The following is a 54,682-nucleotide window of genomic DNA, read 5'->3' as shown; positions in this document are numbered from 1 at the left end:
CTGCAATAAAGGCTCTCCGCGATGCACTCGCGGCGGCGAAGAACCGAAATGCTCTCCTCGCATCGCAGACCAGCCAAAACAATGCGGATCTTTTCTTCAGCTGAGTAAGTTTGACGTGTCTTGCGACGGATGTTTTTGACCAGCTCACAGCGGCGTCTTTCGATATGACTGGCTTGTTCGTCATCTCGATCGCGCAATCGATAAGATGAACCAGAAATCCTCCCTTATTCAAATCCTCAAATTTGTCCCGAGGGCGCTGACGTCTGACAGTGTCTGACGTCAGCCCTTATGGGTCCAAATTGCGGTATTTGCTAAGAGAGGGTTTGTTGCTCATCGTAGCCACTCAGGATTGGACGATGAGAAAGATAACGAAGAGCCCTGACGAGAAGGTTGTCAAAGACACCAAGCGCGCGACCCGCAAGCACCATTCATTTGATTGAGCCCGTGAACGCCACTGGTCCGAGTGATCGGGCGAACAAGATCAGGATCGTGCTGGATGGCTTGCGTGGTCCTTGGGTGGGGTTGGTTCTATCTCAGCACGGTCCTCGACGATTACAGTCGCTACATCGTCTCATGGAAGCTCTGCTACCACTGCCCGGCAGGGAAGTGCGCAGTACTAAGCGCGAGAGGGACATGCCGGCCGAGGATGTGAAGGACACATTGACCTCGCACTGCAAGCATCAGGTCCAGGTCATTCACAAGCCACGCCTGCAACATCAAAAACAAGCCGCGTAATCCATTTCATGTAAATACTGGCGTTTGCAGAACGAGGCTTCCAACGGCCGCGCACCAGGCAAAACCCGTCGGACAAGGCGTATGGCCTAGCGTCTGCTCACGGTATGGCAATGCGTCAGACGTTTTGGCGGATAGAAGGCACCTAGCCTGTCCTAATATCATCCGATTTGAACGGGTCGCGCAGATTTTTCAGACGGTACTGCCGTGGCGTGGTGCCGTATTGTTGGCGGAACAGACGATAGAAGTAGCTGGTGTTGTCAAAGCCACAGTCTTCTACAATATCGTTGATGGGTTTTTCGTCACTGCGCAAAAGATGCGCGGCGAACTCGATCCTGATTTGGTTGATGTAATCTGACGGTGTCAGCCCTGTGACCGTTTTACATGTGCGGCAGACATGTTCATGGCTTCGTCCCGCGGCCGAGATGAACCCTGCGACACCTTTTTGGAAAACCTCTTTGGATTGCGCCGCGCTACAGGCTTCTGCGAACCATTTGGGGGTGCTGTCGGATATGCCTGTCGTCACGTTTGCCACACGGTTGGTCAAAACCAAGAGGTATTCTTCGATACGTGCAAGCGAGCGATGCGCCGTTTGCAACTGTTTTGAGACATTGATCGCGCGGGCAAACCGTGCGGGTGCAAGGGTGTGCATTTCGGGCAACGGGGTTCTTGCATCAAAAAAGCGACGTTCGATGGTATCTGCATATCGCGCGGCAAGATGCGCTGCGGTTTCCTGGCGAAACATGACATTGCTGATCTCGCAGCCAAGGGTTCTGTCGGCACTGAAGGCGTGAACGTCGTGGGGTCTGATGAACACCAGTTGCCCCGGTTCAAGTGTCTGGGTGGTGCCATTGATCCAATGAGAGGTTCGGCCACTTTCGATCAAAAAGACCTCAAAACAGTCATGATCATGAGCCAATTCGGGGAAACGGGGGTCCAGACGCTTGCGTGCGAAGTGAAAGGACTCGGTCGTGCCGATATAGGTGTCGATTTGAAATGTGGTTTTGTCCATGAGCAATATTAGCAAATAAATGCTGCTTTGCAGCAGACAAATATCAAAATAGTGCAAATAAATGTCAAACTGGAGTGGTGACTCTCGGGTGAGGCTCGGCAACGATACCAAGTTCAAAAGGGAGGAGAGTGTTTTGGATTTGGTTCAAGACCTTAGCTTTGTGCCAGCGTCCAGGATCGGCGCAGCCGTTTTGACGGACGCACAGATTGCACAGTATAATGAACAGGGCTTTGTCCAACCTTTTGATGTGTTTGGCGCGGATGAAATTGCAGACATTCGCAGTTTCATAAATGGCTTGATGCAGACCATGGGCGAGGCTGGAGCCTATGGCATCAACTGCTATCAGGCGCGTCTGTCGGGCCTCTACGACATCGCAACTGACGCACGTATTCTTGATCTGGTTCAGGACATCATTGGTCCCGACATTTTATGTTGGGCCTCTGCTATATTGTCCAAAGCGCCAAAGGACCCCAAAACAGTACCTTGGCACCAAGATGCGTCCTTTTGGGCATTAAGCCCTGCGAGAACTGTGACAGTTTGGTTGGCAATCGATGACGCCGATGAACGTAATTCGGCAATGCGCTTCATTCCTGGCACCCATATGCGTGGTGCTTTGCCAGAGGCCAAAACCACACCGGGCGCAAATATATTTCACAAGGGCACAGCAAACGCCGATGAAATGGGCGCGCCCTTTACCAATGCCTTGAAAGCGGGCCAGATTTCCATGCATGCGGATATGTTAGTGCATGGATCGCAGGCAAATATGTCTAATCGCCGTCGTTGCGGCTTAACACTGCGCTATTGTCCGCCGACCGTGCAGATCACGGACGCTGCATGGGCGACCGGCGTCGAAGCGATCTTGTGTCGTGGCAATGCGGGATCATGGGTTACCCATCCGCGGCCTGACAATAATGATATCACACAAACACAAAGCCCCCATGTGGTAGGAAACAACTGATGGATATCACTTGGTTTGGTCATGCAGCCTTTGGCCTGCGTCCCGAAAACGGCCCCAAAATCATCACCGATCCCTATACGCCCGAAGGCGTTGGTTATGCCCCGATCAAGGAACCAGCGGATCTTGTGATTATTTCGTCTGATGATGATAGCGCGCATTGCCGTGCCGATCTGATCGCGGGCGACCCGAGCGTCGTAAACGCTTTGACTGTTGCCCAAAGCGGCGGGTCAATGCAGTCCAACGGGATTGAGATTACGGCGATCGAAGCCGCTGAATGGGACCACCACCCCGAACATGAGGTGCCGGGTCAGAACGGGATGTATCGCTTCACGCTTGATGGGATCAAATGCGCGCATATGGGCGATGTGGGCAACCCGTTGACCGACGCGCAGCAGGCGTTTTTCAAAGACACCGATATTCTGTTTGCTTTGGCGGGGGGCTATCTGACGCTAGAGCTGCCCGACCTGATGGAGATGATCCATCGCACCCGTCCCAAACTTGTCATCCCGATGCATTTTCGCACGCTGACCTATCGGCCCCGCAACACCATGTGGATCGAGAGTTTCTTGGCGCATTTCAAGGATGACGACGTCGATTTTGCCTTTGGGCCGACCCACACAATTACAAAGGATGACCTGCCAGACCGCACGCGTGTTCTGGTCATGGACTATGTTCGCTAGGCGGACACACTAACAGGCGCAAAGCCATTTTCTGGGAGGAAAACAATGAAACGAACAAAAATCTTACTGGCGACAACGGCGTTGGCTTTGGCCGCGTCCGGCGCTTTTGCGCAAGACGTTGCGCGTGAAAACACGGTTATTTTCGATCTGGACCGCACCATTCAGGACCCCACGAATTTCAACTGGATGACACCGGGCACCAAACGGATGCACGGCGCGCATCAGACCATGTGGGAGCCGCTGTTCATTCTGAACTATGGCACAGGTGATCTGGATCCGTGGTTGGCCACAGGGTTTGAGCAGAACGCCGATAGCACCGAATTTACCATTTCGCTACGCGAGGGCGTTGAGTGGTCGGACGGAGAAGCGTTTAACGCCGACGACGTTATTTTTACCACCAATATCGCGCTGACGAACGAAGAGATTTCCAGCCGCGAGGCCAGCACGATCAAAGCGCAGGTCGCATCGGTGGAAAAGATTGATGATCTGACGGTCAAGTTTACGCTGAATGCGCCCAACCCGCGGTTTATCGTCGAAAACTTTGGGGTGCGTATCTTTGGCTCGTTCCTGATTATGCCCGAACATATCTGGGGCGGTCAGGATGCTGCGACGTTCACCTTCTCTGATCCGATCGGCACAGGGCCTTATACATTCTCGTCGGCGGCGTCGAACCGTGCAATCTGGGACCGCAATGATGATTGGTGGGGTGCCAAGACGGGCTTTATGGATTTGCCCGCGCCGCAGCGCGTGATCTTCCTTGAATCAGGGGGTGAGGAAAGCCGCGCACAGCTGATGGTGTCCAACCAGTTGGACGCCGCGCAAAACGTCACCATCGGCACCTTTGAGGCGATCAAGGCCCAAAACCCGAATGTGACCGCATGGTATGATGATTATCCCTATGCCGCCGCAGACCCCTGCGCACGTCAGTTGGAAATCAACACCACGGTCGCGCCTTGGGACAACGCCAATATGCGCAAGGCCGTTGCTTCGATCATCGACCGCAACCAGATTGTGAATGTCGCCTATGAAGGCACGACAACTGCATCGGAAACCATGTTTGCCAATTACGGGTCGATGTCCCCGTTTGTGGATGCGATCATGGATGCAGGGTACGGCCTGCCTGCCAGCGCAGATGTTGCCGCGGGGCAGGCATTGCTGGAAGCCGAAGGCTGGAGCCGTGATGGCGATTACTACACCAAAGACGGCGAAACGCTGTCGGTGAACATCCATGTGAATTCGGCCTCAACCGAATATACCCGCACCATCGACGTGATCGTTGAGCAGCTGCAACGTGCGGGCATTGATGCGCGTGCCGTGCCTGTCGAAAACGGTGTGTTCTGGGGCGAAGTGCTGCCATTTGGCGGCTATGAGATGTCCTACAGCTGGCTATCATGCGGGTCTGTGAACGAGCCTTGGGCCTCGATGGGGCGCTATACGGTCAAAGACGTGGTGCCCGTGGGCGAACGCTCGCCAGGGTTCAACAACACAGCCCGTTGGGATGGCCCTGCCGCCGAAAGCTATAGTGCGATCATGGATGACATTGCCGCACGTCCGCTTGGTGATGAAGCCATTCCCGGCCTTGTGGCTGAAGCCTATGGCCATCTGGATGCGGAAATGCCGTTTATTCCGCTGGTTCAGGCGGCAAAACTGCTGCCGATGAACGAAACCTATTGGACGGGTTGGCCCACGGCGGACAACTACTACAACCATCCGTTCTTTTGGTGGAACCACACCCATCAGATCATCCACAATCTGGAACCTGCGGGCAACTAACCTGCCTCGGTTCGCCTCTGGGGGGCGCACCCTGTGCCCCCCACCCCCTTTCCCTTGGACTGTTCGGTAACGGCCCGCTTGGCCTGATCGTTTCCGAACTGTCTAGATCAAAGGTGTTCATATGGGACGCATCCCTCGATCCTATCTTATCAACAGGCTTGTCACCTTTGTGCTGACAATCCTGATTGCCGCGACGATTATCTGGATCATTCCACGTCTGTCGCCTGTTGATCCTGCGGAAATCGCCTTGGGGCGGATGGCTGCCGGTGCAGGTTCGGTTGCGAACTCTGAAGAGATTTTGGCGCAGCTGCGGGCGAATATGGGCATCGATCAGCCCCTTATTTTGCAATACTTCAAATATATCTCGGGCGCGCTGGTCTTTGACTTCGGCCTGTCCACGGCCGCTTTCCCCACGCCTGTTTCAACCCTGATCCTGAACGCGTTGCCGTGGACGATGGGTCTGATGATCCTGTCGCTTTTGATCACATTCTTCATCGGTAATCTGTTGGGTGCACTGATGGTTTGGGACCGCTCGCCCAAACTGGTCAAAGTGGCGATCCCCGCGGCGATGGTGTTCACCTCTATCCCGCCAATCCTGTCGGGCCTTTTGTTGATGTGGATTTTTTCGGCGCAGCTGCAGTGGTTTCCGCTGACGGGGGCCTATTCCATTTTTGTCGAACCCGGCTGGACATGGGATTTCGTCAAATCGGTGCTGCACCACGGCTTCCTGCCTGCGCTGTCCATTGTGGTTGTGACCTTTGGCTTTTGGGCCTTGGGCATGCGCGGGTTGATGATTGGCGTGCAGGGCGAAGACTACGTCAAACTGGCCGAAGCCAAAGGGCTGCGCCCACGCTACATTCTTTATCGCTACATGATCCGCAATGCGATCTTGCCGCAGATCACGGCCTTTGCGCTTAAGATCGGGTTGCTGATCGCAGGCCAGGTGCTGGTTGAACGCATCTTTGCCTATAACGGGATGGGCAAGCTTTTGTATGACGCGATCCTCAATCAGGATTTTCCGGTCATTCAAGGCGTCAGCTATGTGATCATTCTGATTACGGCGCTTTCGGTTTTCCTTGTCGATCTGCTCTACCCGTTCATCGACCCCCGCATCCGCCATGAGGCCACGTGATGACACAGCCAAACGATATGCCCCTGACCCGTGCCGAAAAACGCCAAGCCCGCCGGTTCCGCCAGTTTGACAACCCGTGGTTGAACCCCAAACTGATCTGGGGGGCTGGTCTGCTGCTTAGCATTGTGCTGATCGGTCTTTTGGGGCGGTTTGTGTGGGATCTTGATCTGGTGTTCACAGGCTCCAGCCCGCTTAAACTGCCGCCTATAGGATTTGAGAACCTGCGCGGTCAAAGCGGTGTGGCAGCCCACCCGATTGGCACAGATGGCGGCGGCAGGGATATGCTGGCGATGATTATCGTGGGCGCGCCAAACACTTTGTTTGTGGGGCTACTTGCATCGCTTATCGGGATGTCGATTGGTATTTTCCTTGGCTTTTCCGCAGGTTTTCTGGGCGGGCGCGTGGATGATACCATCCGTGTTGGCGCGGATGTGATGATCACCATTCCGCCGCTGTTGATCTTGGTGGTATTCCAATCGGCCTTTGGCGATGTATCGCTGACCATGATGGCGCTGTTGATTGCAGGGTTTGTCTGGCAATCCCCCACGCGCCTTATCCGCGCGCAGGTGCTATCGATGAAGCAATCGGGCTATGTGCAAATGGCGCAGCTGTCTGGCGCATCCACCAGCCACATCATGTTTCGCGAGATGATGCCCAATCTTGTGCCTTACCTGTTTGGCTCGTTCATCGCGTCGGTGACCACCTCTATTGTCACCGCCGTGGGCCTAGAGGTGCTTGGCCTTGGCCCTCAGCGCATCCCCACGCTTGGGCGCACCATTTACGAGGCGATCAACGCAGGGGCACTGATCCAGAACCTGTGGTGGTGGTGGGGCATCCCGACCCTTCTGCTCGGGATCATCTTTATCGGTTTGCTGCTGATCAACCTTGGGCTTGATGAAGTCTCTAACCCCCGTCTGAGAAAGCTAAGCTGATGTTGGACCACCCAAACACCGACAAACCTGTCCTGACGCTCAAAGATGTGTCGATTGAATTTCCAACGCCGCAGGGCGTGGTGCAGGCGGTCAAATCGCTCAGCCTTGATATCCACAAAGGGCGCCGCGTTGGTTTCATCGGGGAATCCGGCTCTGGCAAAACCACGACGGCGCTGGCCGTGATGCAGATGTTGGCCGAACCGGGTCGCGTGTCAGGCGGCAGCATTGATCTGGGCGGCACAGATGTGCTGGCCTTGGGCGAAGATGAAATGCGCCGCACGCGTCTGTCGCGCGTGGCCTATATCCCGCAAGGTGCGATGAATTCGCTGAACCCCGTTATGCGGGTGGAACCGCAAATGTGGGACGGCATCATCGCCCATGAAGGCGCGGTTGACCGTGCTGAACTCAAACGCCGATCGGACGCTGCTTTGCACAGCGTTGGCTTGCCGTTGCACACCGCTGATCTGTTTCCGCATGAGCTGTCGGGCGGGATGAAACAGCGTGTCTGCATCGCCATGGGCATTATCCTCAACCCCGAACTCATCATCGCGGACGAGCCGACATCGGCGCTTGATGTGGTCACGCAACGGCAGGTTATGCAAACGCTCAAGGCGATTCAGGCTGAAATAGGCTCTGGGTTAATGCTGATCGGCCATGACATGGGGCTGATGGCCCAAACGGTTGATGAGCTTGCAGTGCTCAAAGACGGCGCATTGGTCGAACACGGCACAGTCCAGCAAATTCTTGAAGCGCCCAAGCATCCCTATACCCGTGATCTGATTTCTTCGGTGCCACTTGTGGGGGGCGAAAGCTTTCTTAATCCCGATGCACGGGCCCAGGCACCCAAACGCGCCTCGTCAGAGCCGCTTTTGCGTTTTGAAAACGTCCGCAAGGATTACGGCCCTGTCACCGCGTTGCACCCGATGTCGTTTACCTTGCAAGGCGACACACCCCAGATCATTTCCATCGTGGGGCAGTCGGGGTCCGGCAAGTCGACGATGGGGTCGATCATGCTTGGGTTTAACCCGCCCAGTCAGGGCAAGGTGCTTTTTGAAGGGCAGGATGTGGCTGGCATGAACGCGGCGCAATCGCTTGATTTTCGCAAGAACGTGCAAGCGGTGTTCCAAGACCCCTACGCCTGTTTTAACCCGTTCTACCGTGTGAACCACGCGCTGAAATTCCCTTTCAAGCAATTCGGCCTGTCCAAATCTGCGGCCCACACACAAACCGCGATGGAACAGGCGTGCCAAGCTGTCGGCCTTGATCCCGATCTGGTGCTGAACCGCTATCCCCATCAGCTGTCGGGCGGCCAGCGTCAGCGCCTTGTGGTGGCCCGCGCCCTGATGCTGTCGCCCAAACTTCTGATCGCGGATGAGCCTGTTTCGATGGTCGATGCATCGCTGCGCGCGTCAATCTTGTCCAATATCTATGACCTCAAGGATCAATACGGAATCTCGATCCTCTATATCACCCATGACCTTGCGACGGCCTATCACGTTAGCGATTATGTGATGGTTCTGTTCAAAGGCAATGTCGTAGAGGCCGGCCCGCCCAAAGAGGTGATTGGCGCGCCGCAGCATCCCTATACCCGATTGCTGATTGACAGTATCCCGTGGCCCGATCTGGCCCGCAGTTGGGGAGACGGGCGTCAGGATTGGGACCCTGCCAAGCTGGAAGCCGAAGCCGCCCAAGTGCCTGCTGTTTATCGCGGCACCGTTCCGGGATTTGATCTGAGCACCACATGACGACCACCCCTTGGCCCTTTACTGTTGAAAAGCTGGCAGCGCGGCTGTCGCTTATTGCGCCTTATGTCTATCGCAGGCGCCAACCGCTCGCGCCTTTCAAGATCATGCCGCTGACCAAGGCCATGATTGACGCCCCCATTTGTTCCGATCCGACCCATTGGGACGAGGTGCCACATCAAAGCTATTGGGGTCATGCTGATCTGAACTTTGTGATGAAGTCCGCTTTTGAGGTGCCGCGCGGTTGGTCGGCTGACCATATCGCGCTGCATCTGCCGCTTGGTGTTCTGGGTGACATCTTCAACCACCCAGAGGCTTTGGTGCATGTTGATACGGTCGCCATTGGGTCGGCTGATCGCTACCATCACACCATCCCCCTGCCCGCCGATCTGGTCGATGATCGCAGCCACGTGCTGTCGCTGCATGGCTGGACGGGGCTGGCAGGCTGGCCGCCTGACCCAAGTTGCAAAGCCAAGCTTTATATGGGCGAACCTGCTTTGGTCGAACGCGACCCGGCGGCTTTGGTATTCGTGCAGCTTGCCAATACCGTTTTGGATGCCGCACGCACGCTTGGGTATGACAGCGCACAGGGCCAAAAGCTGATCACAAGCCTTGATGATGCGGTCAGCCATCTTGATACCCGCGCCCCTATTGCGGATGCGTTTTATGCGGCTGTGCCCAAGGCGCTGGACTGTCTGCAAGGCCATCTTGCCCGCGCCGATGCCCCGCTTGATGTGACCCTGCACGGGATCGGGCATGCGCATATGGACATCGCCTACCTTTGGCCGATTGATCAGATACGGCTTAAAAATGCGCGGACCTACACCAACGTCCTGCGCTTGATGGAAGCAGACCCCGACTACATCTTTTCGCACTCCCAACCGCAGCTCTACGCCTATACCCAACGCGATTACCCTGCAATTTTCGATCGGATCAAGGCACGCGTGGCCGAAGGCCGGTGGGAAGTCATGGGGGGCATGTGGGTCGAACCCGACCTTAATCTGTCTGGCGCAGAGGCGCTGGTGCGCCAACTCACCCTCGGGCGCGGTTACTTCAAACAGACCTTCGGCGATGTGGAAACCCCTGCCCTTTGGCTGCCCGATACCTTCGGGTTCCCCGCGCAAGTGCCGCAACTGATGAAGCTGGCTGGCTTGGACTGGTTTGTGACCAATAAGCTGAACTGGAACCAGTATAACGCTGTCCCGTCAACCACCCACAAATGGCAGGGTCTTGATGGCACACGCGTGCTGGCCCACATCCTGACAACCCCGCGCGATGTGCAATATCTACCCTTCCCGACGAATTACAAAAGTGATCTGAGCGCGGCAGAGGTTCTTGGCACCTGGACGCATTCAACCGCCCAATCCGATGTGCGCGACCTGCCCATTTGCTACGGGTATGGGGATGGTGGCGGCGGCCCGACCGAAGATCTTCTGGCCAAGGCGCAGGTCTTCAAATCCATGCCGGGCATGCCCCAATTCAAACATAGCACCGTGCGTGCATTGTTCGAAAACATCGAAAAGAGCGCCGAAAACCTGCCCGTCTGGCAAGGCGAACATTACATGGAAGGGCACCGCGGCACCTATACCTCGCAAGGCTGGATCAAACGCGCCAACCGCAAGGCCGAATGGGCTCTGCATGAGGCCGAGGCGCTGGCCGCAATGGCGGGCCTTCCTTGTGATCTGAGCGAGGCTTGGCAGCTTTTGTGCCTCAACCAGTTCCACGACATCATCACAGGCACCTCTGTCACCGAAGTCTTTGAGGACGCACGCCGCGATTATGCGCATATTGCAACGCTGACCGAAGCAGCGGCACAAACCGCAATCGCGGCTCTGGCTGCACCGGACGCATCCGTGATCAACACCGCGCCCACCACGGGGCCGCGGCTGGCATTGACCCAAACGGCAGGCACCAACGGCCAGCCCGTTGATGGCGGCACGCTTGTTCTTTTCGACCAACTTGAAAGCTACGCCACCATGCCGCTTTCGGCGGCCAGCGCACCCGCCCATCCCGCCACTTGCACACAGCAAGGGGGTGGTTTTGTGCTTGAAAATGCCTTTGTCAAAGTGGCCCTGACAGGTGCGGGCCATCTGAGCGCGGTGATCGACAAAACCAACGGGCGCAACATTTTGGCCAAGGGCGAGGCGGGCAACACCCTTATCGCTTTTGAGGACCGCCCCATCTGTTGGGACGCTTGGGACATTGATCCGACCTATGAAGACAGGTGCGAAAGCATCACAGGCGATACCCACGCCGAAATCACCGAAACAGGCCCTTTGCGCGCCGCCCTGCGTGTCACAACGCGGTGGCGCAGCAGCACCATCACCCAAGATATCCAGCTTTGCGCCCACAGCGCACGGTTGGATTTTGTAACGGATGTGGATTGGCACGAACAACATACATTGCTTAAGGCCGCTTTCCCCACGCGACTATCCCCCAAAGACGCCAGCTTTGATGTCCAATGGGGCCGCGTGTGCCGCAGTATCAGCCGCGATACCGCTTTTGATGCCGCGCGCTTTGAAGTGCCTGCGCATAAATGGGCCGCCGTCTCGGACGGGGGCGATGCGGTCGCCGTGCTCAATGATTGCAAATATGGCTATGATGTTCTGGGCGGGCGCATCCGGATCACCTTGATCAAAAGCGCCACATCGCCCGATCCCACCGCCGATCAGGGCCATCACAGCTTTACCTATGCCTTGCTGCCCTTTGATGCAGCACGCCCTGATGTGCTGGACCACGCCGCCTATGATCTGAACGCGCCGCTGCGTGTGCTGACAGCTTTGCAGGGTCAAGATGGGCCAAGCGAACCAACCCCGCCGTTGGTGCGCTCGGATGCGGCCAATATCATCGTCGAAACTGTGAAGCCTGCAGATAATGGCAAAGGCATCATCCTGCGCCTTTTTGAAGCCCATGGCACGGCAGGCGACACGACGCTTCGCTTCGGCCATCAGGTGGCGCGCGTGCATGAGGTGTCGATTTTCGAAGATCAGCCCCGTGCCCTGCCCCATCATGGCCAGACCGTGACACTCACGTTTGCGCCGTTCAAAATCCGCACCCTGCGCGTTGAATTTAGCGCCTAACGCGCCCCTGCCCCAAGGTCGTCTGCATGGCGCGACAGCCGCGGTGTCAGCGGATAGAGACAGGCCTGAAGCGCGTGATAAATATCAGGCTTGCCTGCAAAAATGGTGCTGGTCACTTTGCCGTGGGCATCAATTTCAGGAAACCAACCGCCGCGGTCATGGTCGATGAAATGCGCATCGGCAAAGCGCCAAAGCCTGCGATACCACACCTCATCGCCCTCTTGGCGGTCCAGTTTGATCAGGGCAGCCACCGCGCCAATCGCTTCGGTCACAGGCCACCAGAACCGCCAGTCGCGGCTGACCGACCCGTCAAAATCCAACGTATAGGCAAAGCCGCCCTCAGGCATCCACGCATCGCTGAGCGCCTGTTCAATCAGTTTGCGCGCGCGCACCGGCGCATCCGTATCAGGCCGCCCCGACAGATCCCAATGCTGCAACAGCAAGCGCCCGAATTCAAATGAATGGCCGGGGGTGGTGCCAGAAGGACGGAACATGGCATCGCCCGAATACTCACGATCAATCTGCCAATCAGCCGTGTAATGTTCGGGCAGACGCCAGCTGTGGTGTGGTGCCATCTTCGCTGTGAAAAAGTCCAAAATACGCCCCGCACGATCAAGGAAACTGGCCTCTCCTGTGGCCTCGAACGCCGTCAGATGCGCCTCCACGCCGTGCATATTCGCGTTCATCCCGCGGTAGTCTGAAAACGGCGTCCAATCCCGGCTGAACTCATCGCAAAAAAGACCCATGTCCTCTTCCCAATAGTGCGCCTCAAGCACGCCCCTTACATCGGCCATCAGATCATCGGCATCTGCATGTCCCGCCATCTTGGCACTGGCCGCGGCCAGCAGCACAAACATATGGCCATAGGCCAGCTTGCGATCATCCTTGATCCCTTCTGCATCCAACGCCCAAAGGTAGCCACCGTGTTGCGTATCATGATGGTGGCTGCGCAGATAAGACATGCCGCGCTCCACCATCGCAGATGCCCCATTATGGCCCATCAGGTGCCCAAGCGCATAGGAATGGATCAGCCGTGTCGTTGTGTGCAGCTCTTGCGTGGTGTCGGGCAGGGCGCGTCCGTCGGGGCCAAGCGTGGCAAAGCCTGCGCGGTCCGTCAGGCTGGCGTCAAAAAAAAACCATTGGCGCTGTGCCTGATCGATCAGCCAGGCGCGGTGCTCGGGCGTATCAAGCCAGAACCCGTCATGTGACGCAGGGCCGGGGGCGGTGCGCGGGGTGTGTGAATTGGGCATATCTGGTCTCTTCAACACGTCGCTGTTGGTGGGTGCTACCTCACTCTACCCCCGCCGTTTGAGGTTGCAACGCATCATCACGCATCTGGCACAATGCGAAACAGATCGCCTGATGTGGCATCACGGATCAGATCGACCCGCGTGCCATTCCAATGGTAATCCAAATGCCGCCCCTGCTTGGGATCGCGGGCAAGGTCGGGATAAAACAGCCCCGCGCAATCGCCGCTGCCCCGCACACTCGGATAGACAATCCCGTCTGATCCTTGGGCGCGCAAAGATGCGGCCAGCTGTTGCGACGCCGCATAGTCATCAGGCTGCAAAACGCTGGAATAGTCTCGATTTTCCCCGCGTATGTCGTGCAAATCCGCTTCAACCGTCATGACGATTTCGCGAAATTGTGCAGTCCAGCCTTCGGGTTCTTGGGTGGCTGCCATAAACCGCGCATGGTGGTGCGCTGTTTCCTCGACAGCCGTCTCGAAATCGCCGGCAACATAGAGAACGCCCAAGCGCCCGTCCGAAAACCGACTGGGCCGATCTGGACTGGTATGGGTAAACGGCGCCATCAAATAGCTGGCCCCCTGCCCGCCTACTCGCCGATCCGGCGGCACCAGATCAAGTGCGCCAATCGTTTCCATCAACCGCGGGTTTGTCTTTTGCTCGGCCGAGATGAGCAGCGGCCAATCCTCGGGCGCTGCAATATCTTCAAACAAATCAATCGGGGGGAAAACACTGCGGATGATCCGGACGCCTGCGTCCCACGCAACGGCACGTACGGGCACCTTGGCACTGTCGCTCACCAAGCGCCGCGCTCTGCATCAAGGTAGCGGCGCACGCGCATCAAATCGGTCAATTCACCGCCACGCATCACATCCAGCGCACTGCGCCCCGCAAAGGCCGCGTTGGTGGCTTTTACCCAAGAATAGGCTCTGTTCGGATCGGTAAAAATGATCCGCAATGCCTTGTGAATCCCCAAGATATTCGACAGCCGCGCCTTCATATCGCGGTCCAGCCGCCCCGCCTGTCCGGTTTTCCAACGGCGATAGGTGCGCAGCGGCAAATCCAGCAAAATAGCCGCATCTTCATCGGTGATCTGCCATTTGCCAAACAGGGTCAGCACAGCGCGCAGCATCGCACCCCCCTCCTCATCCGTAATCGGATCAGGGGTGAAATCTTGCTTTGGTATATCGAGTTGTTGAAGGGCCATGGGGTTCTCCTTATGGCATCATATAGGCCCAGTCATGCCATTTGGCAATATATCTGTTCAGCCCCCTTTCGTTTTTCATCGGAACCAAAGCGCCAGACCCGCGTTGTATTTTCGATAACGAAAAGGAGATGACGATGTCCGCCCCCGACACAAATGTAGAAAAGCAAACCAAACGCCACCGCCCCTCGCTTGTGGGCATTGGCGCAGTTCTGGCCTTTGCCGCGCTTTTGTTTGCAGGCTACATGCTGATCCTCGCGGATCGTGGCATAACCCCGCAAGGCGCCGAGACACAGATTGACGGGCGCACCGGCCAAACCGTGGCCGCGGACTAATCCCCTCCCCCTCAGAAACACCAACAAAAAGGAGACCACCATGCTTGGTTGGGCACTTACATTTTTCATCATCGCACTTATCGCAGGCGTTTTGGGCTTCGGCGGCATCGCTGGCGCCTCGGCAGGCATCGCACAGATCCTCTTTGTGATCTTCGTGGTGCTGTTTGTCGCCTCGCTGATCATGCGGGCCGTGCGCGGATAGCGCAGTCAACGGCTTTCACCACACACATTTTCGGAGGGTTCTATGTCCACCACAGCATCATCAAAAAGCCGAAGCAACGGCAAATCCAAAGACAAAGCGCCTGATGCAGCGGCCTTCGCCGACAAGGTGCAAGACGATCTCGATGCAGGGATCGCCGAGGTCAGGCAAACGGCCCAGGCTGCCTTGGACCAAAGCAGTGAACAGGTGGCTCGCGCCGCGCAGCAAAGCTCGAAATTCGTGCGCGACAATCCCGCCTTGGCCGTGGCCGGTGCAGTTGGCGTGGGCCTTCTGATCGGTCTGGCTCTGCGCGGCCGCAGCTAGAATTACGGTGTATTAGAGACGAAAAGGGACGGTTCACGCCGTCCCTTTTTCTTGGCCCCACCACAGAATTTTGGGGGAACCAAACCCGTCCTGATGCGTTCACACGTATAACATTTTTTCGACAGAGAGGTCGCATGACACATTCCTCAGACCTATCCCAAACCGCAGCGGATCACGCCCGTGATCTTGGCCAAAAGGCCAAAGATGCCGTCAGACACACCGCACAGGCCCAAGCGCAACACGCGCAAGACGAAGCGGCGGCGCATGTTCAAACCACATCCGACGCTGCCCGCGCCTATGCCGCTGAAGTGCCAGACGATAGCGTGCAGGCCCAAGCTGCGCAGCATATCGCAGGCCAGCTGGAACAGGTGGCAGGCCATCTGCGCACCGCTGATCTGTCCCAAACCGTGGGTCAGGTCAGCGATTTTGCACGCCGCAACCCTGCCCTGTTCATCGGCGCGGCTGCCCTTGCGGGATTTGCCGCTGCACGTTTTCTCAAAAGTTCGGCCCCTGCCCCATCACAGCCCCTTTCGGCGGATGATCCATGGGCCACACATGGCGGAGGGTCCGATGGCACAGCATGATCTGCGCAACGCGCCCACCTTGCTGGTCGAAACGCTGCGTGCGTTTTCCAGCTTGTTTCAAAACGAATTGGCGCTTGCCAAGGCCGAGCTGAAAGCCAGCGTGTCACGCGCGGGCACGGGTCTTGCGCTGATCGTTGTGGCCATCCTCATGGCGTTGGTCGCGCTGAATGTGTTGGCCTCTGCGCTTGTCGCGTGGATCGCCGCGGCAGGGCTGTCCATTGGTCTCAGCGCGCTTATTGTCGGTGGGGCCTTGCTGGTCATTGCCGCCGTTTTTGTGCTGATTGGCAAATCGCGCCTCAGCCCCGAAAATCTGCACCCCACCCGCACCACGCAAAACGTGGCCCGCGACCTCGAAACCCTGACGGAGGCAACACATGGCTGATCTTGATCACATAGAACACCGCGTCGCGGCAGACCGCGCGCGCCTTGCCCGGTCCCTTGATGCGCTGACCGACACGGTGCAACCCCAAGGGTTGGCCGATCAGGTCAGTGATGTCGTGGCCAGCTATGGCGGCACCTTGGGCAATCAGGCATGGGACGCCGCCCGCACCAACCCCGCGGCCTTCGCGCTTGTCGGCGCGGGTCTCAGCCTTTTGCTCACGGGTCCAGGCAAACCCCCTGCAACGCAAGACACGCCTGTGGCTGTTGATCCGATGACCGCGATGGACGGGTTTGACGCCCGCGTCGCGCAGGCCGATCACGCCATCAAAAAAGACATGACAGGAGAAGCTGACATGGACACCGAAATCGAACGCAGCACACGCATGCGTCAGGCGCTGGATGCTGGCCTTGATGCGCTTCCCGATGCGGCCCGCGCCCGCGTGCGCAAGGCACGCCAGGCCGCTCTGGATGCGCAAGACAAACTAACCGATCACGCGCGTCAGAACTCAACACGCGCGCAGACCTTGCATCAGCAACAACCACTCGCGGTGGGGGCCATCGCCCTTGGTATGGGCGCGCTTATCGGGGCCATGCTGCCCCCGTCGCGCAAGGAAGATGAATGGCTTGGCACGCAACGCGACGCCCTGCTGCGCAAAGCGCAGGCCACGCTGGAAAACGAAATGCGCCGCGCCAATGCAAAAGTCTCGGAAAAGCTGGACTCCAACCCCTAAAGGCCCCTGCCCCTGACGCCCCTTACAGACCGTAACGCGCCGTGTCAGGGGTGCCGTCCAGCCCGATCCGCGCATAGGCGTCGATGTCTGCCATCAGCGCGCTGTCACCGCCCACCCGCAGCGCCGCGTCACGCGTGCGTGTGATCACTTCAAAACTGTCGCGCCCGTCACGCGCAATCTCGCGGAAGGCAGTCTCGATCAAGGCCTCATGTGTCACCAATCCCGCCCAAATACGGTCAAACAAAACCTCGTCGGCGCCCTCAACCTGCTTGAACGCACCCCACAACAGACGCTCCAAACGGTTGATCACCTCAACGGCTGTGCCGGGATCATTGATACCGGGCGACAGCGCCTTTTGCGCACTTTCGCGCAGCGCCTGCACCGCATACCGCGGGTCTTGCTCATAGGATCGCACCGGCCCCAGAACAATCGCATCCACGAAATCGGCAACCTCATCACAGCCCGTGATATAACCCAACGGATCGCCTGCCAAAACATGCTGGCCCGGCAACACATCCAGCACCACCTGCGCCGCGCGGGCCTCTGCACAGTCTTGCAAATCCGACAGCAAAAACCGCAGCACATAACCCGATGCAGGCGCAACCAACGTGGTCTTGTCGCCTGCCCCTGCATGATCTTCGCGTGCGCGGCACCCCATGCGCCGATGCTTGCGCCAGGGCTTTAGCACTTCACGCGCGGCCTCTTCGGCGCGGTCCAGCGCATAATCGAGGCTGCTGATATGCGACAACCGCCCGATCCAGCGCACCAGCGACACCACAATCGTCACCACCACCAGCACGGTTGAGCCGAACACAACCACCGCCGCGCTGTCGTTATAATAGCCCGCGCGGAACAGGATGATCGCGCTTAGCGCATAGACAAACGCGCCGATAAATGTGGCCAACACAGACTGGGTCGAGGTATCCTCGACCAAAAGCTGATGAATACGGGGCGTTGATTGCGCCGCCAATGTCCGATGCGACGACACCATAATCCCAAGCGAAAATGTCGCCACCGCCAACATGCTGCTGGCCAGCACATTCAGCACCGGCAATGTGGCTTCGGCCGAAAATCTGTTTTTCGACATCTCGGGGATAAGCGGGTCCAGCACATTGGCAGACAGCGCCGCCAAAATGGATAGCACGGCAATCATCGCCACGCGCACCCATAAAATGCGGCTCGTGCGGCGGAACCACTGCCAACTTTGCATCAGGCTCAGGTGGGACAGATCAAAATTCATGCCCCCGTCATATCTTTTTGCCAGCCATGCAACCAGACCAAACCGTCTTTCTGGGGAACCCCTTTTGGCCTCGCGCGTTGGTTCCCCAGATTTCAAAGGCCGAAAGGACACAGCCATGAGCATTTCAAATGGCGATACCGTCGAATGGGATTGGGGCAATGGCACAGGCTCTGGCACTGTGCAAAAAACCTATACCCAGAAAATCACCAAGACCATCAAAGGCACCGAAGTGACCCGCGATGCCAGCAAGGATGAACCCGCCTTTCTGATTGAACAGGATGACGGGGACGAGGTCCTCAAAAGCTGCACAGAGCTGCGCAAAACCTGATAATCCAGCAAGGTTAGAGACGCATGTCGAAGAATCATCACGCTCACAGCCCCCATCACATCCCGCCGCGCGGGATCTGGCAGGTTACCAAACGTGTTGTGCGCCGTCAGGGCAGCACGCGCTTGGGGCTGATGGCCGCTGGCATCGCCTTTTACGGCCTTCTGTCGCTCTTTCCGGGCATCACCGCCGCCGTTGCCGTAGCGGGGATCGTCTTTGATGCAGACGTTCTGCGCACCCAGTCTGAAAACCTCACCGCTCTTTTGCCCAACAGCGCCCAGGACATCGTGCTTGGTCAGCTGCGCGAGGTGCTTTCGGCTGACAGCACATCGCTTGGATTTGCCGCTCTCTTTGCGATTGCCTTGGCGCTCTATTCCGCCTCCAAGGTCAACGCCAGCTTCATCGATGGGCTCAATGCCGTCTATGAGGAAGAAGAAACGCGCAGTCTGATCGCCACCACCGCGCTCAAGGTGGCGCTGACCTTCGGGCTGATCATTGGCTTTGTCACGGCGATCACAGTGGCCATCGCCCTGCCCGCCTTTGCCGCCTATTTCGACTTCATCGGCTTTGAACAGGTCATTACACTGCTGCGCTGGCCCCTTCTGTTGCTTGTCGCCGCCATCGGTCTGGCCGTCCTTTACCGCTTCGCCCCCGATCGCCGCGCCGCCAAATGGCGCTGGCTGACGCCGGGTGCGCTGGCGGCCTGTGTTCTTTGGGTCGCGGCCAGCTTTGGCTTCAGTTTCTACGTGCAGTCCTTTGGCACCTATAACGAAACCTTCGGCACCCTTGGTGGCGTGATTGTGCTGCTGACTTGGATGTGGCTTTCGGCCTTCATCATTCTGCTCGGTGCCCTACTGGACGCAGAGCTAGAGGCACAAACCGCCCATGACAGCACCGTTGGCCCCGACCGCCCCGTGGGCGAACGCGGCGCGGTCAAGGCCGACACCACCCCGCAGACCGAAACAGCTTAACCCCCAAACCATCACAAGGACATCTTATGGATATCATCCGCATCATCATCGCCATCATCTTGCCGCCTGTCGGCGTTTTTCTCGAAGTGGGTCTGACAAAACACTTCTGGTTCAACATCTTGCTGACTATTTTGGGCTATATCCCGGGGATTGTTCATGCCGTCTACATCATTGCTCGCCGCTGATCGCGCCCGCCGCCTGTCGCGCCTCGAAGGGCTGGCAGATCGTCTGGACAGCCGTTTTCGGCTGCCCGGCACCTCCATCCGCTTTGGATGGGACTCGCTTTTGGGGCTCATCCCCGTGGTGGGCGATCTGGCCACGACAGTGCCGGCGGCCGTGTTCTTGCTGGAAGGCTGGCGCATGGGCGCACGCAAACGCACGCTTGCACGTATGGGGGCCAACAGTCTGATCGACCTCACGCTCGGCGGCATTCCCATTCTGGGCGATATCTTCGACGTCGCCTTCAAAGCCAACCGCCGCAACCTTGCCATCCTCACGTCTGATATGGCGCGGCACATTTAATCACACAGGGCTGGTTCCATGCACCACCACACAACCGATCCAACATTCCTGCGGATCTGCGCCATCATCGGTGCGCTTGGCGTGCTGGCGATGCTTGCGGGCAATGTGATCGGTACCATCGTCGTGCCGGGCCACGACCCGATGGCCGACACCATCAGCGATCTGGCCGCGGGGCGTTACGAGATTATTCAGGACATCGCCCTCTATGGCTATGCCGCGGGCTTTTTTGCGCTGGCCCTCGGCCTGTCCAACATCCACACGCGTGATCGCCGCTGGACCCTCGGCATCTTCGCCATCGCGCTGATGGCCGCCTGCCTGACAGTTATCGGCGCGCGCAACGAATACGGCGATGGCGACAGCAGCGGTGTCGTCATTCACATTTACCTTGTCTACGCGCTTGGCGCCCTGCTCGTCATCGCGCCCTTCGCCTTGGCCAGCGGCCTGTCGCGCATCGCGCGGGGCTACGGCATCGCAGCGCGCGCCTTTGGTGTCGCGTGGATCTTCGCGGCACCTGTATTTTTCGTGCTGCCCACGCAATACGATGGCGGATATGAGCGCGCCTTGGGCGTTTTGGCCTCGCTTTGGGTGCTCAGTCTGGCCCACGCGCTCTGGACTTGCGCGGGCAAACACGGTTAATTCGCGCTAGTAGCAGCGCATATTGCGCCCACCACATCTAGTTTTTCCTTGCACGAATCTCTGCTTGTGTTCAATAGTCACGAAAAACAACGCTTTAACGCATCTTTCCGTGACTACAAAAACACCAGTCACCCCCGATGCCACAAGCATAATACGGCAGTGAACAGAGCAACGCAGCATGGCGGACCCAAAACCAGAGCCTAATACGGCCAACAGAGACACATCGCAGGCAGGATTGAACACCTTCATCCGCCAGCACGCTGATGCGCTTGCCAATAACCTGCACGCGCAACGCGAAGGGCTGTTCCCCCCAAACGCTGCCAAAACCATGCGCAAATTCACCTCTGGCGAGGCTGCCACGCTTTTGGGCGTTAACGATTCCTACTTGCGCAAACTGCATCTGGACGGCAAAGGCCCCGAGCCAGAGGTCACATCTGGCAACAGACGGCTCTATTCGGCGGCCAATATCCTCGAATTACGCGTTCTTTTGGAAAAAACCGCCCGCAAACCGGGCGATTACCTGCCCGGGCGGCGCGACGGCGATCATATGCAGATCATCGGCGTGATGAACTTCAAGGGCGGATCGGGCAAAACCACCACCTCGGCCCATCTGGCCCAATGGCTTGCCCTGCAAGGCTACCGCGTTTTGGGCATCGACCTTGATCCCCAAGCCTCCTTTACCGCGCTGCACGGCGTTCAGCCCGAATTTGACCTGCCCTCTGGCGGCACGCTTTATGACGCGATCCGCTATGATGATCCCGCGCCCATCGCCTCTGTGATCCGCCAGACCTATATCCCCAATCTTGACCTCATTCCCGGCAATCTTGAGCTGATGGAATTTGAGCATGACACCCCCCGCGCGCTGGCCCAGGGCAACGCGGGATTGTTCTTCTTTCGGGTTAAAGAGGCTCTAAAACAGGTCGAAGACGACTATGATATCGTCGTCATTGATTGCCCCCCGCAACTGGGCTTTTTAACCATGTCTGCCCTGTCCGCGGCCACGGGCGTGCTGGTCACGATCCATCCCGAAATGCTTGATGTGATGTCGATGTCGCAATTCCTGCGCATGACCGCGGATCTGATGGATGTCATCGCAGACAGCGGCGCAGATATGTCGCACGACTGGATGCGCTATGTCCTCACACGGTTTGAGCCTCAGGACGCCCCGCAAAATCGCATCGTTGCCTTTTTGCGCACCATGTATGGCGATCATGTGCTCAATGCGCCGATGCTCAAATCGACCGCCATCTCTGATGCGGGGCTGACCAAACAAACACTCTACGAGGTTGAACGCGGCGCATTCACCCGCGCCACATATGACCGCGCGATGGAAAGCCTGAACGCGCTCAACAGCGAAGTTTCGACACTAATCCAGCAGACTTGGGGGCGCACATGAGTGATCAGAAGAAAAAACGCATGTCCCTTTTGGACAATCTTGCCGCGGCAGGTGCCGCCGCCCCTGCTCCTGGGACCGCCGCTGCGCAGCCTTCGGCCAGCCGCCCCCTGCGGGCCGCACGCGGTGCGGTCGACAGCCATGTCGTTTGGGATCTGGACCCCGATCTTATCGCCGACACCCGCATCGCTGACCGCCTTGATCCCACGGATGTGGCCGATCTGCGCGACTCGATTGAAGCCACGGGACAGACCGTGCCGATCCTTGTGCGCCGCGATCCTGCCCAGGCCGACCGGTTCTTGCTGGTCTATGGCCGCCGCCGTCTGGAAGCGGTGCGCAGTTCGTCTAAAGTCAATAAAATCAAAGCGTTAATCGCGCAGCTTGATGATGATGGCGCGGTTGAGGCCCAAGTGACCGAAAACATGGCCCGCCGTGATCTCAGCTATATCGAAAAGGCGCTTTTCGCCCATGAGCTGGTCGAAAGTGGCTTTGGCACACAGCAACGCGTGGCCGAGGTTCTGACCGTCTCGAAATCCTCGATCTCCATGGCGCTTGGCGTGATTGCCGCGCTTGGCGTCGATCTGGTCCGCGCTATTGGCCCTGCCCACGGCATCGGCCGCCCCAAATGGGAGGGGCTGGCCAAGGCCGTAGAGGCGACAGGCGCGCGCGTCGACGATCTGGCCCTTCAGGCCGAAGACATCCGCAGCAAGCTGACCTTTGATCAAAGCTTTGGCGATGCAAATGGGGCCTATACCGATCCGTCAGTGGCCACATTCGAGACTATTTCAGCCCAACTCGCCCCGAAGCAACCCGTAAAACCCAAGACATCCCCGTCCCGCAAGTCAGCGCGCACCGTAATGATCGCGCCCGATGTTGCGGGCCGCGTGACAAAATCCGCGCAAGGGGTCGAGATCAAGTTAGAGCAAGGCCCCTTCGCCGATTGGCTGGAAGATCAGGCGCAGGTCTTGCTGAGCGAACTTCACGACCGTTGGCAACAACGGCGGAAGACCTGAGCAATCGAGCAGTCACAAAGGAGGCACGACACCAGACAAAAAAGAAAAGGTCCCGCAAAGCTTTCGCCCCACGAGACCCCTGTATCTAGCACATTCAGGATAGGTGCGGCGCGCTCCCTTCGCAAGTCAAATGTGATTCGCGGACCCTGTTTTTTCGTCTTCGTGAAATATAAAAATGGATTATGTCCCCATAACGCCTTTCGGGCGCACCGTAGATACTGCCGTATTGGCACATCAAAAATGGACCGACACCCCCCTGCCCCCCGAGGGCGTGAACAAATGGGAGGTGTTGCGCGAATTGACCGTCGCCCGCCGCGCCTTTGAGGTGTCGGACCGCGAATTGGCCGTGCTTCAGGCGCTGCTGAGCTTTCATCCCGAGACGATCTTGGGCGGGAATAGTGCCGATCTTTTGGTTTTTCCGTCCAATGCTGCGATTTGTGAGCGGCTGAATGGTATGGCCTGTTCGACCATGCGCCGTCATCTGGCGGGTTTGGTGCGCGCGGGCCTTCTGATCCGCCGCGACAGCCCCAATGGAAAGCGCTATGTGCGCCGTTTCGGGGATGACCGGCAGGCCTTCGGGTTTGACCTGACGCCGCTGGTGGTCCGTTTTGCCGAGATTTGCGAACATGCCGAAGCACAACGCGCCCAAGAAGAGCAGTTCGCCCGTCTCAGACGCTCTGTGAGCCTTATGCGGCGCGATCTGGCGGGGTTGGCTGCCTATGGCGCAGAAACGCGCCCAGAGGCGGGTTTCTGGGCCGATTTGCTGGCGTTGAGCGCCGCGGTCGCCAGAGATCTTCGCAGAAAGCTGGAATTGGCCGATTTGCGGAATATGACAGCGCAGTTGGAGCATGCACTTGATACGGCGCGGGATGTTCTGGATGGTGTTAAATCATCAAATACGAGCACCAAAGATGCTAAAAATGAGCACCACCATCAGAATTCAAATAAAGACCCTAATGATCTTGAACCTTGCTTAGAACAAGCAAAGGGCAATGGCAGTTCTTCTGAAGAACCCGATGTGCCGATTGATGAGAGATTGCCGAATATTCCCATAGGGTTGGTGTTGGCCGTGTGTGCGGAAATCCAAACCTATGCGGACAGGCCGATACGGCATTGGCATGATTTGGTCCGTGTTGCCGAAACGGTGCGGCCGATGATGGGGATTTCGCCGGATGCTTGGCAAAATGCCTGTGAAGCGATGGGGCCTGAGGAAGCGGCGGTGGTCGTGGTGGCGATGTTGCAGCGGTTTGAGGAGATCAAATCGCCTGGTGGATATTTGCGGCATCTGACCCAGAAGGCGGAGCAGGGAGCGTTTTCGTGCGGGCCGATGGTTATGGCGTTGATGCGGCGGGATAAGGCTGCGTGAGCTGTTCACAGCTGTGAACTTTTGCCAACCCCGCGCCAAATGCCATCCGCGTCATGCCAGTGTGGTTCACAGCTGTGAACACTTGGTAAACGCACCGCGCGGTGCCTAAACGGAAAGGCGATAATATGCGTGTAACGCGCGCAGCCAATCGCGGCTTGGCATGTCATCGACCTGAAGCTGTGGCGCATCAGCGAGGTCTTGGGACGTGATATCAAGCACCACATGGGTGGCCTGTTGGGCGAAATGGCGAAACTTCTGTGCAGGGACCACATGGCGTTGCGTGCGCAGCTGGCTTTTGGTGCTGAGCACTAGAAATTGGATCGATAGATCGTCTTTGGACAGGATGAAATCGGAGATCCAGCCAAGCTGCCCGTCTTTGCCATACACGTCCATGCCGCGCAGCGCGGAAAAGCGGTGATGGCGTGCGGTGTCAATCTCGTCAACATCGGGGGCGTCGGTGGTGGGGGAGATGGCAGCGGCCATCATAAGAGGCGACAGCGTGTTGCCGAAGGGCCCAACAATGATCGGGGGCAGTTTGTCCAAAAAGACCTGAGCCAAATCGGTAAACTTGGGTGCTGCGGCGATGTCGGCCAAATCAGCGCCAAGTGTGATGTGTTGCGCAGCATGGTCTGCTGATTGAATATGCGTGCTGGACATCAGCGCAAGCTGGTCGTCCTGCCACGGCGATATGTCGATCAGCAGATAGGCAAGGCGCTGATCGGGCATGCAGATGACGCTGTCCTGAACAGGGAAATCCGTGGTTTCGATGCGGGCGGTGTAGTTTGGTAGAGTGCTTAGAAAAACGGTCATTTTGATCCTCCGTTAACCAACGCAGAAAAAGCGAGAGAGTTCCGGAACCAAACCGCTGGCGTGGCGTTATTTTGGCAAGAAACCACAAAGGAGAGTTGTTATGGAAAGCGGAGTATTCATTGCAGGTCTCGCGTTGGTGACACTTGTTGTCGTTTTGATCCTTGCGATCACCTCGAAGCGAAAGGTCGAAGACCGACGCGAAGATGAGCGTAAACGAAAATCGAGCCTTGCAGCTGATGGCGACCGCCACAAAGCGCAGACCGATTAAGACCAAAGAGGCGTCCCATGTTTGGGGCGTCTTTTTTTATGACGTTCTTTAGAAAAACAATGTGGCGTAGGCGGTGATCGGGATGATCGCAGCCAGTGGAATGACGCATAGCCCAACGACCAGGATCGCGCCATCGCGTGCCAGCAGACCGATGCTGATCAGCGATACGGCGCCGCCCATGAGACTGGAGGCGAGGGGGACAATCTCCATCGTCGGGATGACAAGGCCACAGGTGGCGCAGATGCCATAGATCAGCCGGGTTGTAGGGGGTGTGACCAGATAGGCCAGCCGCGGTTGGGTTTTGCGGTCCAGAAAACCAGCGGCGCGTCTGAGGGATGAAAAGGGGCTTTTCGTGGCTTTGGATTTTACTTTGACGTTGATCAGCCATCTGGGCATCCAGATGCGGCTGCGTCCCATTGCGCCCTGCACAGCGATGGCGAAAATCAGCAAGCCGATGGTGGATGAAAACAGCGGGATGCCGCTGAGCGGGCTGACCAGAAAGAGCGAAACGGCCAAAAGCAGCGCCGAGATGGAGGCGGTGCCGAAATCATCGAGGATGTCGCGCAGACATGTTTCGGTTTCGGTTGTCGCGTCTTCGAGCGTTTCGACGATTTCGGAGACGGGCGCATCGGTGCTTTTGGGGGGCGGGGTGTGTGTCATGGGGACACCGCCAAGTGCTTTGCCATGAAAAAATTGTTTTTTGTCAGGGGTTTAGCATATATCGCGGGGGGCTTTTCGGGCTGGCCTGCGGTGCGCGCACCTGTATTGGGCGGGGTTTTGGCGGTGCATATGGCGCGGGCACGGTGGATCATAAGGGTGTAACGCGCGGGTGGGCTGATCGGTTGCACGAAAAAACCGCCCCACGGCTGGCGCGGAGCGGTTTCATGCTGTTGGGGGTGGTGTCAGGAGATTTTCTTCATCCACTGATCCACTTCATCGCGGACTTCTTCTTTGGTCTTGCCGTATTTTTCTTGCAAGATCCCTTCGAGCGTGTCGCGGTCGCCTTCGGCGCGGTCGATGTCGTCATCTGTCAGCTCGGCCCATTCGGATTTGGCGTCGCCTTTCATTTGTTTCCATTTGCCTTGGATGGTGTCCCAATTCATAGCCATGTCCTTTCCATTTGCGTCTGTTGATCAACGCGGGGCAGGGGGCATTGTTCCGCGGGCTAGACCATTTCTTCGGGCACGCCTGGCAGGTTGATGCCAAAGCGTTGGGCCGGTTTTGGATCGTGGGGCACGATAAAGGCGCTGCGGTCCTGGGGGGCGGTGGCGGCGTTTGCGTGGGCGATGCGGTGCCACGCGGCGGCCTGATCGGGGCCGCTGAGCAGATCACGGGGCACATCGCTGCGCAGCCAGTGCGAAATGCAGCGGCGTTTGAGTTGTGCGACAAGGGCGGTGTCATCAAGGCGGACGCCTGCTTCGGTGTCCCAGTTCATGCTGCGCCCGTTGAGATTGCCAGAGGAGACGATGGCGGATGTGTTGTCAAAGATCATCACCTTGGAATGGACATAGACGATGGGTGCGCCGTGCAGGGTGCTGCGGTCGTCATGGGTGGCGCGGCGCGGCTGCACGGGCGAGCCGAGGAACAGGCGGGGGCCAAAGGCGGCCGAAAGACGCTTGAGGCACTGGGCCTGCATATATTCGCCGTAGCGGGCATCTGCGCGCTCAGAGCCGCCAAAGGCGACGTCTTCGGGGGCACCGGGCAGGATGACGGCCAAAGACAGCTGTGGGGTGCGTTTTGCGGCGCGGACAAGCGCATCGGTCAGGTCGGGGTCGCGGAGAAACTGGGTTTCGCAGTAGATGCCGCTTTGCGCGGTGCGGATACCATCGAGATGGGCGCGGCGCAGGCTGCGCTCGATGGGTAGGGCTGACAGTGACATCGCCCCGCTGCGCGGCTTGGAGAGCGTGCGCAGGAAGGGCAGGGGCGCGGGATCGGGGGTGAGCGCGCCTGTCGTGGCCTTTGGCGCCTCCAGCAGGTGTTTGAGGGCTGTGGCGGCCAATTCCTTGTTGTCGATCATCAGTTGCACGTCGTGCCAGGTCTGGGCGGCGTCGCGTGCGTGTTTGAGACCGTCATAGCGGCGGTCGTTGGTGTCCAGACCGCCGATGTAGGTCAGATGATCGTCGATCACGGCAAGCTTTTGGTGGTGGCTGGTGGGGTGCAAATGGCCTGTGGCCAAAGCACGGGCCTGCGCGGTGCCGTCCTTGATGGTCAGTAGCGGCACAAGGTTGGGGTGTTCGGTTATGAAACGGCGCTGCGCGTGATCGGGCAGATCGTTGAAATAGGCGGCTTGTTTGCGCACCTCGGCCCGTGACCTGGGCCAAAGGAGGGCGCTGATCACCCCACCTGTCTGCGCGCCGTGGGCGTGGGTCTGCACGGTCAGCTTGTCGGGGTGTTTGGTCACTTCGGCCAAAAGAGCGCCGTGGCGTTTGGTGCGCCACGCGGTGCGGTGCCATGTGGGGCGCACGATGGCGTCGAAATCTGACACGATCAGGTGAATTTGCACACCTTCGTCCAGCTTGTGCAGCAGCAGATCAAACCATGTGGTGCCGATGGCCTTGGCGCGGTCGCTGCGCAATTTGGTTGTCATATCAAAGATATGAAATCCCATGGTGACGCGTGATTTTGCGTCCAGAACGGCAGCTTCAAAACAGGGGAAAGCCTGCTGCGCGGTCAACAGGATCTGGCAGGTGTCAGAGGTGATGGGCTGTGCCATGATCAATAGTCCTGTGCGTCGGGGCGGAATTCTTCGACTGTGAAGGTCACGGTGATGGTGTAGGTTCCGCCTTGGGTATCGGTGTCCAGCTGGCCATTGAGTTGGGTGGCAAAAGCCCGCATCAGCTGTGCGCCCAAACCTGTAGAGTTTTCTTCGTTTTCAACAGGGGTGGCCGGCAACGTATTGGCAATGACAAGCGTGGCCATGATCCCGTCGCTTGGCGCTGTGGTCTTGTCTTGCAGCGTGAGTTTGACAGTCAGCGTCGGGGTATCGCCGCCGATGTATTTCAGCGCATTGGTGATCGCTTCTGACAAAAGCATCGTCAGCGGGACGGCCTGATCGGGGAACACGATGACAGGGTCGAGATCAAGAATGGTGCGGATGGGCGTGCCGCTTTGGCCTGCGATTGAAACGGATTGTTCTGTCACCCGTTCGATCAGCGTGGCCGCGTTGATCTGGGTCAGGTTTTCGGCCTGATAGAGCAGGCGGTGCACACCTGACAGCCCCATGATGCGGTCCTGCACCTGAGACAGCGCCGTTTTGGTTTCAGCCGCATCTGCCTTGCGAATTTGCATGTTCATGATGGAGGAAATGATTTGCAGATTGTTTTTGACGCGGTGATGCACCTCTTTCAGCAGAACGGATTTTTCGCGCAGGCGGTCTTCTTGTTCGGCTTCGTCTTGCAGCACGGTTTCGGCCATGCGGCGGAAGTTTTCTTCAACCTCGCGCAGGTCGGAGTTGGCCGTGGTATCTGCGAGGGCAGGGGGGATGATCCTGTTGGTGGCGAAGGCATACATGGCGCGGTTGAGCACCTTGATGCGCGACAGAACAAACCTGTCCAGCACCACCCACGCCACAAACAGGCTGGCCAGCCACATCAAAACGGGCAGCGCCACTGTCCATAGCCGTTGATCGCGCGCCTCTGAGGCAAGACGCGCGGCGCGCCACGTGCCAAGCGCATAGACCACATCAGGCACAATCGGGACAACGGAATAGGCCAATGTGTCCCCTGCAATGCTGCGGGCCACAAAGGTGCGGGATTCGCCTGTGGCGATTGCCTTGAGGTCGGGGCTTAGGGGCAGGGTGCCGCGCGCTCGGTTGCGGCCATTTTCGGTGGACAAAAGCTGGCCATCTGCGTTGAAGGTCACAAGGCTGATGGGGTCGGCATCGCCCAAAAAGTCGGGGGTTTTGCCCACGTCTTTGAGCGGCAGAGAGATGGACACATAGCCCTGAAACTGGCCATCCTGAACATAGGGTTCATTGAGGATCATCACGCTTTGGCCAGACCCGGGCGCGTTGGTATTTACCTCGATGTTGCGGCGGGGATTGGCCATGAGGTCTGCAAAATTGGGGTAGCCCGAGAAATCCAGCACCTCGGTCGCGGTTGAGCACACAGACCGACCGCCTGCATCAATAAAGCCGACGAAGGCGTAGGTTTCGTTGACCTGTTGGAAGCGGTTCAGATAGCCGCGGCAACTTGCGGGATCGCCCGAGATCCAATCGATGGTTTCGCCAAGCGCCTTGGCCGCCCCGAAGGTGCGTTGGATCAGTTGCCTTTCGCCTGATGCGGCGGTTTCGGTGAGTGCAAGAAGCGATAATTGCGATCGATCTGCGGCTGTTTCGCGCAACTGCTGGTTTTGCAACAGGCTGACAACGCCCAGAGGCAAGAGCGCCAGCGTGAGGAAAAACAGAATTTGCGCAGTTAACCGATTGAACAGCCGAATGGGGCCTGTCATCGAAGTGTCCTGTCTTTACATCAAACCGTTTACGCGGTCGGCCACGACGGCCATTGTTGCACTATCTGTCAGCTCCATCGCTTCGTCGTCGCTGCTGTCCAGCAGTTCGGTCAGGCGTTTGCGGCCCCGATTGACGCGGCTTTTGATGGTGCCGACCTTGACGCCGCAGGTTTCGGCGGCTTCCTCATAAGAAAAGCCGGAGGCACCGACAAGCACAAGCGCTTCGCGTTGTTCATCGGGAAGCTGCGCGAAGGCTACGTTGAAGTCACGCATTTGCAGGCGGCCATCGTGATCGGGCTTTTGCGACAGCTGATCGGTGAACACACCGTCGATATCTGCCACCTCGCGCACGGCTTTGCGACGGTTGGAATAGAATGTGTTGCGCAGGATCGTGAAAAGCCAGGCGCGCATGTTGGTGCCGGCCTGAAATTTTTCGATGTTGGTCCATGCTTTGACCAGCGTGTCTTGCACCATATCGTCGGCGGTGGCCGAATTGCGGGTCAGCGACATTGCAAAGGCACGCATTGCGGGCAGGTGATCGACCAGCTCGTCGCGCGGATCGGTTTTATCCTGTGCGCTGCTCATTGTGTGGCACCGCCGCTGTCGTTGCCTTTGGATCCGTCTTGCGCCTTGAGTTGGGCCAGAAGATCTTTGAACCTGTCGGGGATCTCTTCTTTGATCACCTCGTCGTAGACCCTTTTCAGGTTCGCTTCGATCGGGTCATCGCCGTTGCTTTGGTGCTTCTTTGTCATCAGGATCCTTGCCTCGTCAGGATGAAAAAATAATTCTGTCGCGTGGAACCAAACGTGGATTGGCGCGTTTGGTTCCATAAAAAATGTAAAAGGACGGAAAAAAATGACAAACTCCCCCGATTTTACGGCAGCCGTAAGTGAGGTTTTGCCATATCTGCGCCGTTACGGGCGTGCTTTGACGGGTAATCAGACGTCAGGGGATCATTATGCGGCCGTTACTTTGGAAGCCGTTTTGAAAGACCGCGAGACGGTTGAAGCGGCCAGCAGCGTGCGTGTGGGGCTGTTCAAAGTGCTGCACACGATCTGGAGCACGACGGGCTCGCCCGTTGGCGACGGGGACACAGGGTTGCAGGCGCGTGCGCAGAAACTGCTTGGAAAACTGACGGAAAACACGCGCGAGGCGCTGTTGCTGAGCACGATCGAGGACTTTGGCACATCCGCTGTCGCCGAGATCATGGGGATTGAGGCGGGCGAGGCGGAGCATCTGTTGAATGTGGCCCGCGCGGAGATGGAAGACGCAATTTCAGGTTCGGTCATGATCATCGAGGATGAAGCGATTATTGCCATGGATCTGGAAAGCGTCGTGGCCGATATGGGCCACCGTGTGACGGGTGTGGCCCGCACGCGTGACGGCGCGGTTGATCTGGCCAAACGTGATGTGCCCGATCTGATTTTGGCCGATATCCAGCTGGCGGATAATTCATCGGGTATTGATGCGGTGAACGATATTCTGGCCGCCTTGGGCGAGCGCCCAGTCATTTTCATCACGGCCTTCCCTGAGCGTTTGCTGACAGGTGACAAGCCAGAACCTGCCTTCCTGATTTCAAAACCCTACCGCGAAGAGCAGGTGCGATCAGCGGTGAGCCAAGCGATGTTCTTTGCTTCAACCGAGACATTGCACGCGTAACAATCGCCAAAATAAAGACGTATTGAACGGCCCCCATGTGCGGGGCCGTTTTTATGTCTGCGCAATAAAAAACCCCGCCAGTCAAACTGGCGGGGAGGGAGGACGAACGTTTTGAGGGAGGAACGTTCAGGCAATTATTGTTTGGCGATGGCGCGCAGCATCCATGCGGCTTGTTCGTGGAAGGCCGAACGCTCGGTTGCCAGATCTTCTGTCACCACATCGCGGCGCCCTTCTGTCATTTCGACCAGTGCGTGCAGGCGGTGGGCGATGCGTTCGTGGTCGTCGGCCAGATCGTGGCACATGTCACCTGCCGAAAGCGGCTTGGTCTGATCTTCGATAACAGAGCGGTTCATGATATCCGAAAGCGACATGGGCGCCAGTTGGCCCAAGGCGCGGATGCGTTCTGCCAGCTCGTCTGCGGCGGCGAACATATCTTCGTATTGTTCTTCGGTCAGATTGTGGATCGAATAGAACAGCGGACCTTCGACGTTCCAGTGATAGGCGTGCGTTTTGAACAAGAGGCGATAGGTATCGGCCAGCACATCGGCAAGGCCATTTGCAATGGCTTTGACCTCGACCACGCCTGTTTCGACGGTGTTTGAGGATGGAACGACTTTGAGTGCGTCTGTCATAATGATCTCCTTTTATGTCTCGGAAAGCCAACGCGCGGGTGCGGGATTTGTTCCCGATTTAGGCGCGGTCCCTGAGTGGATCGTCATAGCGCACCTGCAGTGTCATCAGCACAGGGCCGTCGTGGGCGCGGGCGTTCGCCAGCGCATCTGAAAGATCGCCAAATCGGGTGACGGGAAGGTGGTGCCATGCAAAGGCGCGGGCCAGATCGGCCCAATCGGGATTGCCGAAGGCCAGTGGCGTATGGGTGTCGGCCTCGTCCTCTTGTTTGGCTTTGATCAGACCGTAACCGCCGTCTTCCCAGACCATCACGGTCAGAGGGGTGCCAAGGCGGGTGGCAGTTTCCATATCCTGAATATTCATCATCACATCCCCGTCGCCACAGATGGCCAAAACATGGCCGTCTTTGTCGCGCAACAGATCGGCGGCGGCGATTGCACCGGGCAGGGCAAGGCCCATGCCTGCCAAGCCGTTGGCGATGATGATCTGGCCTGCGCGTTTGGGAATGAGCGAGCGGGCGACCTTCATCTTATGGGTTCCGACGCCTGAAAAAACGGTGTCTTGGGCGGTTAGCGTGGTTTCGACGGTGCGCAGGATGTCTTCTGCATAAAAGGTGGTGTCATCTGTGTTGGTTCGGCTGGTGGTCAGGTCATCCAGCATTGCGGCGCGTGCCTGTTTGGCCGCGGGGGCAAGGTCCCATTCGTGGCCGTCCAGACCTGCGGCAATGGCTTTGAGCGATGCGCCCAGACCGCCGATGATTTCCGCGCCAAGCGACCAGCCGACATCCGCCCCAAGGGGGGCGGCGTTCAGGGCGACAACGGGGATGCGGCCCCCGTCTGTCAGTGCTTGGGGCGGGTATTCGATGGGGTCAAAGCCTATGGCGATGATCAGATCGGCGTCTTCCAGCGCGGTGTCGATATGGTCGCGAAAGGGTTGGCCCACGCAAAACAGGTTCAGCGGGTGATCTTTGGGCAGGATGCCAGAGGCCATAAAGCTGGTGGCGACGGGGATGTTCAGGCTTTCGGCCAGATAGGTGAGCATATCGGAGGCATTTGCGCGGATCACCCCGTTGCCTGCCATGATCAACGGGCGCGATGCCTGTTTGATTTGTGCGATAGCGGCCAGAACAGCTTGGGGGGCTGGCAGCGGATCGGGTGTGTCTGGTTGGGGCAGGGGGGTGTGATTGACGGTCTGCTTGGCCAGATCTTCGGGCAGGGACAGGTGCACGGCACCGGGGCGCGGGGCGGTTGTCAGGCGCACGGCCTGTGCGATCACACCTGCCATGGCGGATGCGTTGGTGAGCGTGTGGCTGGCCTTGGTGACAGGTTGAAACAGCGCCTCAAGGTCGATGACCTGATGGCTTTCGGACAGAAACGCGCGCGAGCGGTCGGCCTGGGCGGTGATGGCCACAAGCGGGGCGAAATCAAGCGTGGCATCGGCGACCCCTGTCAGCAGGTTCGTGGCACCCGGCCCAAGAGTAGACAGGCACGCGGCGGGCCGTCCTGTCAGGCGGCCGTAGACAGATGCCATGAAAGCGGCGGCCTGTTCATGGCGGGTGAGGACAAAGCGGATGTCCGAGGCTTCGATGGCCAGCATGACATCGGTGTTTTCTTCACCGGGGACGCCGTAAATCGTGTCTATTCCAGCGGTTTCAAGGCATCCGATGAAAAGCTGTGCGCCTGTTTTTTCAACGCTCATTTACACCACCCCGAATGCTGTGATCGCATCCGCGACTTTGCGGTAGGCGGCGACATTTGCGCCGCGACGATAGTTGATTTTGCCGTCCTCGCGCCCTTCGGCGGCAGCGCGGGCGTGGATGTCCTGCATGATCTTTTTGAGGTTTTGGTCAATCGCATCGGCGCTTTCGAACTGGCCGTGGGCATTCTGGCTCATCTCGAGGCCCGAGATGGCAACGCCGCCTGCGTTGGAGGCTTTGCCCGGTGCGTAAGTGATCTTTGATTGCGCGATTTTATCCAAAGCGTCTGCGGTAAGCGGCATGTTTGCGCCTTCGGCCAGGATGATGGCCCCTGCGTTGATGATGGAGTGTGCCGCATTTGCGTCGATCTCGTTCTGGGTGGCGCAGGGCAGGGCGATGTCAAAGGACTGATCCCACGGCAGCGCATCTTTTTCAAAAGACAGGTTCAGATGTGCGGGCGGGTCAGAGATGTCCGCGCCTTTTTGTTTCTGCGTTCTCACCCAGTCGACAGCGTCTTGGCTAAAACCGTCATCGGCAATCAGCGTGCCAGAGGTGTCGGACAGGGTAACGACGATGCCATCTTCGCAAATCGCTTTTTCTGCTGCGTGGGTGGCGACGTTGCCTTTGCCCGAAATGGCGATGCGTTTGCCGCTTAGGGTGTCGCCTGCGTGGTCCAGCATGGCCTGGATAAAATAGATCAGGCCGTAGCCTGTAGCCTCGACGCGCATTGCACTGCCGCCAAAGGCCATCCCCTTGCCCGTGATTGCCCCTTCGAATTGACCTTTGAGCGATTTATACGCCCCAAAGAGGTATCCGATTTCGCGGGTGCCGACGTTGATGTCCCCTGCGGGCACGTCCATGTCAGGGCCGATGTAGCGTGACAGTTCGGTCATAAAGGCTTGGCAAAAGCGCATGATTTCGCCATCGCTGCGGCCCGAGGGATCAAAATCCGCGCCGCCCTTGCCGCCGCCAAGGGGCAGACCTGTCAGCGCGTTTTTGAACACCTGCTCAAAGCCCAGAAATTTGAGATCGGACAGGGTGACAGAGGGGTGAAAGCGCAGCCCGCCTTTATAGGGGCCGATGGCGTTGCAGGTTTGCACGCGCCAGCCGCGGTTAATTTGCACATCGCCTGCATCATCCACCCAAGTCACGCGAAACGAGATGACGCGGTCAGGCTCGGTCAATCGCTCAAGCACTTTGGCGGTGGCATAATCGGGGTTGTTCTTTTCAATGGTCAGCACGTCTGCTGCGACTTCTTCGACTGCTTGGAGAAACGTGTCCTGCCCTGAATTGCGCGCCGTGACGGGCTGCATGAATGTCTGCGTGAGGGCATGTCGGTCTGTCATTGAAAACTCCATTGCGTGTCGCGGCACCGCGGGCGCGGCGCAGGAGTTAACGTCAGCCTAGTCCGATTGTTCCATTTTAATCGCGCGCTTAACAACGTCGCGGATTGCGATGTCGGTGAAAGGGCGTGGCAGATAGGTGATGCCCGGCAGTGTGTCGTTTGACGGGTCGTTTGTGCAAATCACGGCGGCGCCCATACGGTTGCACAGCGATAGAATTTCGGCGTTTGTGCCCACTGCGTCCCACAAAAGAAGGGAAAACGGGCGTTGATCCAAAAGAGGCCCTGCCGTTTCAAAGGTGGTGATATCATCCGCTGCCGCAAATTCGATGAGCGCCTCTGACAGATCGGCGCGGACAAACGGATCTCTTTCGACAATAACGATACGCATTTTTACCCTCTTCCCATGTCATTATGGAACCAAAGGGGCCATCGCGGATTAATCTATGACATAGAAAGAGGAAAAAATGGCCACACATTGTGAAACATGTCCGCTGCACGAACGTGATTTGTTCAAAAAGGTGACGCCAGAGCAGCGCGCTGCCACGCAGAAATTCAAATCAGGGGAAATGACGATTGAGGCGGGAACGCCTATTTTGATGCAAGGGTCCAGCGCGCCGCAGCTGTATACGGCGCTGCGCGGCATGGGGTTGCGTTACACCGTGCTGCCCAATGGCGAACGCCAGGTGATTAACTTTGTGTTTCCCGGCGACTTTGTAGGGCTTCAGGCCGGTGTGTTGGGTGAGATGCAACATTCCGTCGAAGCAACGACCTCCATGACGCTGTGTGTGTTTGACCGATCCGAATTTTTCAATTTCATCAAAACGCATCCTGATCGAGGGTATGATCTGACGTGGATCGCCGCGACAGAAGAACATTTTTTGGGCGATACCTTGGCCACTGTCGGCCAGCGCACAGCGATGCAGGCGGTGGCGTGGGCCTTGCTAAAGATGTTTCAACGCGGGGACGCGCTTGGGTTGGTGCGCCGATCCAAGATGCCGTTTCCGTTTCGCCAGCAGGATCTGGCGGATGCGTTGGGACTGTCGCTTGTGCATACCAACAAAACCCTTGCGCGGTTGCGCGACACCCAGGTTGCTTCGTGGTCGGACAAGGCCTTGCAGGTGAACGACGTAAAGGCCTTGGCGGATTTGGCTGAGGTTGAGCTTGAGCCCCTTTTGAAGCGGCCGTTTTTGTAATGGCGCAGCGGGATTTGACGCAAGGGTCCGTGTTTTGGGCCCTGACAGTGATGTCCGCCCCCATGTCGGTGGGCATTTTGGCGGTTCTGAGTGTCGGGATCGCGGATGCCTATTTTCTGGGTCAGCTTGGCGGCGCGCCGCTGGCGGCGGTGGGGTATATTTATCCGGTGACAACCGCGATTACCTCGCTGGCGATTGGGGCCTCTGCGGGGGCCAATAGTGCGGTGTCCCAAGCGATCGGGCGCGGTGATGATGACGGTGCACCCGAGCGGCTTGCGTTGCATGCAGTTGTGTTTGGCACGATGTTGGGCGCTTTGGCGGCGTTGGTGTTCTGGATTGGCCATGTGCCTTTGTTTAGGCTGATGGGCGCGTCACCCGATGTTCTGGCCGAAATTTCAAAATATGTGCCGTTGTGGTGCCTGTCGTTTCCGTTTCTGGTGGTCATGATGATCACGAATTCGGTCTACCGCGCCTATGGCGACAGCTTTACCGCAGCTGCGATCATGGTGATGGCGGCTGTTGTGAACATTGGGCTGAACCCGATTGTGATTTTCGGATGGGGCATCATCCCTGACTTCGGCACAGGTGGCGCGGCGCTGTCGACGTTGATGTCGCGCGTTTTGGGTGCGGGTGTTGTTGTCGCTTTAGCTGTGCGCGCGGGCCGACTGGTGTGGGGGTGTTCGCCGTCAAAAGACGTTGGTGCATCGGTCAAAGAGCTTGGTTCTGTCGGTGGGCCAGCGGCGCTGTCCAATGCGATTAACCCCGCGGGAATGGCGGCGGTGACGGCGGCTGTGGCCACGTTGGGCGATGCGGCGGTGGCAGGTTTTGGCGCCGCGACGCGCGTGCAATCTGTGGCGCTGGTGGTTTTGCTGGCGCTGTCATCGGGGATTGGGCCTGTCGTGGGGCAAAACTGGGGGGCGGACAAACCCGCCCGGGCGCGTGCGGCTGTGGCCAGTGCATGGGCGGTCTGTGTGGGGTATGGCTTGGCGCTGTCGGTCATTCTATCTCTCGCGGCACCTTGGATTGCGGGGATGATCGCGCCTTCCCAAGAAGAGGCGGGGTATGCCACGCAATATTTGCAAATCGTGTCTTGGTCGCTTTTTGGTTACGGTGTTCTGGTCACGATGAATGCGGCCCTGAATGCGCGGTCAAAGGCGCTTTATGCGATGTCGCTTAGCGCGGGGCGCGTATTGTTTGTGTATCTGCCGCTGGCGTGGGTCGGCGTGATGGTCTTTGGATACGCGGGTATTCTGGCGGCGGCGATTGCGGCGAACCTTCTGGTTGTTGCAGGCGCGGTTTGGGCTGGTAAGCGCACCAATCTGATCAATGGTTTGGTGGGCGATTTCAAAGACGGCCTGACATAGAAAAAGACCCCGCGCATGAACGCAGGGCCTTTGGTTTCTATATCGGTGTCAGACGGTGCGCTGTTGCGATCGCGGACCGGCAAAAAACCAGATCACAAAACCGACAAGCGGCAAGATCAGGACGAGCAGACACCAGAGAACTTTCGCCCCTGTGGATGTGCCTGATCCGATGATCGACACAAAGGCCCAGACGTTAAGGACCAGGAGGATGAGGCTTCCGAGACCAGCGATTTCTACCATGACAGGCTCCTTTATTCACTTTCATGCCGTTAACGTGTGAGGCGAGGATTAGTTCCCGTCTTCGTCTTTGGACGCGTCATCCTTTTGTCCGTCAGGCAGTTGGCCTTCGGATTGCAGGCGGTCGCAACCTGTCAGGATCACGAAGGTCAGCACGGCCAAGATGCCCGCTTCGGCCAGAAAGCCCAAACCGCAAGCGATGCCGATGCCGCCAACGCCCCAGATGGCCGCGCCGCTGCCCACGCCGCGCAGCCGCCCATCGCTCTGGTTTGAGATGATCGCACCGGCGCCCAGAAAGCCGATGCCGCCCACAAGCCCCTGAATCAGGCGGGTGGGGTCTGCCGACAGGCCAGAGGTTTGTGAAATGCTCAGCGCATAATTCATGGTGATCATCATCAGCCCCGCCGAGCCGAGGCAGACCAGCATATATGCCCTGATGCCAAGCGGCTTGGATTTGCTTTCGCGTTCAAAGCCGATGAGAAATCCCAAGATCACAGCGACGCTGGCGCGCAGTCCGAACTCCCACAGATCAATCATTATGGGCAACCATTTCGTCTTTGACTTGGCCGTAAGCCATCAAGGAAAAGATCACGGTGCCTCCTACGATATTGCCTGCAAGCACTGGCAGGAAAAACTGCGTCAGCGCCTGACCCAGAGGCAACAAACCCTGCACCATAAGATACGCCATTTCCACCGAGCCTGCGATGATGTGGGTGAAATCGCCCGCGGCGATCAGCCAAGTGAAAACGGTGATGACCATAAATGCGCCGCCGTTGGCCTGTGGCAACATCCATACGATTGCGGCGACCAAAACGCCTGCAGGGATCGCGCGGAAAAACGCCTCGCCGGTCGGGAAGCCTGTGGCGTGACGCGATAGCTCGAGCATCGCAGGGGTCAGTTCGGGCGGGAGGGCAGGGGTGAACACAAAGAGGATGGCAACGGCAAAGGCACCCACCACATTGGCCGCCAGAACGATTAGCCAAAGACGCGCCACGCGCAGCAGCATCTTTATGGATGGATCGTGCATGGCCGGCAGGACAGTTGTGATCGTGTTTTCGGTGAAAAGCTGCATGCGGCCGAGAATGACAAGCAAGAAGCCAAGTGAATAGCCAAGGTTTTCGACAAGATAACTGTAGTCGGCCTGTGGCAGATAGGTGCGAAAGATCGCTTCGCCCACAACGGAAAAGCTGATCATGATGCCTGCGGCAATGCCCGACCAGATCAAAGCGCGTTTGGTGCGGTCCAGCTCTTCTTCGCCGTCACGACGAATGACCTCATAAAGATGTTTTGGCGCAAGTTTGGCCGCGCGTTCGACAGATTTTTGCTCGGTCGAATTTTCCATTTTGATCACGTCATCTGTGGAATTGGCTGAGTGTGTCATGGGTGGCCCTTGCGTTGTTTAACCTGCCTCAACGCGTAAGCGGCGGTTTGGTTGCACGGTGCAACGCGCCATACGGAACTTTCGGGCCTGCGCCGCCGTTATTGTGCAAGAGCATTTTAAGGAGAGACCCAATGGAAGAATTGGAAACGGTGGCGGCAGGCGCAACAAGTTGGATCGAAGGTTTGTTTCAGACCGAAATCTACGGGGGCAAGTCACTGGCTGACTATTTGACCTTTGAGGCGTTGGTCGGACTGGCAGGAAATGCCCTGGCCGCCACATTGATTATCATCTTGGGCTTTTTCATTGCGGGATTTCTGGGGCGCAAGGTGCGCAGGCTTGGGACCAATCACAAAAGTCTGGACGATACGCTGTTCAATTTTCTGGGCAATATCGTGCGCTATACGGTGCTGGCGTTCACGGGGCTTTTTGTTCTCAATACCTTTGGGGTCCAAACAACAAGCATAGTTGCGGTCATCGGTGCGGCGGGTTTGGCCGTTGGTCTGGCCTTGCAGGGCACGCTGTCCAACGTGGCGGCAGGCGTGATGATTATTTTGTTCAGGCCACTGAAGATTGATGACTTTGTGCAGGTCAATGACGTGATGGGCACGGTAAAGGACATCACGCTCAACTATATCGAGATTGCGGATCTGGGGAACGTGAAGGTCGTGGTGCCCAATTCCGAGGTGTGGGGCAATACGATCAAGAACTATTCGGTTTATGACACGCGTCGCGCCGAGTGGACCTTTGGTGTGGGGTATGGGGTGAACCTTGCAGATGCCGAACGCGTCATCCGCGATACGATCATGTCGGACGCGCGGGCGCATACGACTCCTGAACCTTTCATTCAGGTCAACGGTCTTGGCGGTAGCAGCGTGGATTTTCTGGTGCGGGTTTGGTGTGACAGCGCCGAGTATTTTGCATTTCAGGCAGACATGAAGCGCAAGGTCAAAGAGGCGCTGGATGAGGCGGGGATCGACATTCCTTTCCCCACGCGCACGATCGTTCATGAGGGTCCGATGCACCTGCGGACGGCGGAAAGTGAAGATGTTGCTGCGGAATAATCTCATGAAAACAAATATTTACGGAAATTGATGATTTTTCCGGAACTTTGCGCGGCTGGCCCGTGTTGGGTATCCGAGCGCCACAACAGCGCAAAACAAACGAAGGAGTTAGTTATGAAACGCACAGTATTTACATCGGCCATTGCCCTGATCGCAACAGCAACCATCGCAGGTGCAAACAGCGTCTACAGTGAAATCAACGAGACAGAGCTGCAGCGCTATATTCCTGGATTGGAAGTCGAAATTCTTGATGAAACGACAGTCCTGTCGGCCATGAATATCGCGACAGGCGGCGAAACCTTTTCGCAAAAAGAAGGTAAGCTGAAGGCGCTACTGATGGATGCAAACGTGATGGTAATGGGCACCGACAATCAGCCCGTCATGATCATTGATGCGCCAGACCATGAAGCGGCTGCAGACGTCTACAAGTCGGCGATTGAGCGCTTCATTCCCGAGGCCGATTTTGCGGCACTGACGGATGAAGAGATTGCATCAATGGCAAACGTTGTCTTTAGCGGCGGCACATTCAGCCAGAAGAAAGGCAAGTTGGACGGTCTGTATATGGACTATACATCGTAAAACTTGCGCCAATCGGCACAAAGAAGGGAAGCGTTTTGCGCTTCCCTTTTTCTTTGCGCGGCAGGCTGGCCTTAGTTTGTGGTGATAAGGCTCAAAATCGCCTCACGATCACCATCAAGAAGAGGTGCGCCCGTCCGTACGGATGGCCCGTCATGGGTTTGTTTGATCGGACAGCCCAGAACGGACATCCAGCCACCCATCGGATTTGTGGCCTGCACGGTCATATTGCGGTGTTGTGTTTGCGGATCGTTCAGGGCGGCTTCGACGCTCAGGACAGGGCCGGCGGGCACTCCGCCATTGTTAAGCACTTCGGTCCATTCATGTGTCGTCCGATCATTAAAGCGGGCTTGGACTTCCGATTTGATGGCGTCCCTGTGTTCGATGCGGGCCGCGTTGGTGGCAAAACGGGGGTCATCCAACAGAGCGCTGCATCCCAGAATGGAAAACAGCCGTTCGACGATACCATCGTGAGACACCGCAACAGCGATATGCCCGTCGCGCGTATCAAACAGTCCATATGGCGCAACAAGCGGATGATCGTTGCCAACGCGCGGCAGGCTATGGCCCGTCGCAAAGGTTTCAGTGGCCATGTAAGACAAAAGGCTGATCATGCTGTCAGTCATGGCGACATCAATGGCGTTAAATTTGCGGTCTAATTTGGGGGTCGCAAGGGCCGCGGTGATGCCGATGGTGGCATAAAGCCCTGCCACAAGGTCCGAGATCGGAAGGCCAGAGCGTAGGGGTGGCCCGTCCTCAAAACCGTTGGTGAACATAAAACCACTCATGGCCTGTGCCACGAAATCAAAGGCGGGCCGCTGTGCGTAGGGTCCGGTTTGACCAAAGCCTGAAATATGGCAGGCAATCAGCCTTGGGTTCAGGTCTTGAAGGGCTGCGTCCGACAACCCCATCTTGTCCATTGTGCCTGGCTTGAAGTTATCGACCAGCACATCTGCGGTTTTGATCAGGCTTCGAATGATCTGCATATCGCCCGCGTCGCGCGGATCCAAAGCAATCGAGCGTTTGTTGCGATTGAACGAGGCGAAATAGCTGCTCATCCCCTCGATCATTGTGCCTTGGGCGCGCAACGGATCGCCCTTGGGACTTTCGACTTTGATCACATCCGCACCCAGATCCGCCAATTGCTGCGTGCAAAACGGGCCAGAGATAACGCGGGTCAGATCAATAACGCGGATGCCATGCAAACTCATCCGACGGCCCGTGTAATGCCATCGAGCGGAATGGTTGTTCCAATGGGTGGCGCCTTGAGCAAACGTGCAGGAAGCGGGCGCCCCAAGGCTTTTGATAACCAATGGCCCGTGTCGATGCAGGCATCAAGATCAAAGCCTGTTTCATAGCCTTCGGCATGAAGGAAATGAACCAGATCCTCGGTCGATACATTGCCCGTTGCACCCGGTGCAAAGGGGCAACCGCCGATGCCGCCGACCGAACTTTCATAGCGGGTGATACCCAGATTGATGCCTGTCAGCACATTGGCTAAAGACAATCCGCGCGTGTCGTGCAAATGCAAGATCAGGTCCAGATCCGGAACCTCGGCCCGTAAGGCGTGCACCATCTGCGTGATCTGCGAGGGGGTGGCAGTGCCGATTGTGTCGCCCAGTTTAAGCTCGCTGAAGCCAAGTGCATGCAATTTTTTGGCGACTTGCACGGTTTGCCCAACGGGTGTGACCCCTTCGAATGGACAGCCGAAAGACGCGGCAAGGGCGGCAACGGCGCGTTTTCCTTCGGCCTTTGCCAAGGCCAACACCGGTTCAAACCGCGCCACGGCCTCATCGACCGAGCAGTTGCTGTTGGCTTGCGAATGGCTTTCGGTGGCCGACATGAAACACACCCATTCCTGAACGGCGGTTTGTGCCGCGCGTTCTGCACCGCGCAGGTTTGGCACAAGCGCCTGAAGGGTGATGTCGGGGCCAGCGTCCAGTTGTGCAATGACTTCGGCGGCGTCGGCCATACGGGGCACGGCGCGCGGCGACACAAAGCTGGTAATCTCAAACCGGCGCGCGCCCGCGGCAATCATGCGCTTTGCCAATTCGACCTTGATTTCGGTGGCGACAGGCTGCGGCTCGTTCTGCAAACCATCGCGCGGGCTTACTTCGGTAATTTCGATATGCATGTCTGCGCCCTCCCATGTGTTCGTCGCAAAGGTAGCTGCATTTTTGGGGATGCCAATCCAGAATTTGGTGCTAGATTGAATTCCGCTGGCAAAAGACCAGTCTTTGGGAGGAGAAAATACATGCGTCTTACAACACTTTTGACGTCAAAGCTGAGCCTTGTGGCCGCTTCGTTTATGGCCGTTTCTGTTGCGGCACCAGTGCAAGCAGCGGAATGCATTGCGCCGTCGAACCCTGGTGGTGGTTGGGATTTCACCTGCCGCACAATCGGGCGGATCATGCAGGAACTGGACCTTGTGGATGGCAACGTGCAGATCACAAACATGCCTGGTGGCGTGGGTGCTGTGACTTATGCGATGGTGGCGAATGAACGCCCTGATGATGCAGAGCTTTTCGTGGCGACCTCAACCGTTGGGATTACGCAGATTGCGCAGGGCCGCTACCCTGCGCCGCTGGACGCCATGCGTTATATTGCAATGTTGGGCGCGGATGTGGGCGTGATTGCAGTGGATAACGACAGCCCGATCCAGACCCTTGCTGATCTGAATGAAATTCTGGTGTCTGACCCCGCTTCGGTCACGACGGCGGGGTCGTCGTCTGCTGGTGGTTGGGACCACCTGCGTTTGCTGATGGTTGCGCGTGAAGCAGGTCAAGAAAGCCTTGGCGATATTCGTTGGGTCCAATTCGATGGCGGCACCGATGCGGTGACCCAGATGATGGGCGGCCAGATTGATGTTGTCTCAACCGACATTGGCGAAATTGCGGGCTTCATTGAATCGGGTGACATCCGCGTGCTGGCGGCATTGTCGGACGAGCCGATCCCTGCCTTCCCCGATATTCCCACGGCGAAAAGCCAAGGCATTGACGTGACAGGGTATAACTGGCGCGGCGTCTATACGGGCGGCAAGATCACAGATGCGGAATACGACAAATGGGTCTCCGATCTTGAAACGCTTTACAATTCGGAAAACTGGCAGACGGCTGCGGTTGAATTCGGGCTGGTTCCGATTTGGCGCGGTGGTGCTGACTTCGAAGCCTACGTGCGTGAACAGCGCGACGTGATGGAGCAGATCTCACGCGATATTGGTGTGATCAACTAATGAGCATCAGGCTCGGTGGCGTCGCGATCTTTGTGATCGCGGCGCTTTATACATATTACGGCAAAGACTATTCGGCGCCCTTTGGTGATGTGCTTGGCCCTGCGGTGTTTCCCATGATTGTGGGCATCCCTTTGATGGTTCTATCGGGATCTTTGATCGTCTTTCCATCGGGTGAAGTGACGTGGCCCGCCCGCAACCACCTATTGCGGCAGTTGGCTGCCTTGGCGGTTTTGGTCGGGTATGCGCTGTTTCTTGTGCCGCTCGGCTTTCCTATTGCGACTTTTGCGTTGATCGCGCTTTTGGGTATGGTGTTGGGCGGCGCACCTGTCAAAGCCTTGATCCTTGGAGCATCGATGTCTCTGGGATTGTGGGTGTTATTTGATCAAATCCTGGGATTGCCTTTGGCGTTCCTCGGCTCGCTGTTTGGAGATTTCTAAGTGGAAACCCTGTCTCTTTTAGCGGGCGGTTTTGCTGTCGCCTTTACCCCGCTGAACCTGACGCTTTTGTTTGCAGGTTGTTTTTTCGGGACACTTATTGGGGCGCTTCCGGGGCTTGGGCCTGTGAACGGCATCGCCGTTTTGATCCCGCTGACGTTTGCGTTCGGATTTGATCCTGCGTCGTCGCTGATCCTTCTTTCTGCGGTCTATTTCGGAACCATGTTTGGCGGGCGTATCAGCTCGATCCTGCTGAACATTCCTGGCGATGAACCCGCGATCATGACCACATTGGACGGGTATCCGATGGCCCGTGCGGGCAGGGCGGCAGATGCCTTGGCCATATCGGGTGTGGCGTCATTTGTGGGGGCGACAATCGCGGTAATTGGCTTGTCTCTCTTTGCGCCGCTCCTTGCGCGCGCGGCGATCCATTTCGGACCGGCTGACTATTTCGCACTGTATATTCTGGCCTTTGCCACGATCGGGGGCATTTCAGGCATCGACCCACGTAAGACGCTGATTTCGGCATTGCTTGGGCTTATGATTGCGACCATCGGGATTGACCCTATTTCTGGCATCCCGCGTTTTACGGGCAACAACTATCACGTCTATGATGGAATTGAGCCGATTGTGGCGCTTGTCGGATTGTTTGCAATTTCAGAAATCCTGTTTTTGCTGGAAAAGACAGTGAAGGAGCGGACCAAAGCCATCCATGTCGAAAGCTGGTTGCCGTCCTGGAAGGCGATTTGGATGACGCGTTGGGCAATGCTGCGCGGTTCGTTCGTGGGCTTTGTTGCCGGCGTCTTGCCGGGGGCGGGGGCATCGCTTGGGTCGGTCATGTCCTACACGGCGGAAAAGCAGAAATCGAACCGCGATGGCACTTTCGGCAAGGGCGATCCGCGCGGGGTCGCCGCACCTGAGGCGGGCAATAATTCAGCTTCGGGCGGTGCGCTTATCCCGATGCTGTCGTTGGGTGTGCCAGGGTCGGGCACAACGGCGGTGATGCTTGCAATGCTCATTTCGCTGAACGTTCAGCCAGGTCCGCTTTTGTTTGAACGGCAGCCTGAATTGGTTTGGGGCCTTGTGGCATCGCTTTATATGGCGAATGTTGCGCTACTGATCCTGAACCTGCCGATGATTGGCATCTTTACGCGACTGATGGCTGTGCCGACTTGGGCGTTGATGCCGATTGTGGCGGCTGTCAGTTTTGTCGGTGTGTTCTCGATTTCGAATTCGACGTTTGATCTGGAGCTGATGGTTGCCTTTGGGGTTGCAGGCTACATCCTGCGGAAGATGGACATCAATCTTGTACCACTGGTTCTGGGCCTTCTTCTTGGGGGCGATATGGAGCGAAACCTGCGCCGAGCGATGTCGATCTCTGATGGCGATTGGAGCATTCTGATCGCAAGTCCGATTTCCATCACGCTCTATATTCTGACCGCAGGATTCCTTGCGCTATCGATTTATTTGATGCGTCGTGAAAACATCCGCGAAAAGGCGCTGTCAGAGTAAGATCTGAGCCAAGATTAGCCGTAAAGCAGTCCTTATCGGCGGTTATGACAGGTCCGCACTCTCAGGCAGCTAAATTCGGATAGTAGTTGTCAAATCCGATTTCATTGGAAAAATCGTCATCAAACAAGAGCAATTGCATAAGTGCTTCATCAGTGGTCGGCGCGGACTGGCTACCGGTTGCGCTTCTTCTTAATTCTTCGCATTCTTGTTGCCATGACATTTCAGATGCCATTGCTTGTATTCACCGACCTTGATGGCACTTTGCTTTCACATGCAGATTATCAATGTGATGCGGCGTCTTCTGCGCTTGAACGCCTTGCAAGCATTGGTGCAGGTGTTGTCATGGCCAGCAGTAAGACTGCGTCCGAGATCTGTTTGTTGCGCAATACGCTGCGGCTGCAAAACTGGCCTGCAATTGTTGAAAACGGTGCAGGTCTGTTGGAAGCGCATGCGCAGCCAACAGCGGACGGCGCTGTCTATGCAAAATTACGCGCCAGGCTAGAGGAAATTCCGCACTCCTTGAGGCGAAACTTTCAGGGGTTTGGAGATTTGGATGTTGCCGAGATCGCCGAGCTGACGGAGCTAACACTGCCTGCCGCCGCGCTTGCAAAAGAACGCGCATTTTCCGAGCCCGGAGTATGGCGCGGCTCGCAAGACGAGAAGGCCGCTTTTCTTGATGCGCTGAAAGCGCAAGGCTTGTCGGCCCGTTCAGGCGGGCGTTTTTTGACGGTGTCTTTTGGGCAGACCAAGGCAGACCGTATGGCGCAAATCATTGATGCTTTCGCCCCGCGTCACACGATCGCGCTTGGCGATGCCCCGAACGACATTGAAATGCTGGAAGCGGCTGATTTTGGTGTGATTGTCGCGAACCCGCACCGCACGCCCTTGCCGCCACTTGCTGCAGAAAAGTGCGGCAGGGTTATTCGCACCACGCAAGCCGGACCTGAAGGCTGGAACACTGCAATCATAGAGCATTTGGAACGGCTCAAATTGTGAAAAGGACGAAATGACATGGCTGATTTCCATCAAAACGGAAATATCACCACTTTGCATAACTTGCGGACAAGGTCCCTTGACGAGCTGACTTATGAGCTTGAGACATTTGCCGCTAACAGAAACATGTCGCTGGTGCTGCCGTGTCTGTATTCCGAGTTGGAAACGCCCGCGATGCCGCGCATTTTGGAAGAGCTGGCAAAGGTGCCGTATCTGCACCGCATTATAATTGGGTTGGATCGGGCGGATGAGGCGCAATACCGTCATGCCAAAGCGTTTTTCAAAGGGTTGAACCAAAATCATATCGTTATTTGGAATGACAGCCCGCGGATGCTGGCCTTGGGTGCAAAGCTTGTCGAGATGGGGTTGGCGCCATCAGAACCAGGCAAAGGCAAGAATGTTTGGTCTGCCATCGGATATTTGATCGCATGCGAGGACAGTGCGGTCATGGCGATCCATGATTGTGATATCCTGACCTATACAAATGAACTGTTGGCGCGCTTGATTTATCCCGTTGCCAATATGAATTTTCCATACCAATTGGCCAAAGGCTACTATGCGCGCGTCGGCCAGGATCGGCTGAATGGACGTGTGTCGCGTTTGTTGGTCAGCCCACTTCTTATTGCATTGAAGAAGGTTGTCGGAGATCGGGACTACCTCGATTACTTGCGAAGTTTTCGCTATCCGCTCTCGGGTGAATTTGCCATGCGGACGTCCATGCTTCCTGATCTAAGGATACCTTCGGACTGGGGGCTTGAGATCGGTATTCTGTCTGAGGCCTGGCGCAATCTGGCGCCGCATGCCGTTTGCCAAGTCGAGATTGCTGACCAATATGATCACAAGCATCAGGATCTGAGCGAAGAGGATGCAAATGCAGGGCTAAGCCGCATGTCCACCGACATTTGCAAGGCAATCTTCCGTAAACTTGCCGCCGAAGGGACTGTTTTTACGCCCAATGTCTTTCGGACGCTCAAGGCAACCTATTACCGCTGCGCGTTGGACGTGCTTGATGCATATTACAACGACGCCAAGATGAATGGTCTGCACATCGATCGCCATCAAGAAGAGCGGGCGATTGAACTGTTTGCCGAAAACATTATGCGGGCGGGCCAATTCTTTTTGGACAATCCACACGAGACACCGTTTATTCCAACATGGAACCGTGTTCACTCGGCTGACCCGGGCTTCTTGGCCGAACTGCGCGCGGCGGCCACGGCAGACGAGGCGGAATTCAGCTAAGGGCGATTGGTAATCCACATGCACTGATAAGGTGCGATTACGATTCCGGACGCATCCGCGTCGACCTTGGTTTCGCCAAGAAGGTCGACCCAAATCTGATCTTCGATCAGATTGAGTTCAGCTGCGGAAATTGTGACTGCGGTGTCGCTGACGTTGTGGATCGCAAAGATGGATTGGGCGCGATCAAGGCTTTGACGCCAGATGCCAAAGAGACGCTCGTCCCCCAAATTTACCGTGAATTGGGTTGCGTTAGGGTGAAAAGCCGCCTGCTTTTGCCGAATTTTCAGGCGTTTGGAAAGGTCCGCCAATACGCGCGCTTGTGGCGTTCTTGGATCATCAAGCTTTTGTCGCAGACTTGGGTAATCCCACCGATGACGATTGATGGCACGGTTCATCCCACGGTGTTCGACCCCATCATGGTCGTTGGGCGTGGCCAGCATCGCGTGGATGTAGAATGCGGGTATCCCCTCAAGCGACATGACGATGGTCTGCGAACAGATAAATCGCGCGTGATGATAGTCATCCGCGCCCGCAAAGGTGCGTGACATGGCATCATAAAAAGTTGTGTTCAGCTCATAAGGGCTTTCGCTGCCGTCTGGCAGCGTGCGCATCGAGACCAGTCCCCCGATGTCCTTGATCGTGTCGATCACCTGCTGTTTTTCATCTTCTGGCAAGAGGCCCTCGGCGGGACGCATGCCGATCCCGTCGTGGCTGGCTGTAAAGTTCAGATAGGCGCAGCCCATAGGTGCAGGCGGCATCGCACGTTGCCAGCGCCGCAAATGCTCTGCATTGCCAGACATCATCGCGTGTAAAATGAGTGGCGGCAGCGGGAAGTTATAGATTGCATGGGCTTCATCGCCACGCCCAAAGTAGCTCAGGTTTTCGGCCTTTGGGACGTTGGTTTCTGTCAAAAGGATGATTTTCTCTGTTGCGAAGTCGCACAGCACGCGCATCAGTTTGATCAATGCATGTGTCTGGGGAAGATGGATTGATGGCGATCCGACCGCTTTCCACAAAAACGCAACCGCATCGAGCCGGATAATCTGGATCCCATTATCGACATGCAGACGAATGATCCGAAGAAATTCTAACAACACCTCGGGATTTCGAAAATCCAGATCGATCTGGTCATGGCTAAAGGTGCACCAAACATGGCGTATGCCATTAGTTGTTTCGACCTCTCGAAGAAGGGGGGTAGTTCGAGGGCGCACAACATCCCGAAGGTCATCATCGGGGGACGCTTCGAAAAAGAATTTGTCATAGGGCGCTTGGCCTTGGCGATAGGCATTGAACCAACTGCCCTGGCTGGACACATGGTTCAGAACAAGGTCTGACATGAGCGTGAAATCTTCGGCAATCCGATTGATATCGGCCCAATCGCCCAGTTGGGGGTTTACCGCACGAAAGTCCGATACAGCAAAGCCGTCATCAGATGTGTATGGGAAGAATGGCAGGATATGAACGGCGTTCAGTGTGCCGTCCAAGTAGGTGGCCAAGAAGTCTGCGAGCAGATCAAGTGGTTTATGAACCCCGTCAATGACGGAATTTCCATAGGTGATCAGCAACGCATCCTTTTGTGACCATAGCGAGTTGCCGGCGGCACGGGCCCTTTGGCGGCGGGGCGCACCTTTGGGCCAAAAAGCATCGATGACCAGACTGGTTAAAATATCACTATCAAGTTCTGGATACACTTGCTTGAGAAGTGCCGAAACTCTCGGACCAATCGAACCTTTGGCGTCATTCATCGCAATGGAACCCATGTAAACCTACTGCTGTACCTTACGTTAACCATCAGTGATAAGTTTAGCGAGGTCATGTGAGCAAAGTCAGGCACCCGTCCAATCGCATTTGGCGAAACGACCTAAAATTAGGGCAGCCCGCCGTGCGGAACGCCAATTCTTTGTGCTTGGTAAAACCCGGCAGGTTGTACGGGGCCAAGCGCGGGTGAATACTGTCATGTCCCAATCCAGGCCTGAAACAATAGGCCGCTGGCAAGGGATCCTGAAAGGGCAAGCCCGACATAGAGAACAAACACACTGCGCTTGGCGAGGGCCCAGACCGCTATCGCAGCGGGCAGGGAAGTGACACCACCCGCAACAAGAAAGGCAAGTCCTGCACCTGGCGCCATGCCTTGCTCAACCAGTCCTGACACAAGTGGCAGTGCGGCGTAGCCATTGAGATATGCAGGCACACCAACAAGTGTCGCTGTCAGGATTGAACCGATCCCATCACCACCCACGACATTCGCCACAAGATCGGCGGGAATGAACGCGATCATCAGGCTTTCAAGGACGAAGGCCAGCGTTAGCCATTTCGCCAAAAAAAGAGTTGTCGAAATCGAAGCGCTCCAGAATTTCGCACGGCGTTCAGGGGATTGCCAAAAAGCCCAGACGGGCGGTTGTGGGTCACGGACACTGGACGCGCCGCAGCCTTCGTTTCCAACGCCTTCGCGCAGTGGTTCTGCGAACGCGCCTGCGCGGGTCAGTACAAGGGTCACATAGCCGCCCACAAGGCCGAGCCCGATAGCGGCAACCGTCTTTGCAACTGCAAATTCCAGCCCCAGAACCCCGACAGTTAAGGCAAACATAGACGGGTCAATGACGGGCGACGCGAGCCAGAATGCCATGACTGCCGACAACGGCACGCCCATCGCCAAAAGCGCTGCGATCAGTGGGATGACACCACATGAACAAAAAGGAGACAGGCCACCGAAAGCCGCTGCCACAAAAATCATAACCACGGGTGCGCCCGTAAACGCCTTGGCGATCAGCCCGTCAGCGCCGGATGCGCTGGCATAAGCTGCGACACCGATGGAAAGGGCGAGATACGGCGCTGTTCCCAACAATGCTTGGGCAGTGAATGACAGGCTTTCCAAGCCCTGATGCGGATCAAATATACTGACGACTATCAGGATCACGATTGTAGTCAGCCAAACGCGCTGTTGCGACCAAACTGCGCGAATGAGTGCGGCGCCGCGCGTGATAGATGGATAGGAAAAATCACTCATGGTTAAATATCCAGTTTTATAGTTATTTCAGGGCAGAAAAATAGAAGCATGCATCATGCGGCATCATTTCTCACCAATGCCACACCCTGACAACACTCTGATGTCAGGAAAGACAGCGCCCGATCCATCGCTGCGAAGTCAGCAAAATTTACAACCTCTCGCCCGCGGCGAACCTGTCGAACCAGTCCTGCACTGACAAGCGTTTTAAGGTGATGGGCCAGCGTCGATAGCGGCAATTTGGTATGTTCAGCAATGTCGCCGACGATAAGACCTTCATTTCCTGCACGAACAAGAAGGCGATACACATCAATCCGCGCCTCATGACCAAGGGCTGCAAGTGCGCGGGCTGTATCTTTTGAAATGCTCATATCCCCACATAACTAGAAAAATAGTTTTAAATCAAGGCATATTTACTTGTGCCCGTTTGGGTATCTACGAACGGTCAATTATGACGGCAGTCTTCCGCAAATTGGTCCTACGACCCACAGCGCAATATCTTGTGCCCTCGTGCCTGAAGCTGCGTGCGCAACGTGGAAAAACCGCGCAAGCTACTTAAAAATTAAGCATTGTGGTAAGGTGAAGGTCAAATAACCGTTCAAACTCTGGCGAATCCGATCCGAGTAGTGCTCCATTTTTTGAATATGTGAAGGGACCAAGGATGGAGACAACACCGTGTTTCGACGAGATGTGGGGCAGCGATGAACGGCTTCGACAGCCGTATCAGCAGTTTTATTCTTGGTTCGGTGGTGAAGATCCAAAACGCCTGCGATCAAAGCAACGAGAAGCCGAAGAGCTTTTTCGCCTGACAGGGATTACCTTCAACGTCTATGGGCGGGACGAAGCGGAAGAGCGCCTGATCCCCTTTGATATCATTCCACGCATTATTTCAGGCCAAGAATGGTCACGCGTCACCAAAGGGATCGAACAACGCGTCCGCGCCATTAATGCCTTTCTTCATGACATTTATCATCGCCAAGAGATTGTGAAGGCCGGGCGCATACCACTTGAAATGATCAGCCAGAATTCCGCATTCGAGCCAAGCATGATAGGTTTTACGCCGCCCGGTGGGATTTATACGCATATTGTTGGTGTCGACCTTGTGCGCACGGGTCCAGACGAGTTCTTTGTTTTGGAGGACAACGCCCGCACGCCAAGTGGCGTCAGCTACATGCTTGAGAACCGAGAAACCATGTTACAGATGTTTCCCGAGTTGTTTTCGAGCAATCGCGTGCGAAGCGTTCAGAATTATCCCACAGACCTGCGCCGTTCGCTTTCGGCCTGCGCCCCATCTGCCACAACCCAACAGCCAGTCGTCGCCGTTCTAACCCCCGGAATTTACAATTCGGCCTATTATGAGCACGCGTTCTTAGCCGATCAAATGAGCGCAGAACTGGTCGAGGGACATGATCTACGTGTGGTCGATGGGCGTGTCGCGATGCGCACCATTCACGGCTATAAACCGATTGATGTGCTTTATAGGCGTGTCGATGATGACTATCTCGATCCCCTGAACTTCAATCCCGATAGCCAATTGGGCGTTCCGGGCATCATGGATGTCTATCGGTCGGGGGGCATCACCATCGCCAATGCGCCCGGAACGGGGATTGCCGATGACAAGGCGATATATAGCTATATGCCTGAAATCGTAGAGTTTTACACAGGAGAACGGCCCATCCTGAAAAACGTGCCGACATGGCGTTGTTCGGAACCTGATCAACTGGCCTATGTGCTCGATAATCTAGAAGAGCTGGTCGTCAAAGAGGTTCACGGATCAGGCGGCTATGGTATGTTGATTGGCCCCACTGCGACCAAAAAAGACATCGCAGCTTTCCGGCGCAAACTTGCCTCGCGACCCGCCAACTATATTGCGCAACCTACGCTAAGCTTGTCGACTGTGCCGATCTTTGCCCGTCAAGGGCTGACGCCTCGGCATGTGGATTTGCGCCCCTTCGTCCTTGTCGGTCCGGACGAAATAAAGGTGACGGCGGGTGGATTAACGCGGGTTGCGCTACAAAAGGGTTCGCTTGTGGTGAACTCCAGCCAAGGTGGCGGCACCAAGGACACTTGGATCGTGGAGGATTGACGCGATGCTCGGCAAAACGGCCAATGGTATTTACTGGATGTATCGCACGCTTGAACGGGCAGAAAACACCGCCCGGCTGATCGAGACCGGGCAGCGCATGGCGCTCACGCGTCTTGAGATGGGCGAGAGTGAGTGGCGCTCGGTGCTGCAATCGGCCGGCAGTCTGGATCAATTCGAAGCAACCTGGGATGAAGTTTCGAAAGATGCAGCGATCGATTGGTTGTTGCGTGACCGAGACAATCCATCATCGGTCTTATCGCTGATCGAAGCGGCACGGCAAAACGCAAGGCTTGTCCGCACGGCCCTTACGCATGAGGTCTGGGAAGCTACAAATGCCGCTTACATGAACGCCCGCAAGATGCTGGCACGCAAAGTAATCGAGCGCGATCTGCCCGGTGTCCTCAGTGCATTGCGCCAGCGAACAGCTTTGGTGCGCGGGATGACCCATGGCACGATGCTACGTAACGAGATCTATGATTTTGCGCGGATTGGAACGTTCATTGAACGGGCCGACAACACCGCACGCATTCTTGATGTGAAGTATTATGTTCTACTGCCGTCTGCCAGCGCGGTCGGAACATCCCTGGACAATGTGCAATGGGAAACCATCCTTCGTTCTGTGTCTGCACGAGGCGGATTTCGGATGGCCTACGGTGCCGGTGCAGGCACCCGAGAGATTGCGGATTTTCTAATCTTGGACAAAAGGATGCCGCGGTCTTTGGCATTTTGCGTGCGCAAGCTCAGCGACAATCTCAATTTCCTGAACAATGGTTTGACCCATACAAGCCTTGCAAAACAAAAGGCTATTCATTTTGAACGCACCTATCTTAGTCATGATATCGACGCGGTCTTTGACTTCGGCCTGCATGAATACATCCAAAAGGCCTTGGGGCTCCTGGCTGACCTGTCTGTGCAAATTGAAACGGACTTTCGGTTTTATGAGTAAGTCATGCGTCTGATCATCCGCCATAAGACCCGCTACGTTTTTGCCACGCCGGTCA

General features: G+C 56.9%; 59 protein-coding genes and 1 pseudogene (1 of these 60 cut by a window edge). 34 read left to right on the top strand and 26 right to left on the bottom strand.

Features of this window, described 5'->3' with window-relative positions:
- Positions 1-164, bottom strand: a pseudogene (locus L1065_RS14115) (DDE-type integrase/transposase/recombinase) (its annotated part extends 932 nt beyond the left edge of the window); the annotation flags it as partial.
- Positions 165-877: 713 nt separating this feature from the next.
- The gene (locus L1065_RS14110; protein ID WP_237096153.1) at positions 878-1,744 is read right to left on the bottom strand and encodes an AraC family transcriptional regulator; all 867 of its coding nucleotides are present in this window, start codon (positions 1,742-1,744) and stop codon (positions 878-880) included.
- 133 nt (positions 1,745-1,877) lie between these two features.
- Here L1065_RS14110 and L1065_RS14105 point away from each other — a divergent pair, with 133 nt between their 5' ends.
- From L1065_RS14105 to L1065_RS14075, 7 genes are all read left to right on the top strand, one after another.
- Positions 1,878-2,702 (top strand): phytanoyl-CoA dioxygenase family protein, encoded by an 825-nt coding sequence (locus L1065_RS14105; protein WP_237096152.1) that lies wholly within the window; start codon positions 1,878-1,880, stop codon positions 2,700-2,702.
- Positions 2,702-3,382, top strand: coding sequence for an MBL fold metallo-hydrolase (locus L1065_RS14100; protein WP_237096151.1), 681 nt, complete (start codon positions 2,702-2,704; stop codon positions 3,380-3,382). The genes L1065_RS14105 and L1065_RS14100 overlap by 1 nt, the downstream gene beginning before the upstream one ends.
- Before the next feature lie 45 nt (positions 3,383-3,427).
- On the top strand, positions 3,428-5,155 hold the full coding sequence (locus L1065_RS14095; RefSeq protein ID WP_237096150.1) for an ABC transporter substrate-binding protein: 1,728 nt from the start codon (positions 3,428-3,430) through the stop codon (positions 5,153-5,155).
- 121 nt (positions 5,156-5,276) lie between these two features.
- On the top strand, positions 5,277-6,287 hold the full coding sequence (locus tag L1065_RS14090; RefSeq protein ID WP_237096149.1) for an ABC transporter permease: 1,011 nt from the start codon (positions 5,277-5,279) through the stop codon (positions 6,285-6,287).
- Entirely contained in the window at positions 6,287-7,219 is a 933-nt protein-coding gene (locus tag L1065_RS14085) for an ABC transporter permease (RefSeq protein ID WP_237096148.1), read from the top strand. The genes L1065_RS14090 and L1065_RS14085 overlap by 1 nt, the downstream gene beginning before the upstream one ends.
- Positions 7,219-8,964 carry an ABC transporter ATP-binding protein gene (locus L1065_RS14080; RefSeq protein WP_237096147.1) on the top strand — a complete coding sequence of 582 codons (1,746 nt, stop codon included), beginning with the start codon at positions 7,219-7,221 and terminating at the stop codon, positions 8,962-8,964. Before L1065_RS14085 ends, L1065_RS14080 begins: the two co-directional genes overlap by 1 nt.
- Entirely contained in the window at positions 8,961-12,041 is a 3,081-nt protein-coding gene (locus L1065_RS14075; protein WP_237096146.1) for a glycoside hydrolase family 38 C-terminal domain-containing protein, read from the top strand. The genes L1065_RS14080 and L1065_RS14075 overlap by 4 nt, the downstream gene beginning before the upstream one ends.
- Here L1065_RS14075 and L1065_RS14070 read toward each other — a convergent pair.
- The 3 genes from L1065_RS14070 to L1065_RS14060 all read right to left on the bottom strand — a co-directional run bounded on the left by L1065_RS14070 (position 12,038) and on the right by L1065_RS14060 (position 14,495).
- Positions 12,038-13,291 (bottom strand): AGE family epimerase/isomerase, encoded by a 1,254-nt coding sequence (locus tag L1065_RS14070; protein ID WP_237096145.1) that lies wholly within the window; start codon positions 13,289-13,291, stop codon positions 12,038-12,040. The two genes, L1065_RS14075 and L1065_RS14070, sit on opposite strands and share 4 nt — an antisense overlap.
- A 77-nt stretch (positions 13,292-13,368) precedes the next feature.
- Entirely contained in the window at positions 13,369-14,070 is a 702-nt protein-coding gene (locus L1065_RS14065; RefSeq protein WP_370641197.1) for an RES family NAD+ phosphorylase, read from the bottom strand.
- A 14-nt stretch (positions 14,071-14,084) separates the two neighbouring features.
- Positions 14,085-14,495, bottom strand: a complete 411-nt coding sequence (locus L1065_RS14060) for an MbcA/ParS/Xre antitoxin family protein (RefSeq protein WP_237096143.1) — start codon at positions 14,493-14,495, stop codon at positions 14,085-14,087.
- 134 nt (positions 14,496-14,629) lie between these two features.
- On the opposite strand from L1065_RS14060, the gene L1065_RS14055 reads away from it, so the two are divergent.
- The 6 genes from L1065_RS14055 to L1065_RS14030 all read left to right on the top strand — a co-directional run bounded on the left by L1065_RS14055 (position 14,630) and on the right by L1065_RS14030 (position 17,046).
- Positions 14,630-14,827, top strand: a complete 198-nt coding sequence (locus tag L1065_RS14055) for a solute carrier organic anion transporter (RefSeq protein ID WP_237096142.1) — start codon at positions 14,630-14,632, stop codon at positions 14,825-14,827.
- 40 nt (positions 14,828-14,867) lie between these two features.
- Positions 14,868-15,029: a DUF1328 domain-containing protein gene (locus tag L1065_RS14050; RefSeq protein ID WP_237096141.1), complete on the top strand. Its 162-nt coding sequence runs from the start codon at positions 14,868-14,870 to the stop codon at positions 15,027-15,029.
- A 42-nt stretch (positions 15,030-15,071) separates the two neighbouring features.
- Positions 15,072-15,350 carry a hypothetical protein gene (locus L1065_RS14045; protein WP_237096140.1) on the top strand — a complete coding sequence of 93 codons (279 nt, stop codon included), beginning with the start codon at positions 15,072-15,074 and terminating at the stop codon, positions 15,348-15,350.
- 134 nt (positions 15,351-15,484) lie between these two features.
- Entirely contained in the window at positions 15,485-15,934 is a 450-nt protein-coding gene (locus tag L1065_RS14040; RefSeq protein WP_237096139.1) for a hypothetical protein, read from the top strand.
- Positions 15,921-16,316, top strand: a complete 396-nt coding sequence (locus L1065_RS14035) for a phage holin family protein (RefSeq protein WP_237096138.1) — start codon at positions 15,921-15,923, stop codon at positions 16,314-16,316. The genes L1065_RS14040 and L1065_RS14035 overlap by 14 nt, the downstream gene beginning before the upstream one ends.
- Positions 16,309-17,046 (top strand): hypothetical protein, encoded by a 738-nt coding sequence (locus L1065_RS14030; RefSeq protein ID WP_237096137.1) that lies wholly within the window; start codon positions 16,309-16,311, stop codon positions 17,044-17,046. Before L1065_RS14035 ends, L1065_RS14030 begins: the two co-directional genes overlap by 8 nt.
- Positions 17,047-17,068: 22 nt before the next feature.
- Here the strand turns inward: L1065_RS14030 and L1065_RS14025 are convergent, their stop codons facing one another.
- Complete coding sequence (locus L1065_RS14025; protein WP_237096136.1) at positions 17,069-18,286, bottom strand: DUF2254 domain-containing protein; 1,218 nt, start codon at positions 18,284-18,286, stop codon at positions 17,069-17,071.
- A gap of 115 nt (positions 18,287-18,401) precedes the next feature.
- Between L1065_RS14025 and L1065_RS14020 the strand changes: the two genes are divergently transcribed.
- The 8 genes from L1065_RS14020 (at position 18,402) to repC (ending at position 24,512) form a co-directional block, all read left to right on the top strand.
- Entirely contained in the window at positions 18,402-18,614 is a 213-nt protein-coding gene (locus L1065_RS14020; RefSeq protein ID WP_237096135.1) for a DUF2945 domain-containing protein, read from the top strand.
- A 23-nt stretch (positions 18,615-18,637) separates the two neighbouring features.
- On the top strand, positions 18,638-19,582 hold the full coding sequence (locus L1065_RS14015; protein ID WP_237096134.1) for a YihY/virulence factor BrkB family protein: 945 nt from the start codon (positions 18,638-18,640) through the stop codon (positions 19,580-19,582).
- A gap of 26 nt (positions 19,583-19,608) precedes the next feature.
- On the top strand, positions 19,609-19,767 hold the full coding sequence (locus L1065_RS14010; RefSeq protein ID WP_237096133.1) for a YqaE/Pmp3 family membrane protein: 159 nt from the start codon (positions 19,609-19,611) through the stop codon (positions 19,765-19,767).
- Entirely contained in the window at positions 19,739-20,104 is a 366-nt protein-coding gene (locus L1065_RS14005) for a DUF4112 domain-containing protein (protein WP_237096132.1), read from the top strand. Before L1065_RS14010 ends, L1065_RS14005 begins: the two co-directional genes overlap by 29 nt.
- Positions 20,105-20,122: 18 nt before the next feature.
- Positions 20,123-20,740, top strand: a complete 618-nt coding sequence (locus L1065_RS14000) for a DUF998 domain-containing protein (RefSeq protein WP_237096131.1) — start codon at positions 20,123-20,125, stop codon at positions 20,738-20,740.
- Positions 20,741-20,918: 178 nt separating this feature from the next.
- Positions 20,919-22,136: a plasmid partitioning protein RepA gene (repA, locus tag L1065_RS13995; RefSeq protein WP_237096130.1), complete on the top strand. Its 1,218-nt coding sequence runs from the start codon at positions 20,919-20,921 to the stop codon at positions 22,134-22,136.
- Positions 22,133-23,146, top strand: a complete 1,014-nt coding sequence (gene repB, locus L1065_RS13990; protein ID WP_237096129.1) for a plasmid partitioning protein RepB — start codon at positions 22,133-22,135, stop codon at positions 23,144-23,146. The genes repA and repB overlap by 4 nt, the downstream gene beginning before the upstream one ends.
- 175 nt (positions 23,147-23,321) lie before the next feature.
- On the top strand, positions 23,322-24,512 hold the full coding sequence (gene repC / locus L1065_RS13985; RefSeq protein WP_237096128.1) for a plasmid replication protein RepC: 1,191 nt from the start codon (positions 23,322-23,324) through the stop codon (positions 24,510-24,512).
- 105 nt (positions 24,513-24,617) lie between these two features.
- Here the strand turns inward: repC and L1065_RS13980 are convergent, their stop codons facing one another.
- The gene (locus L1065_RS13980; protein WP_237096127.1) at positions 24,618-25,322 is read right to left on the bottom strand and encodes a PRC-barrel domain-containing protein; all 705 of its coding nucleotides are present in this window, start codon (positions 25,320-25,322) and stop codon (positions 24,618-24,620) included.
- Positions 25,323-25,422: 100 nt separating this feature from the next.
- On the opposite strand from L1065_RS13980, the gene L1065_RS13975 reads away from it, so the two are divergent.
- Complete coding sequence (locus L1065_RS13975) at positions 25,423-25,590, top strand: hypothetical protein (RefSeq protein WP_237096126.1); 168 nt, start codon at positions 25,423-25,425, stop codon at positions 25,588-25,590.
- Between the two features lie 48 nt (positions 25,591-25,638).
- Here L1065_RS13975 and L1065_RS13970 read toward each other — a convergent pair whose 3' ends face one another.
- From L1065_RS13970 to L1065_RS13945, 6 genes are all read right to left on the bottom strand, one after another.
- Positions 25,639-26,250 carry an exopolysaccharide biosynthesis protein gene (locus tag L1065_RS13970; protein WP_237096125.1) on the bottom strand — a complete coding sequence of 204 codons (612 nt, stop codon included), beginning with the start codon at positions 26,248-26,250 and terminating at the stop codon, positions 25,639-25,641.
- Between the two features lie 242 nt (positions 26,251-26,492).
- Positions 26,493-26,699, bottom strand: coding sequence for a CsbD family protein (locus L1065_RS13965; protein ID WP_370641195.1), 207 nt, complete (start codon positions 26,697-26,699; stop codon positions 26,493-26,495).
- A 56-nt stretch (positions 26,700-26,755) separates the two neighbouring features.
- On the bottom strand, positions 26,756-28,303 hold the full coding sequence (locus L1065_RS13960) for a phospholipase D-like domain-containing protein (RefSeq protein ID WP_237096124.1): 1,548 nt from the start codon (positions 28,301-28,303) through the stop codon (positions 26,756-26,758).
- Between the two features lie 2 nt (positions 28,304-28,305).
- Entirely contained in the window at positions 28,306-30,039 is a 1,734-nt protein-coding gene (locus L1065_RS13955) for a sensor histidine kinase (RefSeq protein ID WP_237096123.1), read from the bottom strand.
- Positions 30,040-30,054: 15 nt separating this feature from the next.
- A complete protein-coding gene (locus tag L1065_RS13950; RefSeq protein ID WP_237096122.1) occupies positions 30,055-30,624 on the bottom strand; it encodes an RNA polymerase sigma factor in 570 nt (189 codons plus the stop codon).
- Positions 30,621-30,791 (bottom strand): NepR family anti-sigma factor, encoded by a 171-nt coding sequence (locus L1065_RS13945; RefSeq protein ID WP_237096121.1) that lies wholly within the window; start codon positions 30,789-30,791, stop codon positions 30,621-30,623. Before L1065_RS13945 ends, L1065_RS13950 begins: the two co-directional genes overlap by 4 nt.
- A 103-nt stretch (positions 30,792-30,894) precedes the next feature.
- On the opposite strand from L1065_RS13945, the gene L1065_RS13940 reads away from it, so the two are divergent.
- Entirely contained in the window at positions 30,895-31,698 is an 804-nt protein-coding gene (locus tag L1065_RS13940; protein WP_237096120.1) for a response regulator, read from the top strand.
- A gap of 134 nt (positions 31,699-31,832) precedes the next feature.
- Here L1065_RS13940 and L1065_RS13935 read toward each other — a convergent pair whose 3' ends face one another.
- From L1065_RS13935 to L1065_RS13920, 4 genes are read right to left on the bottom strand one after another with little or no spacing between them, the layout of a single operon-like run.
- Complete coding sequence (locus tag L1065_RS13935) at positions 31,833-32,330, bottom strand: Dps family protein (protein WP_237096119.1); 498 nt, start codon at positions 32,328-32,330, stop codon at positions 31,833-31,835.
- A gap of 58 nt (positions 32,331-32,388) precedes the next feature.
- Entirely contained in the window at positions 32,389-34,026 is a 1,638-nt protein-coding gene (locus L1065_RS13930; RefSeq protein WP_237096118.1) for an acetolactate synthase large subunit, read from the bottom strand.
- A complete protein-coding gene (gdhA, locus tag L1065_RS13925; protein WP_237096117.1) occupies positions 34,027-35,370 on the bottom strand; it encodes an NADP-specific glutamate dehydrogenase in 1,344 nt (447 codons plus the stop codon).
- 57 nt (positions 35,371-35,427) lie between these two features.
- On the bottom strand, positions 35,428-35,757 hold the full coding sequence (locus L1065_RS13920; protein WP_237096116.1) for a hypothetical protein: 330 nt from the start codon (positions 35,755-35,757) through the stop codon (positions 35,428-35,430).
- A gap of 76 nt (positions 35,758-35,833) precedes the next feature.
- Here L1065_RS13920 and L1065_RS13915 point away from each other — a divergent pair, with 76 nt between their 5' ends.
- Together L1065_RS13915 and L1065_RS13910 are read left to right on the top strand one after the other, a co-directional pair.
- On the top strand, positions 35,834-36,562 hold the full coding sequence (locus tag L1065_RS13915; protein WP_237096115.1) for a Crp/Fnr family transcriptional regulator: 729 nt from the start codon (positions 35,834-35,836) through the stop codon (positions 36,560-36,562).
- A 50-nt stretch (positions 36,563-36,612) separates the two neighbouring features.
- Complete coding sequence (locus L1065_RS13910; RefSeq protein WP_237096114.1) at positions 36,613-37,926, top strand: MATE family efflux transporter; 1,314 nt, start codon at positions 36,613-36,615, stop codon at positions 37,924-37,926.
- 48 nt (positions 37,927-37,974) lie between these two features.
- Here the strand turns inward: L1065_RS13910 and L1065_RS13905 are convergent, their stop codons facing one another.
- From L1065_RS13905 to L1065_RS13895, 3 genes are read right to left on the bottom strand one after another with little or no spacing between them, the layout of a single operon-like run.
- On the bottom strand, positions 37,975-38,166 hold the full coding sequence (locus L1065_RS13905) for a PLD nuclease N-terminal domain-containing protein (RefSeq protein ID WP_237096113.1): 192 nt from the start codon (positions 38,164-38,166) through the stop codon (positions 37,975-37,977).
- Between the two features lie 48 nt (positions 38,167-38,214).
- A complete protein-coding gene (locus L1065_RS13900) occupies positions 38,215-38,700 on the bottom strand; it encodes an MgtC/SapB family protein (protein WP_237096112.1) in 486 nt (161 codons plus the stop codon).
- Positions 38,693-39,544, bottom strand: coding sequence for a formate/nitrite transporter family protein (locus L1065_RS13895; protein ID WP_237096111.1), 852 nt, complete (start codon positions 39,542-39,544; stop codon positions 38,693-38,695). The genes L1065_RS13900 and L1065_RS13895 overlap by 8 nt, the downstream gene beginning before the upstream one ends.
- Positions 39,545-39,675: 131 nt before the next feature.
- Here L1065_RS13895 and L1065_RS13890 point away from each other — a divergent pair, with 131 nt between their 5' ends.
- Positions 39,676-40,605: a mechanosensitive ion channel family protein gene (locus L1065_RS13890; protein WP_237096110.1), complete on the top strand. Its 930-nt coding sequence runs from the start codon at positions 39,676-39,678 to the stop codon at positions 40,603-40,605.
- A 114-nt stretch (positions 40,606-40,719) separates the two neighbouring features.
- Positions 40,720-41,184 (top strand): hypothetical protein, encoded by a 465-nt coding sequence (locus tag L1065_RS13885; protein WP_237096109.1) that lies wholly within the window; start codon positions 40,720-40,722, stop codon positions 41,182-41,184.
- A 71-nt stretch (positions 41,185-41,255) separates the two neighbouring features.
- Here L1065_RS13885 and L1065_RS13880 read toward each other — a convergent pair whose 3' ends face one another.
- Together L1065_RS13880 and L1065_RS13875 are read right to left on the bottom strand one after the other, a co-directional pair.
- Positions 41,256-42,392 (bottom strand): CaiB/BaiF CoA-transferase family protein, encoded by a 1,137-nt coding sequence (locus L1065_RS13880; protein WP_237096108.1) that lies wholly within the window; start codon positions 42,390-42,392, stop codon positions 41,256-41,258.
- Positions 42,389-43,315 (bottom strand): hydroxymethylglutaryl-CoA lyase, encoded by a 927-nt coding sequence (locus L1065_RS13875; RefSeq protein ID WP_237096107.1) that lies wholly within the window; start codon positions 43,313-43,315, stop codon positions 42,389-42,391. The genes L1065_RS13880 and L1065_RS13875 overlap by 4 nt, the downstream gene beginning before the upstream one ends.
- Positions 43,316-43,435: 120 nt before the next feature.
- On the opposite strand from L1065_RS13875, the gene L1065_RS13870 reads away from it, so the two are divergent.
- Genes L1065_RS13870 through L1065_RS13860 form a run of 3 tightly spaced genes read left to right on the top strand, consistent with a single transcriptional unit; the run spans position 43,436 to position 46,359 of the window.
- Positions 43,436-44,413 (top strand): tripartite tricarboxylate transporter substrate binding protein, encoded by a 978-nt coding sequence (locus L1065_RS13870; RefSeq protein WP_237096106.1) that lies wholly within the window; start codon positions 43,436-43,438, stop codon positions 44,411-44,413.
- Positions 44,413-44,850, top strand: a complete 438-nt coding sequence (locus L1065_RS13865; protein ID WP_237096105.1) for a tripartite tricarboxylate transporter TctB family protein — start codon at positions 44,413-44,415, stop codon at positions 44,848-44,850. The genes L1065_RS13870 and L1065_RS13865 overlap by 1 nt, the downstream gene beginning before the upstream one ends.
- On the top strand, positions 44,851-46,359 hold the full coding sequence (locus L1065_RS13860) for a tripartite tricarboxylate transporter permease (protein WP_237096104.1): 1,509 nt from the start codon (positions 44,851-44,853) through the stop codon (positions 46,357-46,359).
- A gap of 61 nt (positions 46,360-46,420) precedes the next feature.
- Here L1065_RS13860 and L1065_RS13855 read toward each other — a convergent pair whose 3' ends face one another.
- Complete coding sequence (locus L1065_RS13855) at positions 46,421-46,591, bottom strand: hypothetical protein (protein ID WP_237096103.1); 171 nt, start codon at positions 46,589-46,591, stop codon at positions 46,421-46,423.
- On the opposite strand from L1065_RS13855, the gene L1065_RS13850 reads away from it, so the two are divergent.
- Both L1065_RS13850 and L1065_RS13845 read left to right on the top strand, forming a co-directional pair.
- Complete coding sequence (locus L1065_RS13850; protein WP_237096102.1) at positions 46,585-47,355, top strand: mannosyl-3-phosphoglycerate phosphatase; 771 nt, start codon at positions 46,585-46,587, stop codon at positions 47,353-47,355. The two genes, L1065_RS13855 and L1065_RS13850, sit on opposite strands and share 7 nt — an antisense overlap.
- Before the next feature lie 15 nt (positions 47,356-47,370).
- Positions 47,371-48,591, top strand: coding sequence for a glycosyl transferase (locus L1065_RS13845; protein ID WP_237096101.1), 1,221 nt, complete (start codon positions 47,371-47,373; stop codon positions 48,589-48,591).
- Here L1065_RS13845 and L1065_RS13840 read toward each other — a convergent pair.
- The 3 genes from L1065_RS13840 to L1065_RS13830 all read right to left on the bottom strand — a co-directional run bounded on the left by L1065_RS13840 (position 48,588) and on the right by L1065_RS13830 (position 51,966).
- A complete protein-coding gene (locus tag L1065_RS13840) occupies positions 48,588-50,336 on the bottom strand; it encodes a sugar phosphorylase (protein WP_237096100.1) in 1,749 nt (582 codons plus the stop codon). The two genes, L1065_RS13845 and L1065_RS13840, sit on opposite strands and share 4 nt — an antisense overlap.
- Before the next feature lie 209 nt (positions 50,337-50,545).
- Positions 50,546-51,598, bottom strand: coding sequence for a permease (locus L1065_RS13835; RefSeq protein ID WP_237096099.1), 1,053 nt, complete (start codon positions 51,596-51,598; stop codon positions 50,546-50,548).
- 53 nt (positions 51,599-51,651) lie between these two features.
- Entirely contained in the window at positions 51,652-51,966 is a 315-nt protein-coding gene (locus L1065_RS13830; protein WP_237096098.1) for a helix-turn-helix transcriptional regulator, read from the bottom strand.
- Between the two features lie 290 nt (positions 51,967-52,256).
- Here L1065_RS13830 and L1065_RS13825 point away from each other — a divergent pair, with 290 nt between their 5' ends.
- Both L1065_RS13825 and L1065_RS13820 read left to right on the top strand, forming a co-directional pair.
- The gene (locus tag L1065_RS13825; RefSeq protein ID WP_237096097.1) at positions 52,257-53,681 is read left to right on the top strand and encodes a circularly permuted type 2 ATP-grasp protein; all 1,425 of its coding nucleotides are present in this window, start codon (positions 52,257-52,259) and stop codon (positions 53,679-53,681) included.
- A gap of 4 nt (positions 53,682-53,685) precedes the next feature.
- Positions 53,686-54,627: an alpha-E domain-containing protein gene (locus tag L1065_RS13820; protein ID WP_237096096.1), complete on the top strand. Its 942-nt coding sequence runs from the start codon at positions 53,686-53,688 to the stop codon at positions 54,625-54,627.
- Positions 54,628-54,682: the final 55 nt, after the last annotated feature.

Origin of the sequence: Nereida sp. MMG025, from assembly GCF_021654165.1 — a bacterium.
Lineage (GTDB): Bacteria > Pseudomonadota > Alphaproteobacteria > Rhodobacterales > Rhodobacteraceae > Nereida.
Note: the sequence above shows the minus strand (reverse complement) of the source record. Positions and strands in the feature narration are given on the sequence as shown.

What these genes read in the sequence shown, in the direction of transcription:
- L1065_RS14110 (WP_237096153.1), bottom strand. Translation starts at nt 1,744, where the DNA reads ATGGACAAAACCACATTTCAAATCGACACCTATATCGGCACGACCGAG.
- L1065_RS14100 (WP_237096151.1), top strand. Translation starts at nt 2,702, where the DNA reads ATGGATATCACTTGGTTTGGTCATGCAGCCTTTGGCCTGCGTCCCGAA.
- L1065_RS14095 (WP_237096150.1), top strand. Translation starts at nt 3,428, where the DNA reads ATGAAACGAACAAAAATCTTACTGGCGACAACGGCGTTGGCTTTGGCC.
- L1065_RS14090 (WP_237096149.1), top strand. Translation starts at nt 5,277, where the DNA reads ATGGGACGCATCCCTCGATCCTATCTTATCAACAGGCTTGTCACCTTT.
- L1065_RS14085 (WP_237096148.1), top strand. Translation starts at nt 6,287, where the DNA reads ATGACACAGCCAAACGATATGCCCCTGACCCGTGCCGAAAAACGCCAA.
- L1065_RS14080 (WP_237096147.1), top strand. Translation starts at nt 7,219, where the DNA reads ATGTTGGACCACCCAAACACCGACAAACCTGTCCTGACGCTCAAAGAT.
- L1065_RS14075 (WP_237096146.1), top strand. Translation starts at nt 8,961, where the DNA reads ATGACGACCACCCCTTGGCCCTTTACTGTTGAAAAGCTGGCAGCGCGG.
- L1065_RS14070 (WP_237096145.1), bottom strand. Translation starts at nt 13,291, where the DNA reads ATGCCCAATTCACACACCCCGCGCACCGCCCCCGGCCCTGCGTCACAT.
- L1065_RS14060 (WP_237096143.1), bottom strand. Translation starts at nt 14,495, where the DNA reads ATGGCCCTTCAACAACTCGATATACCAAAGCAAGATTTCACCCCTGAT.
- L1065_RS14055 (WP_237096142.1), top strand. Translation starts at nt 14,630, where the DNA reads ATGTCCGCCCCCGACACAAATGTAGAAAAGCAAACCAAACGCCACCGC.
- L1065_RS14050 (WP_237096141.1), top strand. Translation starts at nt 14,868, where the DNA reads ATGCTTGGTTGGGCACTTACATTTTTCATCATCGCACTTATCGCAGGC.
- L1065_RS14045 (WP_237096140.1), top strand. Translation starts at nt 15,072, where the DNA reads ATGTCCACCACAGCATCATCAAAAAGCCGAAGCAACGGCAAATCCAAA.
- L1065_RS14040 (WP_237096139.1), top strand. Translation starts at nt 15,485, where the DNA reads ATGACACATTCCTCAGACCTATCCCAAACCGCAGCGGATCACGCCCGT.
- L1065_RS14035 (WP_237096138.1), top strand. Translation starts at nt 15,921, where the DNA reads ATGGCACAGCATGATCTGCGCAACGCGCCCACCTTGCTGGTCGAAACG.
- L1065_RS14030 (WP_237096137.1), top strand. Translation starts at nt 16,309, where the DNA reads ATGGCTGATCTTGATCACATAGAACACCGCGTCGCGGCAGACCGCGCG.
- L1065_RS14025 (WP_237096136.1), bottom strand. Translation starts at nt 18,286, where the DNA reads ATGAATTTTGATCTGTCCCACCTGAGCCTGATGCAAAGTTGGCAGTGG.
- L1065_RS14020 (WP_237096135.1), top strand. Translation starts at nt 18,402, where the DNA reads ATGAGCATTTCAAATGGCGATACCGTCGAATGGGATTGGGGCAATGGC.
- L1065_RS14015 (WP_237096134.1), top strand. Translation starts at nt 18,638, where the DNA reads ATGTCGAAGAATCATCACGCTCACAGCCCCCATCACATCCCGCCGCGC.
- L1065_RS14010 (WP_237096133.1), top strand. Translation starts at nt 19,609, where the DNA reads ATGGATATCATCCGCATCATCATCGCCATCATCTTGCCGCCTGTCGGC.
- L1065_RS14005 (WP_237096132.1), top strand. Translation starts at nt 19,739, where the DNA reads ATGCCGTCTACATCATTGCTCGCCGCTGATCGCGCCCGCCGCCTGTCG.
- L1065_RS14000 (WP_237096131.1), top strand. Translation starts at nt 20,123, where the DNA reads ATGCACCACCACACAACCGATCCAACATTCCTGCGGATCTGCGCCATC.
- repA (WP_237096130.1), top strand. Translation starts at nt 20,919, where the DNA reads ATGGCGGACCCAAAACCAGAGCCTAATACGGCCAACAGAGACACATCG.
- repB (WP_237096129.1), top strand. Translation starts at nt 22,133, where the DNA reads ATGAGTGATCAGAAGAAAAAACGCATGTCCCTTTTGGACAATCTTGCC.
- repC (WP_237096128.1), top strand. Translation starts at nt 23,322, where the DNA reads ATGGATTATGTCCCCATAACGCCTTTCGGGCGCACCGTAGATACTGCC.
- L1065_RS13980 (WP_237096127.1), bottom strand. Translation starts at nt 25,322, where the DNA reads ATGACCGTTTTTCTAAGCACTCTACCAAACTACACCGCCCGCATCGAA.
- L1065_RS13975 (WP_237096126.1), top strand. Translation starts at nt 25,423, where the DNA reads ATGGAAAGCGGAGTATTCATTGCAGGTCTCGCGTTGGTGACACTTGTT.
- L1065_RS13970 (WP_237096125.1), bottom strand. Translation starts at nt 26,250, where the DNA reads ATGACACACACCCCGCCCCCCAAAAGCACCGATGCGCCCGTCTCCGAA.
- L1065_RS13965 (WP_370641195.1), bottom strand. Translation starts at nt 26,699, where the DNA reads ATGGCTATGAATTGGGACACCATCCAAGGCAAATGGAAACAAATGAAA.
- L1065_RS13960 (WP_237096124.1), bottom strand. Translation starts at nt 28,303, where the DNA reads ATGGCACAGCCCATCACCTCTGACACCTGCCAGATCCTGTTGACCGCG.
- L1065_RS13955 (WP_237096123.1), bottom strand. Translation starts at nt 30,039, where the DNA reads ATGACAGGCCCCATTCGGCTGTTCAATCGGTTAACTGCGCAAATTCTG.
- L1065_RS13950 (WP_237096122.1), bottom strand. Translation starts at nt 30,624, where the DNA reads ATGAGCAGCGCACAGGATAAAACCGATCCGCGCGACGAGCTGGTCGAT.
- L1065_RS13945 (WP_237096121.1), bottom strand. Translation starts at nt 30,791, where the DNA reads ATGACAAAGAAGCACCAAAGCAACGGCGATGACCCGATCGAAGCGAAC.
- L1065_RS13940 (WP_237096120.1), top strand. Translation starts at nt 30,895, where the DNA reads ATGACAAACTCCCCCGATTTTACGGCAGCCGTAAGTGAGGTTTTGCCA.
- L1065_RS13935 (WP_237096119.1), bottom strand. Translation starts at nt 32,330, where the DNA reads ATGACAGACGCACTCAAAGTCGTTCCATCCTCAAACACCGTCGAAACA.
- L1065_RS13930 (WP_237096118.1), bottom strand. Translation starts at nt 34,026, where the DNA reads ATGAGCGTTGAAAAAACAGGCGCACAGCTTTTCATCGGATGCCTTGAA.
- gdhA (WP_237096117.1), bottom strand. Translation starts at nt 35,370, where the DNA reads ATGACAGACCGACATGCCCTCACGCAGACATTCATGCAGCCCGTCACG.
- L1065_RS13920 (WP_237096116.1), bottom strand. Translation starts at nt 35,757, where the DNA reads ATGCGTATCGTTATTGTCGAAAGAGATCCGTTTGTCCGCGCCGATCTG.
- L1065_RS13915 (WP_237096115.1), top strand. Translation starts at nt 35,834, where the DNA reads ATGGCCACACATTGTGAAACATGTCCGCTGCACGAACGTGATTTGTTC.
- L1065_RS13910 (WP_237096114.1), top strand. Translation starts at nt 36,613, where the DNA reads ATGTCCGCCCCCATGTCGGTGGGCATTTTGGCGGTTCTGAGTGTCGGG.
- L1065_RS13905 (WP_237096113.1), bottom strand. Translation starts at nt 38,166, where the DNA reads ATGGTAGAAATCGCTGGTCTCGGAAGCCTCATCCTCCTGGTCCTTAAC.
- L1065_RS13900 (WP_237096112.1), bottom strand. Translation starts at nt 38,700, where the DNA reads ATGATTGATCTGTGGGAGTTCGGACTGCGCGCCAGCGTCGCTGTGATC.
- L1065_RS13895 (WP_237096111.1), bottom strand. Translation starts at nt 39,544, where the DNA reads ATGACACACTCAGCCAATTCCACAGATGACGTGATCAAAATGGAAAAT.
- L1065_RS13890 (WP_237096110.1), top strand. Translation starts at nt 39,676, where the DNA reads ATGGAAGAATTGGAAACGGTGGCGGCAGGCGCAACAAGTTGGATCGAA.
- L1065_RS13885 (WP_237096109.1), top strand. Translation starts at nt 40,720, where the DNA reads ATGAAACGCACAGTATTTACATCGGCCATTGCCCTGATCGCAACAGCA.
- L1065_RS13880 (WP_237096108.1), bottom strand. Translation starts at nt 42,392, where the DNA reads ATGAGTTTGCATGGCATCCGCGTTATTGATCTGACCCGCGTTATCTCT.
- L1065_RS13875 (WP_237096107.1), bottom strand. Translation starts at nt 43,315, where the DNA reads ATGCATATCGAAATTACCGAAGTAAGCCCGCGCGATGGTTTGCAGAAC.
- L1065_RS13870 (WP_237096106.1), top strand. Translation starts at nt 43,436, where the DNA reads ATGCGTCTTACAACACTTTTGACGTCAAAGCTGAGCCTTGTGGCCGCT.
- L1065_RS13865 (WP_237096105.1), top strand. Translation starts at nt 44,413, where the DNA reads ATGAGCATCAGGCTCGGTGGCGTCGCGATCTTTGTGATCGCGGCGCTT.
- L1065_RS13850 (WP_237096102.1), top strand. Translation starts at nt 46,585, where the DNA reads ATGCCATTGCTTGTATTCACCGACCTTGATGGCACTTTGCTTTCACAT.
- L1065_RS13855 (WP_237096103.1), bottom strand. Translation starts at nt 46,591, where the DNA reads ATGGCATCTGAAATGTCATGGCAACAAGAATGCGAAGAATTAAGAAGA.
- L1065_RS13845 (WP_237096101.1), top strand. Translation starts at nt 47,371, where the DNA reads ATGGCTGATTTCCATCAAAACGGAAATATCACCACTTTGCATAACTTG.
- L1065_RS13840 (WP_237096100.1), bottom strand. Translation starts at nt 50,336, where the DNA reads ATGAATGACGCCAAAGGTTCGATTGGTCCGAGAGTTTCGGCACTTCTC.
- L1065_RS13835 (WP_237096099.1), bottom strand. Translation starts at nt 51,598, where the DNA reads ATGAGTGATTTTTCCTATCCATCTATCACGCGCGGCGCCGCACTCATT.
- L1065_RS13830 (WP_237096098.1), bottom strand. Translation starts at nt 51,966, where the DNA reads ATGAGCATTTCAAAAGATACAGCCCGCGCACTTGCAGCCCTTGGTCAT.
- L1065_RS13825 (WP_237096097.1), top strand. Translation starts at nt 52,257, where the DNA reads ATGGAGACAACACCGTGTTTCGACGAGATGTGGGGCAGCGATGAACGG.
- L1065_RS13820 (WP_237096096.1), top strand. Translation starts at nt 53,686, where the DNA reads ATGCTCGGCAAAACGGCCAATGGTATTTACTGGATGTATCGCACGCTT.